The sequence below is a fragment of the Brucella oryzae genome, from assembly GCF_041929965.1.
Lineage (GTDB): Bacteria > Pseudomonadota > Alphaproteobacteria > Rhizobiales > Rhizobiaceae > Brucella > Brucella oryzae.
This window is the reverse complement of the sequence record NZ_JBHEEO010000002.1, coordinates 113,903-170,103: the sequence shown is the minus strand read 5'-3', so window position 1 is coordinate 170,103 and position 56,201 is coordinate 113,903. Positions and strand designations below refer to the sequence as shown.

The following is a 56,201-nucleotide window of genomic DNA, read 5'->3' as shown; positions in this document are numbered from 1 at the left end:
TGGTCGACAATGCCGCCAATTATCCCATGTCCGCCATTCGCCAGCGTGTGCTGCGCCCCTTGTTGCGCGACGGTCTGCTGACCGCCGAGGGTCAGGTGTGGAAGCGCTCGCGCAAAGCCATGGCGCCGGTTTTTACCCCGCGCCATATCGGCGGCTTTGCCGAAACCATGCGCGATCGGTCCCGCCAGTTCGCCGAGCGATACAAGACTTCCGGGACGATTACCGATGTCGCCCATGACATGACGCTCCTGACCTATGATATTCTGGCGGAGACGCTGTTCTCGGGCGAGATCGCAGGAGATCCCAACGATTTCGCACACCAGATCGACAAGCTGTTCGAGACTATGGGACGGGTCGATCCGTTCGACCTCTTGGGGCTACCCGACTGGCTGCCGCGCTTGACGCGCCTGCGTGGGCAGCAGTCGCTCGGATTTTTCCGTGAGCTGGTCTCCGACACCATCGCGCTGCGTAAAACGCGCATGGACAAGGGCGAGGACGTTCCAAGCGATTTCCTCACTTTGCTTTTGCGCGCCGAAGGACCGGACGGCCTGAGCCGTTCCGAGATTGAGGACAACATCATTACGTTCATTGGTGCCGGCCACGAGACGACCGCCCGCGCGCTTGGCTGGACGCTCTATCTGCTCGCGAAGGCACCGCAAGAGCGCGAACGTATTGAAGCGGAAGTTGACGGCTTTTTCGCAAAGGACGGTCGCGATCTGTCGCCGCAGGAATGGCTGGCATCGCTGCCTTTCACACGTGCGGCCTTCGAGGAGGCCATGCGGCTTTATCCGCCCGCACCGTCGATCAATCGTGAGGCGGCGACCGACGATGCGTATGACGATCTGAAAATCCCGAAGGGCGCGACCGTGCTGGTCATGCCGTGGGTCATTCATCGCCATAGGCTCTACTGGGACCAGCCGGACGCTTTCATGCCTGAACGCTTCTGGCCGGGAAACCGGGACAAGCTCGACCGCTTTCAATATTTGCCCTTTGGTGCAGGCCCACGGGTCTGCATCGGTGCAAGCTTCGCCTTGCAGGAAGCGGTCATTGCACTGGCGATCTTGTTGGATGGCCGTCGTTTCGAGGTGCTGGAAACGACGAAGCCGTGGCCGGTGCAGAAGCTCACCACCCAGCCGCAAGGCGGTCTGCCGATGAAGGTTTTGAAGCGTTGATTAGCGCTTCAACCGGTCTGCATGCCATTTCAAATGGTCGTCCATGAAGGTCGATATGAAGAAATAGGAGTGGTCATAGCCCTCGCGCATATTGAGCGTGAGGGGGATGCCAGCTTTCTTGCAGGCTTCTTCCAGAAGCCACGGACGCAAGCCGTCATCGAGAAAGCCGTCTGCGGTGCCTTGGTCGACCAGAAACTCTGAAAAGCGGTAGCCGTCCTCGATCAAAAGCGTGGCGTCATAGGCGCGCCAAGCCCGTTCTTCCGGTCCGAGATATTTTTCGAGCGCTGGTCTGGACCAGTCTGCTGTCGAAGGCTGGACGATGGGTGCAAAGGCGGATGCTGATTTGAAACGGTCCGGGTTCTTGAGCGCAATTGTCAGCGCGCCATGTCCGCCCATGGAATGGCCAGTGATCGCCTGCCGCGACATATCGAGTGGAAATTCGCGCCCCACCAGATCGGTCAGCTCTTGCGTGATGTAGCTGTACATCTGGTAGTTTCTGGCGAAAGGCTCCTGTGTTGCATCAACATAGAAACCGGCGCCCTTGCCGAATTGCCAGTTGTCGGACTCGTCCGGAATGTCATCGCCTCGTGGGCTCGTATCAGGGCAAATGACGGCAATTCCTAATTCTGCGGCCATTTGCCGATATTCACCCTTGTCCATCACGTTCTGATGCGTGCAAGTGAGGCCGGACAGATACCATAATACGGGCACCGGCCCATCCTTAGCCTGCGGTGGCAGGAAGACGGCAAAGGTCATGTCGCACTGGTTCGTCTCGCTTTTGTGGCGATAGACGCCTTGCGTTCCATCAAAGCACTTTGCAGTCGAAATCGTTTCCATGAAAGAACCTCAGTTTTGTTCAGCTTCCGAGCGCCACCGCAACATTGACAGAAGCGGCGACCAGCACGGTGTTGAAGAAGAAGGAGACGATGCTGTGCAGCAGCGTGACCTTGCGCATGGCAGGTGTCGTCACGCTCGTATCGGAGGTTTGCGCCGTCATGCCGATGACATAGGCGAAATAGGCAAAATCCCAGCCGGATGGTTCTTGTGTGCCGGGGAATTCAAAGCCGCCACGATAATGGCTGGCATGGCTGGTATCGTCGCCAGCCGGTTCACCCGGCTGCCAATAGACATGCGCGTAATGGATCGCCGTCATCATATGAATGGTGAACCAGCCGAGAGGCACGGAAGCGAGTGTCATCACAAGTGAGAATGTATCGGCTTTTTTCTCGCCGTTGATGAGAATGAACAGCGAGACGATCGCGACGAGAACGGTCGCAAAAGTTACCAGAAAGATGATCCAGACAGGTTCGTCAGCACTTGCAGCGTGCTTTTTCAAAAAACTGGCCGTGAGCTTTGGCAGGGCAGACGCCGCCAGCCCCAGATAGAGCACGAAGAAGCAGTTTGCGCCGATAACCGGGGCAAGAGGGCTTTTGAAAAGCCAGGCAATGATGAATGTTGCTACGCCACCAAGAGCGCCAAGATAGAACGACATATGGCGACGCAGCAGAAACATCAGGCAACCGTTTCCCTTGGTTCCAATCGCATATCGACGTGTGGAATGCCGTCTTCGAGATATTCGTCAGAAATCGCCACGAAGCCGAACGAGCCATAGAATTTCTGCAAATGGCTCTGTCCGCCAAGCTCGATAGCGATACCCGGAAAACGGCCATGAGCGAATTCGATGGCCTCTTTCATCAGGCGCTGGCCGAGCTTGTAACCGCGATAATCCGGCGCCACGACAACGCGCCCGATTTTCACCGGCTTGCCAGCCTGTTCCGGCGGCAGAACCCGCAGCGATGCCGCAAGTTCCTCGCCATCGAGAATGCGCAAATGAAATGCCTCGAAGTCCTTGCCGTCGATTTCCGGATAGGGACATTTTTGCTCGACCACGAAGACATCTACGCGCAGCTTCAGCATCGCATAAAGTGCGCGCGGGGTCAGATTGTCGATTTGGTCCCAATGGGAAACGAGAAGCTTTTTACCCATCAGTAGACAATCACCGAACGGATGGACTTGCCTTCATGCATGAGATCGAAGGCAGTGTTGATTTCATCAAGCGGCATGGTGTGGGTGATAAGATCGTCGATGTTGATCTTGCCTTCCATATACCAGTCAACGATTTTCGGGACGTCGGTGCGCCCGCGCGCGCCGCCGAATGCAGTGCCTTTCCAGACGCGTCCAGTGACCAGTTGGAACGGGCGGGTGGCGATTTCTTTGCCTGCTTCCGCAACGCCGATGATGATCGATTCACCCCAGCCGCGATGGCAGCATTCCAGTGCCTGACGCATGACATCGGTATTGCCGGTGGCGTCGAAAGAATAGTCCGCCCCGCCATCGGTCAAATCCTGAATGGCCTGCACCACCTTGTCATTGCCGATCTCGCGCGGATTGATGAAGTCGGTCATGCCGAATTTCTTCGCCATTTCGACCTTGGCCGGATTGATATCCACGCCGATGATCTTGTCCGCGCCGACCATGCGGGCACCTTGAATGACATTGAGACCGATGCCGCCGAGGCCGAATACAACGACATTGGAACCCGGGCGAACCTTTGCCGTGTAAATCACGGCACCAATGCCGGTCGTTACGCCACAGCCGATATAGCAGATCTTGTCGAAAGGCGCGTCTTCGCGCACCTTGGCAACCGCGATTTCTGGCAGAACGGTGAAGTTTGAAAAGGTCGAGCAGCCCATATAGTGGAACACTTCGCCGCCATCGCAGGAAAAGCGTGTGGTCTTGTCCGGCATCAGGCCCTGACCTTGGGTCGCGCGGATAGAGGTGCAGAGGTTCGAGCGCTGCGACAGGCAGGTTTTGCACTGGCGGCATTCCGGCGTGTAGAGCGGAATGACATGGTCGCCGGGCTTGACCGAGGTAACGCCCGCGCCCACTTCGCGCACGATGCCCGCGCCTTCATGGCCGAGGATCGCCGGGAACTTGCCCTCGGAATCGAGACCGGAAAGGGTGTACGCATCTGTATGGCAAACGCCTGTCGCCATGATTTCGACCAGCACTTCGCCAGCCCGTGGACCGCCAATCTCGACTGTTTCGATGGTGAGCGGCTTTTTTGCCTCCCACGCAACGGCTGCGCGTGATTTCATGACGATGTTTCTCCCTTTCAGTCTATCTTAGAGCAACGCACTCATTTGAGGTAGGTGCGTAGAATCCGCATGATTTCGTCGATTTGCGTATCGGGATCAGCTTTGGTTTCCTGTGCAAATGTCTCGCGGAAATGACTTTCCAGCACCTCCGCCATCAATCCGTTGGCAGCACCCCGCAGTGCCGCGATCTGCTGCAGCAATGCCGCGCATTCCGTGCCGGCTTCCACCGCGCGCTCCAGTGCTTCGGCCTGTCCGCGAATGCGGCGCAGGCGCGTCATGGCGCGCTTCTTGTCTTCCGGTGAATGCGGCATGGAAACTCCCGATTTCCGTTAAAACTATATACTATGGGGGAGTATGTCAATTGTTGGCTGCCAGCCGTAGATGAAGCAGGGGGTAGGGGCGTCCCTGGTCATCTGTCTCCGAGCGTCCGGTTTCGACAAACCCCATATGCCGGTAGAAGCCGATACCCTGCAGGTTCTGCTCGTTCACATCGACTGTCAGCGGACTGCCGAGCGTTTTTGCATACGCTATCATCTGCTTGCCAATGCCTTTGCCGCGCTGGTCGGGCGCGATGAACAGGCTGTCGATATGACACTCACTCATGCCCATGAAGCCGACCGGCTTGCCAGCGTCTTCAATAAGCCAGACTTCGACATTCGGCAGATATTGCTCGGCCACCAGCTTTTCGATTTCCAGAAAATCATCGCGGCTCAGGAAATCATGCGTGGCGAGAACGCTGGCGCGCCAGATTTTGGTCAACGCGGGCGCATCGGCCTTGTTCGATTTTCGAATATGGATCATGTGCGTTCCCTGTGTGATAAGCACGAAAGCGGAAGCCTTATCTAACGGAAATTATTTTGACGAGCCTGCCTGATCTTCCTGTGACACGAATTCTGCCTCAGCTGGAGGAGGCATTGGTGCATCATGCGAGCGCAGTCCTTGTCGCGCCGCCCGGTGCGGGCAAGACGACACTGGTGCCCATTCATATGCTGAACGCGGATTGGCGCAAGGATGGCATGATCGTGTTACTTGAACCGCGACGTCTGGCGGCACGCGCAGCCGCCCGTCGTATGGCGCAGCTTCTGGGCGAGGAACTTGGGCAAACGGTCGGTTACCGGATGCGCCTTGAAAGCAAGGTATCGGGCAAAACCAGAATCCTCGTTGTCACCGAGGGCGTTTTTGCACGCATGATCCTGGACGATCCTGACCTGAAGGGTGTTGCAGCGGTTCTCTTCGACGAATTCCACGAACGCAGCCTCGATGCGGATTTTGGGCTGGCGCTGGCGCTGGATGTGCAGGAGGCATTGCGCGACGACCTCAAAATACTCGTGATGTCTGCGACGCTTGATGGCGCCCGTGTTGCGTCGCTTCTCGGCGATGCGCCGGTGATCGAAAGTGAAGGCCGCGCTTATCCCGTCGATATCCGTTATCGCGACCGTAAGGCAGATGAACGGATCGAAGACGTGATGGTGCGTGCGATCCGTGATGCATTGGCCGACGAGACCGGCAGCATTCTGGCTTTTCTGCCGGGGCAGGGCGAGATTGAGCGCACGGCAGGCATTCTGGAAAAACTTCTCCCTGCCAATATCATTCTGGCCCCGCTTTACGGGGCGATGGAAGGCCGTGATCAGGATGCAGCAATCAAGCCTGCACCGACAGGCCATCGCAAGGTGGTGCTGGCCACGTCAATTGCCGAAACCTCCATCACGATTGATGGCGTCCGTGTGGTGATCGATAGCGGGCTTGCGCGCCAGCCGAAATATGAACCGGCAACCGGCCTCACCCGGCTTGAAACTGTGAGGACATCTCGCGCAAGTGCCGATCAGCGGGCTGGTCGTGCCGGGCGAACCGAGCCCGGTGTTGCGATCCGGCTCTGGCATCAGGGTCAAACGGCGTCGCTTCCCGCTTTCTCACCGCCGGAAATTCTGGAAGCCGACTTGTCCGGTCTCGTGCTTGATGCTGCTGCATGGGGTGTGACCGATCCGGCGACGCTCAGCTTTCTCGATGTTCCGCCCAAGCCAGCGCTAAAGGAAGCAAAAGCTCTGCTTATGCGGCTTGGCGCACTGGATGAAGCGGGACGACTGACGCCGGACGGCGAGGCCATGCGCTCTCTGGCCCTGCCTGCACGTCTGGCGCATATGGTGGCAGAAGCTGGCAAACGCGGTGAGGCACAGAAGGCGTCCGAACTCGCGGTGTTGCTGACCGAACGTGGCCTCGGCGGCAATGAAACCGACCTCGACACCCGCATGTCGCGATTCCGCAATGACCGTTCCGATCGTGCGCAGCGTGCAAAAGGGCTGGCAAGGCGGCTTGCAGCAAATGCCCCGAACAAGGGCGAAGCGGCAGGCTCAAGTGTTGGCCGAATGTTGATTGACGCCTATCCTGACCGCATCGCCAAAGCACGCGGCCAGACCGGGCAGTTTCTGCTCGCCAATGGGCGTGGTGGCGAAATCGATCCCGCCATCAGTCTTAGCCGGGCGTCATGGCTTGTGGTTGCGGATATGTCGGGCAAAGCAGGCCGAGCGCATGTTCTTTCTGCTGCAGAAGTCAGCGAACCCGAAATTCGCATTGCCCTCGAGGATCGTATCGAAAGCGGCAGACAGGTGGTCTATGATCCGGAAAAGAACGCCTTGCGCGCTCGCGAAGCTGTGCGCATTGGTGCGATTGCTCTGTCGGAAAAGCCGCTCGCCACTCCTTCGGGAAGTACTGCCGACGAAGGCGTGATTACCGCCGTGCGTGAACATGGTTTGCAAATCCTGCCTTGGGGCAAAGAGACCGAAATCCTGCGTCGCCGTCTGGGCTGGCTTTATCGCGGCCTTGGAGACCCATGGCCGTCTATGGATGATGATCATCTCGTCGAAGCATTAGACGATTGGCTTCTGCCTTTCCTGACGGGCGAAGCCCAGCTCGACCGCATTCCGGGACACGTATTGAAAAACGGTCTTATGAGCCTCGTCCCCTTCGACCTTCAGCGCAGTGTCGACCAGCTTGCGCCGACCCATTTCGAAGTGCCGACCGGATCGAATATTCCAATCCGCTATGATGCCGAAGAGCCGGTGATTGCGGTCCGTGTGCAGGAACTGTTCGGCCTCGCTGTGCATCCGGCCATCGCCAACGGCAAGGTGCCGCTCTTGCTGGAGCTTCTTTCTCCGGCACATCGTCCGATCCAGATCACCCGCGATCTTCCCGGCTTCTGGAAGGGATCATGGGCCGATGTGCGTTCCGACATGCGCGGACGCTACCCGAAACATGTCTGGCCGGAAGACCCGGCCAATGCGCAAGCCACGCGCCGTGCCAAACCACGCGGGACCTGAATTCAGCCTGCGACGGGATAACGCAGTTTCACTTGCTTTCTGGTCCGGGCTTGCCTCATAAGAGGCCCTGACGAGGGACCCCATGCACGCAGAATTCGAGAATCGCGCTTCCAATCTTTCGCGCCGTCCGCGCCTGACCACGTTGATACGTGTGCGCTGGCTGGCCATTGCCGGGCAGACGGCCGCAGTCATGTTCGTGGCGCTCTATCTGCAGTTTCCTTTTGCTGTTGGCATCTGTTTTGCACTGATCGCCTGTTCGGCATGGCTCAATCTTTATCTGGCTTTCCGTTTTCCGACCAATCATCGGCTCAATCCGGCGGCGGCAAGTCTGGTTCTGGCGTTCGACATTCTGCAATTGGCGGGGCTTCTCTATCTCACCGGCGGGCTGCAGAACCCTTTCATCATTTTGATGATCGTGCCAGTCATCATCTCGGCGACGTCGCTTTCAGCCCGCCATACGCTGGTGCTCGCCTTGCTGGTGGTTGCCTGTACTTCAGTGCTTACCATCAGGCACGAGCCGTTGCCCTGGTATCCGGGTGAAACGCTGAACTTGCCATTCCTGTTCGTGATCGGTATCTGGTGTGCCATTATTTCGGCACTCGGATTCACTGGCGTTTATGCCTATCGCATCGCTGAGGAAGCGCGCCAGCTGGGCGATGCATTGAGCGCTGCGGAACTTATTCTCCAGCGCGAGCAACATCTGTCGGCGCTGGATGGGCTGGCTGCAGCAGCGGCCCACGAGCTGGGTACGCCACTGGCAACGATTGCATTGGTGGTGAAGGAAATGCAGCGCGCCCACACCACCGATCCGGCCCTTGCCGAAGATATAGCCTTGCTTCATTCACAGACACAGCGCTGCCGGGAAATTCTCCAGCGGCTGACCAGCCTGTCCTCGGAAGGCGAGGAACATATGTCGCGCCTGCCGCTCTCTTCGCTTATCGAAGAGGTGATCGCTCCGCATCGCAACTTCGGTATCACGATCGACGTGCAAAAGACGGAAGGCCCGAAACCGGAACCTGTCACCCGACGTAATCCCGGCCTGCTGTATGGCCTCGGCAATCTGGTGGAAAATGCCGTCGATTTCGCACGTGGTACGGTCAACGTTACCTGGGGCTGGACGGACGGCAATGTGAGTGTGACTATTCAGGACGACGGCGAAGGATTCAAGCCGGAAATCCTCGACCGTATCGGCGAGCCTTATATGACGAGCCGCGAAAATACACGGAACGGCGGTGGTCTCGGCCTCGGCCTGTTCATCGCCAAGACTTTGCTGGAACGCTCAGGCGCGCATATCACCTTCCGTAATCGCAACAATCCCGGGCAAGGCGCAGAGGTAAAAGTGGTTTGGCCGCGTTCCGCATTCATATCCGGCTAAAGAAGGATGCCATATGACGATACCGCTTGAGATCCAAAGAGCGACAGAGGAATTCGACAAGTTTCTCCATGGCTCGGGACGAGGCAGGGCTCGCCACACGCAATCAGGCCTATACGATGGTGGAGGCTGTGCTGCTCACCTTCCGCCACCGGTTAGAGGTCGATCAAGCGATTCGCTTTGCCACGATATTGCCACCCGTTCTTCGTGCTGTTTTTATAGCAAACTGGGATATTGGTGAAGCGAAACAGCCATTTCTGAGCCGACAGGCATTGACCCGTGAAGTGCAATCTCTGCGCAAAGATCACAATTTTGCACCGGATTCAGCTATTTACGACGTTGCCAAGGCACTGCGTGCACATATCGACGAAGTGAAGCTGGATGATTTTCTGACCGGGCTTTCCGACGACGCACGAGAATACTGGTCCGTCTGAGGCCTGGTTCCGGTAAAATATGATTTTCTATCAAATCCTTGTGTCCACATTTCAAAATATCCTGAAAATACAAAGATTTGCGCTATTCTTGCGAATGGACGAATGCTGAAATTGCTTCAACAATTCAATGGCTATTTGACTTTTTGACGCAGGGGTATCAATAAGGAAAGAAAAATACAGGCAGGAAGCACCCGATGGACGACTTGAAGCAGGAAGACACCGAAGCCATAGGCAACGATCCGACCCTCCTTCTGGTTGATGACGACAAGCCCTTCTTGCAGCGCCTTGCCCGCGCCATGGAGAGCCGGGGTTTTCAGGTGACGACTGCGGAATCGGTTGAGGATGGCATCGCCGCCGCCAAGGCCGCCGCCCCGGCCTATGCGGTTGTGGACATGCGGCTCGGCGATGGCAACGGTCTCGATATCATCGAAGCTATTCGCGCGCGCCGTGCCGATACGCGCGCCATCGTTCTCACCGGATACGGCAATATCGCAACCGCCGTGAATGCCGTCAAGCTCGGCGCTATCGACTATCTGTCGAAACCTGCCGATGCCGATGAGGTCTTTGCCGCATTGACTCGCCGTCCTGGCGAAAAGGTTGCACCGCCGGAAAATCCGATGTCTGCAGATCGAGTGCGCTGGGAACATATCCAGCGCGTCTATGAAATGTGCGAGCGTAATGTTTCCGAGACGGCACGCCGTCTCAACATGCATCGCCGCACCTTGCAGCGCATTCTGGCGAAACGCGCGCCTCGTTAAATTAGAGAACTAAATCAATCTATTTCGGTCTCTGGTACATCGAGACCGGCAAGCTCGGCAATCGTCAGGCGGGCGGCACCCGCTCGCGCAAAGCGTAACATCAATGCCTTTCGCGTTGCACCCGGCAATTTATGTTCTGGAGCCTCACGCAGAATTTCCGCTCCATATCCGTCTGACAGGATGAAGCCGCATTCTTGCGGAAATATTTCGCGCGGCACCGCCGGATGGGTGGCGAAAAACAGCCGGTCGCAATAAGCGCGATAATCGGGCCATTTGTGATCCGCCTTCCAGTCCTCGATCGATGATTTGATCTCCACGATCCAGATTTCACCCTTTCGGTTGACTGCGATCAGGTCTGCGCGCCTGCCCGATGCCAGCGGCAGTTCAGGCAACGTGGCAAGCCCCATCTCCAGAAAAAGACGTTGCACGCCGCGCCGCACCAGCATGGCGTTCTCTGACTGGCGACCATCGGAAAGGGGATGGGTCTGATCGGGAATCACGATTGGCATGGACGCATTTTGTGCGCGGATTCAGATCGAAACAATCGGAAAACTGGAGCGCGTTGCGTGAAAGCTGCAGCGACACGGCAAAACATGGCCAAAAAATGTCTTAATTAAGGAATTTTCAATTTACGGTTAACGTCTGGTTAACAATACTGCCTCATCTTCAACGACAACGAACGATTCGCATCTATCTCCGGCCCATCGCGGTCCCATTGACGGAATGAACCAATCTGGGGGAATGCATGAATTCTCGCGTCCTAAAATTGACGTCGGCTCTTTTTCTGGCAGGCGCCCTGGCGGGCTGCTCGACCGTAGGCGGTACTTTCTATACTGCTTCCTATTCTTCGGTCACTGACGCCGGTTACGTTGTCCCGGCCATCCCAAGCGAAAAGATAGCGGCGCAATATCGCCGCCAGATCGTCAAATATCCGACGGATGAAAAGCCTGGCACCATCATCGTCGATACGCGGGAAAAGTTCCTTTATCTCATCATGCCTGAGGGCAAGGCCATGCGCTATGGCATTGGCGTTGGCCGTCAAGGTTTCGAATGGTCCGGTACGGCGCGCGTTGCCATGAAGCGGGAATGGCCGACCTGGACGCCGCCTTCCGCCATGATAAAGCGTCAGCCGGAACTGGCCAAATATCGCAATGGCATGGACCCCGGCTTGCGCAATCCGCTCGGCGCGCGTGCGCTCTATCTGTTCAACAAGGGCGGCGACACGGGTTATCGCCTGCACGGAACACCGGAATGGTGGTCCATCGGCAAGGCAATGTCTTCCGGCTGCATCCGCCTCATGAATCAGGATATCATGGATCTTTATGATCGCACCGAACAGGGTGCCAAGGTTATCGTGAAGCAATAAGGATATGAAAAAGGCCGCTTGAAGCGGCCTTTTTCATTACAGTCAAACGGCAATCAGATCTGCTCGACCTGCTGCACTTCCGGCACGAAATGGCGCAGAAGATTCTGAATGCCATGCTTCAAGGTCGCCGTCGATGACGGGCAGCCAGAGCAGGCGCCCTTCATGTTCAGGAACACTGTGCCGTTTTCAAAACCACGAAACGTGATGTCGCCACCATCCTGCGCAACTGCCGGACGAACGCGGGTTTCGATCAGTTCCTTGATGATTTCAACGGTTTCGGCATCGGCCTCATCGAAAAATTCTTCGTCGCCATGTGCAGCAGCAGCGTCAGCATTGCTGTTGCCAGCCATTGCAGGGGCGCCCGACATGAAATGTTCCATGATCGTGCCGAGAATGGCGGGCTTCAGATGCTGCCACTCGCCATCGTCCTTGGTGACGGTGATGAAGTCGTAGCCGAAGAATACACCGGTCACGCCCGGAACCGAGAAGAGCTTGGCTGCGAGCGGTGATGTGTTGCCAGCGGTGGATGGGTCGCGAAAATCTGCGGTACCCTCCGGCATAACCACCTTGCCGGGAAGAAACTTCAGGGTCGCCGGGTTGGGCGTGGTTTCAGTCTGGATGAACATGCCAGTTGTCCCGCTTTCAGATTTTGGAACGATTTTCGTAAGCGCAGATCCATATGGAAGCAAGTGCTGTCCCGATCCCGCGCGTATCAGTTGTCATCAATATAGGGTGATTAGGTCACCGCATCAATGTCATCGTCGCTCATACCTGCCGGAATGACCGTAACCGGGATCGGGAACTGCGAGCGACCGGCCAGCGATTGCACGAGAGGGCCGGGCCCTTCCTTGCCAGAACCAGCGGCCAGTACAAGAATGGCGATGTCCTGATCTTCCTCGATGAGACAAATCAGTTCTGCGGCGGTTTCGCCTTCGCGGATGCTGATTTCCGGTTCGATCCCCTGATCTGCACGAACGGTTGCCGCGAATTTTTCAAGCGCTGCCCGCGCACGATCTTGCGCTTCGGAGCGCATGATTTCGCCTACGCCCAGAATTTGCTGGAAATCGGAATCATCGATTACGAAAAGCAGGATGAGCGAGCCGCCCGTATTTTTTGCTCGGCGCGCGGCATAGGCGACGGCGCGCCCGCATTCGGGTGTTTCGTCGATGACGGCAAGAAACTTGCGGCGGTGGCCGGCTTCCCGGCTAAGTCGTTTTGATACCATGGCCGCAATTTGCCATCGGGATTGATCGTCTGCAAGCTGACATTTGACAGGGACCAACAGATCGAAACTTGATCGTGAAATGAAAGGGCGACAGAAAAAACTGCCGCCCGTTTGATAATTGAGAAATTTAGTTCTGCAACCAGCCGACGATATCGCGAACATGACGCATGGTTTGTTCCGCAATCACGCCAGCCCGCTCGCCGCCGTCGCGCAGAACGCTGTCGATATGAGCAGGATCGGCAACCAGTCGGCGCATCTCATGGGTGATCGGCGAAAGCTTCGCTACGGCCAGATCGGCAAGCGATGCCTTGAATTCAGAGAACTGGCGTCCGCCGAATTCTTTCAGCACATCTTCCTTTGACTGAGAGGAGAGTGCTGCATAGATGCCAACCAGATTATCCGCCTCTGGACGACCGGTGAGACCGTCGAGCTCCGTCGGCAGACCATCCGAGTCGGTCTTTGCCTTGCGGATTTTCTTTGTGATGGTCTCTTCATCATCGATCAGATTGATACGCGACAGATCGGACGGATCGGACTTCGACATCTTCTTGGTGCCGTCCCGCAGCGACATGATCCGCATGGCGGGGCCGGAAATCATCGGTTCGGTCATCGGGAAGAAGCCGGAAACCTGCTCGTCGCCAACCTGCATATCCACACCCACACCGAGCGATGCGATGCGGTCGGAATAGTCATTGTTGAATTTTTGCGCGATATCGCGGGTCAATTCCAGATGCTGCTTCTGGTCCTCGCCAACCGGGACAGCGGTGGCGCGGTAAAGCAGGATGTCGGCGGCCATTAGGCTTGGATAAGCGAACAGTCCGAGCGAAGCGTTTTCACGGTCCTTGCCTGCCTTGTCCTTGAACTGGGTCATGCGGCTCATCCAGCCGATGCGCGCGATGCAATTGAACACCCACGCCAGTTCGGCATGTTGCATGACGCGGCTCTGGTTGAAGACGATGCTCCTCTTGGGGTCGATACCAGCGGCAAGGAAAGCTGCGGTGACTTCGCGGGTTGACTGCATCAGCTCAACCGGATCAGGCGAAATGGTCAGCGCGTGCATGTCCACGACGCAATAGATGCATTCCTGCGTCTCCTGAACCTCGACCCACCGCTTGATCGCCCCCAGATAGTTGCCGAGGTGAAGATTTCCGGTCGGTTGGACGCCGGAGAAAACAAGCGGTTTGAACGTGCTCATGGCTTTATCCTGAATGAGCATTTCCAGCGAAAGTGGATACCGGTTTCGCGTTCGGAAATGCGTGACGAAAATTGCCCCGCCGGTGGAGAGCGGGGATTTTGAATGCTGGTCTTTTCGCAGAGACGCAGCCGCCTTTCAAGCTTGAATTATTGCTCGCTTTCAGGGGATTTCTTTGTCGTACTGCGCTTGATGTTGCGACGGATCATTCCCGTATTGGCGCCGCCAAGTCCGAAGGCAAAACCGAAATAGACGACCATTGCCGCAACAACAATTGCTGTTACGGTCCCTGCCCGCAGGACAAGCGGTGCCGCTGAGGAAAGCTCATAGGCAAAATAGCCGATAGCATAATGGATTCCGAATGCCATGATCGCGGCAGCGACGAGGAGGCGCGGAATACGGGTGAGCAGCGGAATATCCAGTCCCCAATGGCCGCGCTTCACGAGCATGGCGAACAGAAGAACGGCATTGACCCAGCCGGCGACGATTTCAGCCGTAGCAATGCCGGTCGGGCCGAAATGCGGGAAAAGCGTGATGGCGAGCGAGACGTTCACCGCCACTGAAATGGCGGCGAAGATCATCGGCGTGCGGGTGTCCTCGCGTGCGAAGAAACCGGGAATAAACGCCTTGATCAGCACGAAAGCAGGCAGGCCGAGGCCATAGATCGCCAGAATATTGGAAACGACGAGCGTGGAGTCCGGGCTGAATTTGCCGCGTTCGAACAAAAGCCGGACGATGGGTTCCGACATGACGAGAAGGGCAGCAGCGGCGGGAAGAGTGAGGAATAGCGTGAACTCGACCGAACGGTTTTGCAGGTTTGACGCTTCCCTCATATGGCCGCCGCGCAGCGCGCGTGACAGTTCGGGCAGAAGCACGGTCGCGACCGCAATGCCGACGACGCCGAGCGGCAACTGATAAATGCGGTCCGCATAAACGAGCGATGACACTGCACCTTCCATGCCCGACGCGATATTCGTGTTGATCAGCAGGTTAATCTGCGTGATGCCGCCGGTGATCGCGGCAGGCAGTGCCAGTACCAGCAGCCGTTTGACATTGGGGGTGAGGCGAGGGCGGCGGAAGCCGATCTTGATGCCTGCATTGCGCACCGCAAGCCAGACAATTGCAAGCTGGACCAGCCCTGCGGCCATGACGCCCCAGGAAAGGCCGTAGCCAACGGAAAGTGCGTCGTAGCCGCGCCACCAGGCCACGGCGAGAACCCCGATCAGGATGATGTTGAGAAAGACCGGTGCGATTGCCGCAGCGAAATAGCGATGCAGCGAATTCAGCATCCCGCCCATCATCGCCGCCAGCGACATGCAGGCCAGATAAGGAAACATGATGACGGCAAGACGCACCGTATTGTCGAACTTCACCGGATCGTCGGTGAAACCTGGCGCGATGACGGTGCGCACGATGAAGGGCATCGAAAGTTCCATCACGATGGTCAGGAACAGAAGCACGGTGAAGAGAACGCCGAACACTTCTTCTGAAAAACGGCGCGCACCGTCCATGCCGTTCTTTTCGATTTCCTTGGCAAAGAGTGGCACGAAGGCTGAATTGAACGCGCCTTCGGCAAAGAGCCTGCGGAATGTGTTCGGAAAGCGGAAAGCTGCATTGAAAGCGTCGGCCACCGGGCCGGTGCCGAGCGCCGCCGCCATGAACATCTCGCGCGTGAAGCCAAAAATGCGGCTCATCAGCGTTCCGGACGCGACCGTGGCGAACTTTTTGACCAAACTCATATGACTGAAAAACCTATGCTGCGGCCTGAGACGAGCGACCGTTTGTCTTGCTGCCATTTTCCCCGCCGAGAATACCAAGCAGTTTGCGTTTGATATTACCCTGGCGGGTGGCGTTTGAAATTTTGTGACCCACGAGGTCGGTCACGTAAAAACTGTCGATCACCTTCTCGCCGAAAGTGGTGATGTGGGCCGATGCAATATCCAGCGAAAGATCGGAAATAAGGCCGGTCAGTTCTGAAAGCAGACCGGGCCTGTCCAGGCCTTCCACTTCGATGACGGTAAACTTGTTGGAGAGCGTGTTGTTGATCTCGACACGCGGCTCCACCTTGAAAGCCTTAGCTGCTTTCTTCGGCTTGGTACGTTTGGCCAGCACGTCAGGCAGATGGGCCTTGCCGGACAGGACATCCTCAATGACCTTGCCGACGCGTTCCGCTCGGCGGCGTTCGTCATCGTCGGTGTCGAACTCGCGGTTGATGAGAATGGTATCGAGCGCGCGTCCGTCGCCGGTGGTGAAAATCTGCGCGTCAACGATGTTGGCGCCAGCCGCTGCGCAGGCACCGGTGATGATCGACAACAGGCGTGGATGATCGGGCGCCAGCACGGTAATTTCCGTGACGGCCTCGAAAGTATGCGGCTTGGCCATGGTGGCCAGCGCCCGTCCGTTACGGTCTGCTTCGCGAATGAAATGGGCGTGCCGGACCTGATCCTCCAGGCTGACCGTCAGGAAATAGTTGGTGTAATGAAGCGCCAGATAGGCATCGCGCTTATCCTGCGGCCAATCGGAGAGCCGTTCGGCAAGTGCCTCTCGCGCCTGATGATCGCGGTCGGCGCGCGACAATTCCGAAAAGCCGCCGGTCAGGACCAGTTCGGTTTCGTAGAAGAGTGTGCGCAGAAGCTGGCCCTTCCAGCCATTCCATACGCCGGGACCGACCGCCTTGATGTCGCAGACGGTCAGGATCAGGAGAAGCTTCAACCGCTCCATGGTCTGCACTGTGTCTGCAAAATCGATGATGGTCTTGCGATCATTAAGATCGCGCGACTGTGCCACCATGCTCATGGTCAGATGTTCGCGCACAAGCCATTCGACGGTTTCGGTTTCGGCAGGGGTAAGGCCGAACCGCGGCCCAAGCCTGCGGGCAATGCGCGCTCCGGCAATCGAATGATCCTCCGGGCGACCCTTGGCGATATCGTGCAGAAGAAGGGCCACATAAAGCAGATTGCGGTCGCGCTTGATCGTTGTGATGAGATGATTTGAAAGCGGGTGCTCGTTTTCCAGTTCGCCATGCTCGATTTCCGACAGCACCGCGATGCAGCGCAACAGATGCTCGTCCACCGTGTAATGGTGATACATGTTGAATTGCATCATAGCGACGATCTTGCCGAAGTCCGGAATGAACTTTCCGAGCACACCGGATTCGTTCATGCGGCGCAGAATGAGTTCGGGATTGCGCGGTGAAGTCAGGATTTCGAGGAAAAGCCTGTTGGCTTCGGGATTTTCACGCAGATCGGAATTGATGAGTTTCAGTGAGCGGGTAAGGCTCTGCATCGCTTCGGGGTGAAATTCCAGCCCGTGCTTGTCGGCCAGATGGAAGAGCCGGATGATATTGACCGGATCCTCCTTGAAAACCTGCGGCCGCGCGATGTTGATGCGATGATTTTCGGAAACGAAATCGCCATCTGCGGAAAGCTTGCGCTTGCGTCGCGAGAAAGTGAGGAAGATGCGGTTGAAGCCCGGCACATGCTTGGCCTGTTGTTCTTCCAGTGCAGCACAGATGATGCGGGTGAGATCGCCCACATCCTTTGCCACGAGAAAGTAATGCTTCATGAAGCGTTCAACATAGTTCTGGCCGGGATGTGCCGTATAGCCAAGGCGCTCTGCGATTTCCGGCTGTATGTCGAAGGAAAGGCGCTCTTCTGCCTTCAGTGTCGCGAAGTGCATGTGGCACCGTACCGCCCAGAGAAAATCTTCCGCCTTGTTGAACAGCTTCAGCTCGGCTCGCGACAGAACGCCGAGCTTGACCAGCTCTTCTTTCGTTTTGACACGGTAAAAATATTTGGTGATCCAGAACAGCGTATGCAGGTCGCGCTGGCCGCCCTTGCCTTCCTTGACGTTCGGTTCAACCAGATAGCGGGTCTCTCCTGCCTTGCGGTGGCGCTGGTCGCGTTCGGCAAGCTTGGCCTGAATGAATTCCGGGCCGGTATCCTTGACGATTTCCTCGTTGAAGCGGGTGACAAGCGTTTTGAAGAGATCGCGATTGCCGGTGAGAAACCGGGCATCGAGAATTGCCGTGCGGATCGTCATGTCCTCGCGCGCCAGACGAATGCATTCATCGATATTACGTGTGGAATGGCCGACTTTCAGCCCCATGTCCCACAGCATGTAGAGCATGTACTCGACCACCTGCTCGCCCCAGGGAGTCTGCTTGTAAGGCAGCAGAAACAGGAGATCGATATCCGACCCCGGCGCCAGTCCGCCGCGCCCGTAACCGCCGACAGCGACGATAGCCATGTTCTCGGCCTTCGACGGGTTAACCATCGGATAGGCTTTGGTGGTTGCGAATTCGAACAGCGCCTCGATCAGCGTGTCCATAAGAAAGGAAAGGCGTTTGGCGCAGAGCGTGCCGCCGCCATCCTTCATCAACATGCCTTCTGCATTGGCGCGGCCACGCACCAAAGCATCCTTCAGAGCCTGAAGCACGACTTTGCGCACGGTAAGACTGGTGTAGCTTTCGTCCGTGGAGTCCGCCAGTTCGTTGAGCTTGCGGCGCAGCGTCTCGGGATTGACAATCTCTTCCAGCTTAAGGTCGTGGGCGCTCATGCGGCATGTAGATCCGGTTTGCGGAGAAAATGATAGTGGACGATGGTCCGTATCCTATAGCCGCTTTTATGGATGATGAATATCCAAAAGCAAAGGCCGGGTTTCCCCGGCCTAACACTATCTGCTGATTTATCAGTTCGTCGCGTTATAGGCAGTAATTGCCGCCATGTTGACGATATCGGAATCCTTCGCGCCGATGGTGACGATCTGCGCTGGCTTGTCGAGGCCGACGAGCAATGGGCCGATGATTGTCGCGCCACCGAGCTCCTGCAGCATGTCGGCGGCAATCGAGGCGGAATGATTGTCCGGCGTGACGATCACATTGGCCGGGCCCGACAGGCGGATGAACGGATATTGTTCCATCAGCTTCGGGTTCAGCGCCACATCGGCACTCATTTCGCCGTCGAATTCAAAATCGACATGGCGCGTCGCCAGAATGCGGACGGCTTCCTGAATGCGTGCAGAACGTTCACCGCCCATATGGCCGAAAGTCGAGAAGGCGGTCAGCGCGACACGCGGTACATAGCCCATGCGGCGCGCCATGCCTGCAGCTTCAACTGCGATATCGGCAAGCTCGGCTGCGGTCGGCATTTCATGAACGGCGGTATCGGCGATGAACACCGTACGCCCACGGCAAAGCGCGATGGAAACACCGACCATGCGATGACCAGGCTTGGAATCGATCACACGGCGCACGTCGTCCAGGCCTGTCGCATAATTACGGGTCACGCCCGTCACCATGCCATCGGCATCGCCAAGCGCCACCATGCAGGCCGCAAAATGATTGCGGTCATTGTTGATGAGACGGTGGCAATCGCGCGTCAGATAGCCCTTGCGCTGCAGTTTCTCGTAGAGATAGTCGGCATAGGCGGCATTGCGGCTCGACAAGCGGGCATTGATGATTTCGATGCCCGGACGGTCGAGATCAAGACCGGCAGCCTTCGCCGTATCCTTCACTCGTTCCTCGCGGCCAACCAGGATTGCGGTGCCGAGACCCTGATTGACATAGGAAACGGCGGCGCGCATCACCTGTTCTTCTTCGCCTTCGGCAAAGACGATGCGCTTCGGCTGGCGGCGGACACGTTCATAGATGCCGCGCAATGTGGAAGCGATCGGATCGCGACGCGCCGACAATTCGCGCTTGTAGCCTTCGATGTCGGCAATGGCGCGCCCGGCCACGCCGGTATCCATCGCTGCCTTGGCGACGGCCGCCGAGACAGATGCAAGCAGGCGCGGATCGAACGGCACCGGAATGATATAGTTCGGGCCGAAACGCGGACGGCTGCCCTGATAGGCCGCGACCACATCGTCCGGCACATCCTCGCGGGCAAGCTCAGCCAGTGCGTTGACGGCGGCGATTTTCATCGCATCGTTGATGGTTGTCGCGCGCACGTCGAGTGCACCGCGGAAGATATAAGGGAAGCCAAGAACGTTGTTGACCTGGTTCGGATAATCCGAGCGACCGGTGGCAACGATGGCGTCATCACGGATGCGCGCCACCTCTTCAGGTGTGACTTCCGGGTCGGGATTGGCCATGGCGAAGATGATCGGATTCGGCGCCATGGAGCGCACCATGTCCTCCGTGAGCGCGCCTTTGGCCGAAAGGCCGAACACGACATCCGCGCCGTTCATGGCATCTGCAAGCGACCGCTTGTCGGTCTTCACGGCATGTGCGGATTTCCACTGGTTCATGCCCTCTTCACGACCCTGATAAACGACGCCCTTGGTGTCGCACAGGATGACGTTTTCCGAGGTAAAACCCATCGCCTTGATGAGTTCGATACAGGCAATACCTGCTGAACCTGCGCCATTGCAGACGAGCTTCGTCGTCTTCATGTCGCGGCCGGTCAGATGCAGCGCATTGATGAGGCCGGCAGCGGCGATGATGGCCGTTCCGTGCTGGTCGTCGTGGAAGACCGGAATGTCCATCATTTCGCGCAGGCGGCTCTCGATGATGAAGCAGTCCGGCGCCTTGATATCTTCCAGATTGATGCCGCCGAATGACGGTCCGAGATAACGCACCGCATTGATGAAAGCGTCGATGTCGGTCGTATCGACTTCAAGATCGATGGAGTCGACATCGGCAAAGCGCTTGAACAGCACAGCCTTGCCTTCCATCACCGGCTTGGATGCGAGCGCACCAAGGTTGCCAAGGCCGAGAATGGCGGTGCCGTTCGAGATAACGGCGACGAGATTGCCCTTGGCTGTATAGTCATAAGCGCGGGCGGCGTCTTCGGCGATTGCCTTCACCGGCACGGCGACGCCCGGAGAATAGGCGAGCGACAGATCGCGCTGCGTGGTCATGGGCTTGGTGGGGTTGATCTCCAGCTTGCCCGGGCGGCCCTGCGCGTGAAAGTCGAGCGCTTCCTTCTCACTGGCTGTGGGTGCGCGTTCTGATGTGTTGCCCTTCGGCGTCGAGGCTGGCATGTTCCCTCCGGTTTCATCTGCGGGAGAACTTCGATAGCGCCAGTCACGCATCGTGTAAACAGTGCTTCGAGGAATAGATATTCATCCAAAAGCGATGGAATACGAAATTTTATAACTTTAGCCTTGTCAGCTAAGCAATAAATGAAGGTTTGTAGATGGAAACGACGGCTAACGAACATAGCTCGGGAGCGGAAGACAATGCCGCCGAGGCAGCGCCCGTTCGCCTGACGCCCATGATGGAACAATATATTGAGATCAAGGCGGCGAATGTCGATTCGCTGCTCTTCTATCGCATGGGCGATTTTTACGAGCTGTTCTTCGATGACGCAGTGGAGGCTTCCGCCGCGCTGGGCATCACGCTCACCAAGCGCGGCAAGCATCTGGGCGAGGATATTCCCATGTGCGGCGTGCCGGTCCATGCTGCCGATGATTATCTGCAGAAGCTGATCGCCAAGGGTTATCGCGTCGCGGTCTGCGAACAGGTGGAAGACCCGGCAGAGGCGAAGAAGCGCGGCTCCAAATCGGTGGTGAAGCGCGATGTGATCCGTCTCGTTACACCGGGCACATTGACCGAAGAAAAGCTGCTGGATCCATCCGAAGCCAATTTCCTGATGGCGATGGGGCGAACACGCGGCGATGGCGCGCTGGCTCTCGCCTGGATCGATATTTCGACCGGAACTTTTCGCGTTGCGGAAACCACGCCGGACCGGCTGTTCGCCGATGTGATGCGGGTGGACCCGCGTGAACTGGTCGTGGCCGACAGTGCTTTTCATGATGAGGAACTGCGTCCAGTGTTCGATCTCGTCGGCAAGGCGGTAACGCCGCAGCCGGCAACGCTTTTCGACAGTGCAGCGGCGGAGGCGCGCATCCAGCGCTATTTCAACGTCGCGACACTGGATGGTTTCGGCCAGTTCAGCCGCCCGGAACTCTCCGCTATTTCCGGCGCAATCGCCTATATTGAAAAGACGCAGATTTCCGAGCGTCCGCCCTTGATGCGGCCCGAACGCGAACATGAGGGCGGCACGCTTTTCATCGATCCTGCTACGCGCGCCAGTCTGGAACTTGCGCGCACCATGTCGGGCAATCGCGACGGCAGTTTGCTGAAGGCAGTTGACCGTACGGTGACGGGTGGCGGCGCGCGGCTTCTCGCCGAACGCCTGACTGCACCGCTGACCAATCCGAAAGAAATCGCGCTGCGGCTCGATTCCGTTTCCTGGTTCCTGAGCGAGCAGTCGCTCTGCGAAGCCATGCGTGCAGAACTGAAGGGTGTGCCGGATATGCCGCGCGGACTCTCGCGCCTTGCCGTCGGGCGTGGAGGTCCGCGTGATCTGGGCAGCCTTGCCCGAGGCTTCGAGGCTGCGCACACCATTGCGAACTTGCTTGAAAGCGCTTTGCTTCCGGACGAACTGGCACTTGCCCGCGATGCCGTCAGTGCCATGCCCGCCATCTTTACTGCTCATCTCGACCGGGCCTTGGCCGACGAGTTGCCGCTTTTGAAACGCGACGGCGGTTTCGTGCGGGCAGGATATAATGCCGAACTCGATGAAATGCGGGCCCTGCGCGATCAGTCACGCCGGGTGATCGCCGGTCTGCAGGCCAATTATATCGAAGAAACCGGTATCAAATCGCTGAAGATCAAGCATAACAATGTGCTTGGTTATTTCATTGAGGTGACGGCCAACAATGCCGGGGCGATGACGGATACGGATGAAGCCAAGGGCCGCTTCATCCATCGCCAGACCATGGCCAATGCCATGCGCTTTACCACGACCGAACTGGCGGAACTGGAAAGCAAGATCGCCAATGCCGCCGACCGCGCATTGTCCATCGAGCTTGCCGTGTTCGAGGAACTGACGGCGGAGGCCGTGTCCCATGCCGACAGTATTCGTGCCGCCGCATCGGCACTGGCGGTTTTCGACGTCTCGGCATCGCTTGCCGTACTGGCGGAAGAGCAGGGCTATTGCCGCCCGCAAGTCGATAACAGCCTGTCCTTTAACATTGTTGCCGGTCGTCATCCGGTCGTAGAGCAGGCCCTCCGGCGTCAAGCGGCCAATCCGTTCGTCGCCAATGATTGCGATCTCTCGCCGCAAATGGACGGCGGCAATGGCGCGATCTGGCTTCTGACCGGTCCGAACATGGGCGGTAAGTCGACCTTTCTGCGCCAGAATGCGCTGATCGCGATCATGGCACAGATGGGCTCCTTCGTGCCTGCGGGTTCTGCACAGATAGGTGTCGTGGACCGGCTGTTCAGCCGCGTCGGCGCTTCCGACGATCTGGCGCGCGGACGCTCGACCTTTATGGTTGAAATGGTGGAAACGGCTGCGATCCTCAATCAGGCAGGCGAACGCTCGCTGGTGATCCTTGATGAGATCGGGCGCGGTACGGCGACGTTCGACGGATTGTCCATTGCCTGGGCGGCAGTCGAATATCTGCATGAGAAGAACCGTTGCCGCGCGCTATTTGCCACGCATTTCCATGAAATGACGGCACTTTCAGAAAAGCTGGATCGGCTTTCCAATGTCACCATGCGGGTCAAGGAATGGGACAATGACGTCGTCTTCCTGCACGAGGTGGCAAAAGGGGCAGCCGATCGTTCTTATGGCGTGCAGGTGGCGCGTTTGGCCGGTCTGCCGGAAGCGGTCGTCAATCGTGCGCGCGATGTGTTGCATCAGCTGGAAGCCGGCGAAACCTCCGGCAAGGCAGACAAGCTGATCGATGATCTGCCGCTGTTCTCGGTTGTCTTGCAGCAGGAAAAGCCGAAGCCGCAGGTTCAGGCGAAAGATAGTGAACTGGCCAAGGCTGTCTCTGCAATCAGTCCCGATGAGCTGACTCCGCGAGAAGCGCTGGATCTGATCTACAAGTTGAAGGAACTGGCAGGCAGGGCGTGAAACTAAAAAGGCGAAACATCTGTTTCGCCTTTTTGCTTATACAAAGCGGTTCGCTTCAGCACCGTAATAGGTGATGTAGCGGCTGGATATACGCTCGATGGGCAGAATGATGAAAACATCGGTCGTGCCGAATGCCTCGTCGATGACTGCACCGTCACCGATCATTGCGCCAAGACGCAGATAGCCTTTCACCAAAGGCGGCATCGAGAACAATGCAACCTTGTTGTTGATGGCTTCCTTCGGCATCAGGTCCATGGCCTGATAACGATTGGGCAAGGCGCGCACGTCCCAGTCGTCCGTGGCACGGCAGTTATGATGCAGGAACGACAGGCCGAGCGCATGCGCTGCAGGCACAGCGCCGTGGAACGAAGCGCAGCCGAACATCACATCGATGGAATGGCGGCGGCAATAAGCCCATGCCCCTTGCCACAAAAGCTCGACGGTGCGCTTGGAGCGGTATTCCGCCTTCACGCAGGAGCGTCCCAGTTCAAGCAGGCGAAGGTTCGGGCGCGAAAGGGCCAGACGCTGTACGTCATATTCGTCGGCAGAGTAGAAGCCGAGCGCTTTTTCCGCCTGATCGCTGCGCATCAGACGATAGGTGCCGACAATCTGCTGGTGTTCCGGCACGGGCAGGGCGGTGTCGTAAACGAGCAGATGATCGCAAATAGCGTCGAAGCGGTCGGCGTCGCGAAGTTCCACGGCTTCGATGCTTTCCCGACGTGCACCCATTTCGTCGAAGAAGACACGGAAACGCAGTTCCTGCGCGGCCTCGATAGCCTCGCGTGAGTTTGCAAGCCGTACTTCCAGCGATCCGATGCGCCCCAGAACAATAGGGTCGCCGTTGGACGCGAACAGCGCCTGTTGTGCTTCTAAGCCTGACATGACCGTATCATCAATGATTTGCTGGTCCATTCCAAGCAGTACTGTCATGATGATGGCTCCTGATTTCTCTATTCACGTATTCCTGAACGGCTTTCCCACTGATATTTCAGTAAGGGCTAACCAATTCCAATCCTCGTTCAGTCGATTGCGTGGACAGGATGTCCAGTTCGACCGAAGCAGTACAGATTCAGTGCTACGCGACGATGACAGAAGCATGTCACCAATGTGTCAATTCGGATGACTGGACCTTATCCTCTTCAAAAAGCTTTTAATTTTAAGAGATCAAATTATGCGAAAGGCAGAAACTGTTCAACCCGGTGGGTTAGCGGGCAGCCCGTTCGCGCCGCCAGCCGAGAAATTCTTCGAGAATTATGAGGCCTGCGCCGATTGTAATGAACGTGTCGGCGAGGTTGAAAACCGCGAATGACCAAGTCGGCAGGTGGAACAGAATATAATCCACGACATAACCATGCATCACGCGGTCGATAAGATTGCCGATGGCGCCGCCGACGACGAGCGCAAAACCATAGCGCGCAAAAATGCGGTCCGGCGCGTTGGTCCACCACAGATAAAGTACGAACATAATAACTGCGGCGGTGATTGCGACCAGTCCCCAATCATGCAGCCAGGCCAGCATGGAAAAGGCGATGCCCTCATTGTGCGTACGAAACAAGGCAAGGAACGGCAGCAGGTCGATCTGCTGGCCGTAGCCCATTCTTGTTTCCACCAGAAGTTTGACACCCTGGTCGATCAACACGGTAAGAATGACGACGAAAAGTGAGGACCAGACCGCATGCCGCTTCATTCGGAAGCCCTTTCATCGAGCGTGAGTGCATCCCGACGAATTTCGTAGAGCATGACGCCGGTGGCAATTGCGAGATTGAGAGAATCTGCACGACCGGCCTGCGGAATGCGGGCAAGCTTGTCGCAAGTGTCGGCAAGGCTGTCCGGCAGGCCCTGCTGTTCATTGCCCATCATCAGCACGACCGGCTTGTTGGCATAGGGAATGGTGCGATAGTCGACGGCGCCTTTGAGATGGGTGCCGACGACAAGGCCGGAAAAGCCTTTGCGCCAGTTAAGAAAATCGGCTTCCGTCCCTTTGTAGAGAGGCATGGAAAAGACTGAGCCCATTGTGGCGCGCACGGTTTCGAGCGAATAGGGATCGGTGGTATCGCCGATCAGAATAACGCCCTTGGCGCCGACCGCATCGGCGGTACGGATGACGGTTCCGAGATTGCCTGGGTCGCGCACGCGGTCGAGCGCGATATAAACGTCATTGTTCTTCGGTTTCAGATTTGCAAGCGGGCGATATTGCTGCTCGAAAACACCGACGACCATTTGCGGATTGTCGCGGCGGGTGATGGCAGCCATGATCTTTTCGGTCACTTCCAGCACCAGTCCGCCCTTGGCAAAAGTGCGTGCGGCAACCTGCTCTACCATTTTGTTGCCCTTGCCGGACTTGGCAAAAACCAGTGTCTTGATGCGCCAATCCTGCTCCAGCGCGTCGATGACGAGTTTCAGCCCTTCGGCCAGAAAAACGCCCTGCTGGTCGCGGAATTTTTTCAGTGCCAGCGAGCGCAGATCCTTCACGATCGGGTTGGTGAGGCTGGTGACTTCCTTCACCTGACCCACTTTGGAATATTCGGCACGAGAGCCGCCTTTGGAAAAATCGTCGTTACGGCTCATTTGGCTACCCAGCGGCTGAACATGGAAGTGGAAAGTGCGCGTCCTGCTGCCTGTTCGCGCAGAATAAGTTCGCCCGATTCGACCGTGCCGCCAAGGCCGGTGAAACGGTCGCGCATCAGTTCGTGAATGGCAAAGAAAGAGGCGCGGATCGAATAGGCAGTCAGGATGACGGCCAGCGGCTTTGGCGTCAGGATCGACCGGCACGTATCGACCATGGCAGGCAGATGCTCGAACAGCTGCCAGACTTCACCGCTCGGGCCACGCCCATAGGCAGGCGGATCGAGCAGGATAATGTCATAGAAGCTGCCGCGCCGCTCCTCGCGCTGCACGAATTTCATTGCGTCTTCGCAGATCCAGCGGATCGGCTTGTCGGAAAGCCCGGCCATTTCCTGATTTTCACGCGCCCAGACAATGGCTTTCTTGGAGGCGTCCACATGGGTCACTTCGGCGCCCGCACGCGCTGCCACCAGCGAAGCGAGGCCCGTATAGCCGAAAAGATTGAGCACTTTCACGCTGCGTCCGGATTTTACCCCCTCGCGGATAAGTCCGTCCATATAAGACCAATGGGCTGCCTGCTCGGGGAACACGCCGACATGGCGGAACGAGGTGAAACGGCCATGAAAGGAAATGCCGTCATGCTGCATGGGCCATGTTTCGCCGAGCGGCACTTTGGGAAACGCCCAGCGTCCCATGCCTTCCTCGTCGGTGTTGCCGGTGAAGACGGCATCGGCCTGATCCCACTCTTTTTGCGGCAGGCTTGGCAGCCAGATTGCCTGCCCTTCCGGGCGGACGATGCGATAGGGGCCGTATTGCTCAAGCTTCAAACCGTTGCCGCTATCGAGAAGCGCATAATCGGATGACGGTTCCGTTTCGAGGATGAGCGGAAGTCTTTCTCCTGGACGCGCACCGGCATAAAGCTTGATTTCGCGAAGCGAGGTGACAGGCTTATCCTCAAGGGGCTTGGGAGCCGTCTTTGCGAATTGTGGCCGCGGCTTTTTGAAAAACGAGCTTTTACCTTCAAATTTGTTGTCGAATTTGCTGTCCGGGCGCGGCGCATCATGTCTTGCGCGCTCGAAGCTGCGCTCCTGCTTGCCGCCCGACGGCTTTTTGCCTTTTCCTTTTGGCGTCTTCACCCGAAACTCCACTCATCATGATTGAGGTCTAGGTAGGATAAACAGGGGCCGTGTGGAAGGGGGAAAACGACGTTCAATCGCGCACAAAAGGCTTTTCAAGACTTGAAAACCCGGAAGTTTTGCTTCCGGGTTGGGGAATAGTGGGGCTTTCAGACGTTCGCGACCGGTATATTGCGCCTTTCGGCGGCGGTGCTGCGTTCAAGCAGGCGCGCGGCTTCCTGTTTGTACATCCGTTCCTTACGGCGATGTTTGCCCTGCGTGAGCCACGTCACCAGAGAGCCGATAACAACGCCAAGAAGGAGTGCGCCAAACAGCCACAAGAACAGTGGCGCATTATAGGACAGAGCAGGATTGCCCGGATTGAACGGATCGATCGTGAATTGCACCGATGCGCGATTGGCCACAGACAATGCAATCAGGACCACTGCGAGCGGCACGAGAACGATGATGGCGATGATGCGTTTTGCCGCCATGGTGTCTATCAGACTGCGCCGTTGAGACGGTCGCGCAGCTCCTTGCCAGTCTTGAAGAAGGGGACCCATTTTTCTTCCACGTCCACCGTTTCGCCGGTGCGCGGATTACGGCCGCTGCGTGCCGGGCGGTTTTTCACCGAAAAGGCGCCGAAGCCGCGCAACTCAACACGATTGCCTTCGGCAAGGGCGTTTGTGATCTCGTCGAATACCGCGCCCACGATGTTTTCGACATCGCGTTGAAAGAGATGCGGATTACGGCTGGCGATAATCTGAACGAGTTCCGATTTGATCACGGCTTTAAACCCCTGTTCTTCTGTTTGTTTCATCCGGTATTTACCGGATATTGTGTAAGTTTGCCCGGCTGGCGTCAATTCGCTTCAGGCGTACCGTCAACGTGCCAAACCGAGAGAAGTCCGTCAAGAAAGATGCGTTCCCTGGCGATTTCCTTCAATATGCCATTGGCTTCCTGCGGTACGCCGATGAGACGAGCGCCGGCATGAATGATGAGATCGCGCAACGAAAAACCCGTTTCGCTATTGACCGGCTTCCATTCCAGGCGCGGCAAATCCTTGGAAAGCCCCTTGCTCGCAAGCCAGGCAACAGCTTCCTCTTCGCCGCCCAAGCCGTCGATCAATTTTTTATCCAGCGCCTGCCGCCCGGTAAAAACGGCACCATTGGCGAGCGCGAGCGCCTGTTCATGCGTAAACGAACGACGCTTTTCGACAATGTCCACGAACCATGCATAGGAATCCATAATCATGTTGCGGATCATGCCCTTGGCCTCTTCGCTGGCCGGGCTGAAATAATTGGGTTCCGCCTTGAGTGGCGAGGATTTGATGGTTTCGACCTTTACACCGATCGTATCGAGAAGCTTCGAGACATCTGGATATTGAAACAAAACCCCGATTGAGCCGACGATGGATGTCTGTCGCGCCACGATATGGTCGGATGCGCTGGCAATCATATAGCCGGCAGAGGCGGCAAGTGTACCCACCTGGGTGACGACCGGCTTTTTCTCGGCAATCTTGCGCACGGCACCGAAAATCGCTTCGCCGCCCACTGTGGTTCCTCCGGGCGAATCGAGAATCAAAATCACACCTTTGACGGCGTCGTCCTTGGCGATCTTTTCGAGGCGCTTCAGCAATTCCTCGTTCTCGAAGATCGTGCCCTCGATGCGAACCTTGGCGATATGCGGCTGGTTGAAATTGGCGCCGCGCAAGGAGCATGAAGCGAAGGCAGCGATCAGAGCTGCGATCAGAAGCAGGAAGGCTGCGCGCCAGACCGTAAGCTTTCTGCGCAATTTCCTGCGTTCGATGATTGCTTCGGCGTCCTGAGCCATTCCCGTCCATCCGTTCGTTTAGCTAGCGCAGCTCGCGCCCGACGAGTCACCTTTTGCCTCGAATGAAGGCATGCGGCAAGTCTCTTCGATAAAGCCGGTCTGGCTAAGATAGTGCTCGAAATACATATTGTAATGAAACAGTGTAAGATTCTGAAGCTTGTCGTCAGGTTGCCTCCAACGCTGTGCCGTACATGGCTGTAACTTGTCCCCCTTTTGTGGTATCAAAGAGTTGATTAGCATTCTACTTAATTGGGTGGAATGCTAATTGGGCTGAATTATCAAAAGCATACCCCGTTCCTGCTTGCCGTTTGCGAGGCGGGTGCGATATTTTGCGCGGAATAAAGCTATTGAGCGACCGACTATTTCACCCCAAATAAACCTAATTGAAATAGAAAAGCGCGACACAGCCGCGCTTAATTATCGAATTCCATGAAAGCCGTTGAGGTATCAAACGCTATATGACCGCCGACACTACACATAGCCATGCACCGCAGAACGCGACCGCTCCAGGTCGCGGCACAGGTGGCATGCGTTTTGGTGCGTCGGAGAAAGCCGATTCGCTTTTCCATGCTGCGCAACGCCATTCGGTCCGTGTCCGGGTTTTGAAGACGGCGCTTCCGGTCGCCGCGATTATCGTGGGGGCCGTATTTTCATGGTACACGTTTCTTGCAACACCGAATACGCCTGTAAAGGTGGAAGTGAATAACGGTGGCGAAAGCGGCAAGCTCGTCATGACCAGTCCGCATCTCAACGGATATACCAAGGATAATCGACCCTATTCGATGACTGCGGCCAAGGCGACGCAGGACGCGAAGAACAGCGGTGCGATTACGCTTGAGGGTATTTCCGCCGAGTTGCCGGTTGGTGAAAAAGGCATGGCCAAGGTCGAGGCAACATCCGGCGTTTACGATAATGCCAATGGGCGTTTGCAACTTGATAAGGACTTTATTGTTACAACAGACGACGGTTTACGTGCGGTGCTGCGTTCTGCGGACGTAAATCTCAAGAGCGGGCAGATCACGACTGATAAGCCCGTCGATATCCGCAGCGGCAGCACGCATATTCTGGCCGACAGCATGCAGGTCAAAGACAACGGCAAGGTTCTGATTTTCGAGAACAAGGTTCGAATGACTGTTGACGGCAGCGTTGTTTCGCCCAACAAGGTTCCCTGAGAAGGGTGTCTGATGTGAGACAGGGAAAGTGTTCGTGCCGATTTATATCTGTGCGGCGCCTGAGTACATTCTGAAGTCAATTTTCAGACTGAAATGTGCTCGAAAACAAATTGTTAGAACGTGTTTCTGATGCAATCAGAGTGCAATACGCTCTAAACCGCTTTTTTGATCGCATTTTGCGATGCCGAATGTTCCCATTTGGCCGCAAAGTGCTTAATGTTGCGTCTGACCGCATGTCGGCCCAGGGAGGGCCGAATGCTTCGGGGAGCTGAAGATATATGGAACGCGAGACGGGCAAGATGAATAAGGGTAAGATGGCCCGCACTTTGCGGATGGGATTTGCCGTTCTGGCGCTTGGGCTTGTCGCAGCTCCGGCGGCTTCTCTGGCACAGGAAGGCGCAGCCGTGAACGGCTTGAAGCTTTCCAACAGCAAAGCGCCCGTCAAGATAGACGCTGACAAGCTGGAAATGCGCGACAAGGAAGGCATTGCCGTATTCACTGGAAATGTTGCCGTTTCGCAGGGCGATGCCTTGCTGAAGGCGGGGCAGATGACAGTCTATTACAATAAGGCCAAGAAAGACGGCGAGGCACAAGCCTCGGAGCCGGCTAGTGCTGGTGTTGGAGGTCTTGATTCATCGAGTATCGATCATATCGACATCTCGGGAAAAGTTTATCTCAAGTCCGGCACGCAGGTCGCAACCGGCGATACCGGTCGTTATGATGCTAAAAATCAGGTGATGGTTCTCCAGGGGCAGAAGGTTGTCCTGACCGATGGCGACAATATCGTGACCGGCTGCAAACTGACAGCGCATCTCGATACGGGTCGCGCTAATGTCGAAAGCTGCAAGGGCCAGACCAAGGGGCGCGTATCGATCATCATGGCCCCGAAAGATCAACAGCAGGGCGGCGCGGCGCCCAAGCAGAACTGACCGGAGCACGCGTGGGATTGTTCTGGAACAAGAAGGTCGACGGGCCGCAAGCCGCATCGCAAACTATGAACGCACCATCCGATGCCGCGGGCGCTATGCCCGGCCAGCCGGGTAAATCGGCACGCCTCAAGGGAACATTGGTGGCGCGCGGTCTTTGCAAGAGCTATCGCGGACGGCAAGTCGTCAATGGCGTGTCGTTCGGTGTGCGTGCAGGCGAGGCCGTCGGTATTCTTGGGCCGAACGGCGCAGGCAAGACGACGTGTTTCTATATGGTGACGGGACTTGTTCCGGCCGATGCTGGTTCTATCGAAATCGACGGCTTCGACGTGACGTCCATGCCGATGTATCGTCGCTCCCGTCTGGGCATCGGTTATCTGCCGCAGGAAGCCTCTATTTTCCGGGGGCTTTCGGTGGAGAACAACATCAAGGCCGTGCTGGAAGTAGTGGAAAAGGATCGCTCCAAACGTGCTTCCGAGCTGGACGCGCTGCTGGAAGAATTTCACATCGCCCATCTGCGCAAGGCACCCGCTATCTCGCTTTCCGGCGGGGAGCGCCGTCGTCTCGAAATCGCGCGCGCGCTCGCGTCACGCCCAAACTTCATGCTGCTTGATGAGCCTTTTGCCGGGGTCGATCCGATCGCCGTTTCGGATATTCAGCAGCTCGTTCGCCATCTGACGAGCCGTGGCATCGGCGTTCTGATCACCGACCATAATGTGCGTGAAACGCTCGGCCTTATCGACCGTGCCTATATTATCCACGCCGGTCAGGTTTTGACGCATGGACGTCCTGCTGAGATTGTGGCGAATCCGGACGTGCGCCGACTCTATCTCGGCGACCAGTTTACGCTCTGATATTCAGGGCATTTGCAGATCGTCTCACTTTTCTCTGGAAGTGCCCTCACGCTGACCGATCATCGGTTTGAGCCTGTCATGTTCTGTACAACGTTACAGAAAGTGCCGCTGCACCGCGACTATTTCTCCTTTTGTCCTGAAGCCGCACATTCTGAATTGACAAGCAAGGTTCATACCAGTTTTCATTCAAATGCCCTTTCAGCCTAAAATGGCTGGGAGCGGACGGCCTATTCTTCTGTAGGGGCTCGGCCCCATGTCGATGGGGTCGTCTGAAAACAAGTTTGCTGTCAAGGTAACCTGCACGTTGACCATGTTATTGGCAGGGTTTAATTGGGGAGAATAACCTGTCGCATGGCACTGTCGCCCAAGCTCGATTTCCGCCAATCTCAATCGCTGGTGATGACACCGCAGTTGATGCAGTCGATCAAGCTGCTGCAGATGACGCATATGGAGCTGGAGCAATTTCTCGACGTCGAAATCGAGAAAAATCCGCTGCTGGAACGAATCGAAGTCGCGAATGATGATTTTAGGGAGGATGAATCGGCACGCGACAGTGCCGAAACTGGCGGGGACGATGCAGCATTATCGGACGACGACTGGTTCAAAACGGATGCTTCGGATAATGCCGAGAGCCTCTCATCCACTTTCGACAGTTCGCTTGAGAATATCTTTCCAGATGATCCGGGACGCTTTGACGAGATCGGCCCCGATCTTTCCGCACAATGGAAATCGTCGGTCGGGGACGGCTATGTTGCTGGCAGCAGCTACGATATCGATCAGGTTATTGCCAGCCGCATCTCACTGAGCCAGCATGTGGCCGAACAGATCGCGCTGAGTTTTTCCAGAACGGTGGACCGGTTCATTGCGACAGCGCTCGCCGACGCGTTGGATGAAAGCGGCTATCTACGTATCGATATTGTCGCGTTTGCCCAGAATCTAGGCGTGGAAACGGTCGAGATAGAACATATTCTTGGATTGATGCAAACCTTTGATCCGCCAGGTCTTTTTGCTCGCGACCTACGGGAGTGCCTGGCGATACAATTGCGTCTCAAGGATCGTTTCGATCCGGCCATGGAAGCGTTGATCGACAATCTCGATCTTCTGGCGCGGCGGGATTTCGCGGCGCTCAAGAAACTGTGCGGCGTCGATCAGGTCGATATTCTCGATATGCTGTCCGAAATCCGTATGCTCGACCCAAAGCCCGGCGCTCTGTTCGAGGTCTCCCTGGCCGATGCAATCGTGCCGGATGCACTGGTGACACCATCGCGCGATGGTGGTTGGGCTATCGAGCTGAATGCGGCCGCAATGCCTCGTCTCATCGTCAACAACGAGTATTATGCGGAGGTGAGTACCTCCGTGAAAGCAGAGGAAAAAGCGTTTCTCTCGGACTGCATGCAGACGGCGAGCTGGCTGGTGCGCAGCCTTGATCAGCGCGCGCGGACTATTCTGAAGGTCACACAGGAAATCGTCCGGCAGCAGGACGGCTTTCTGCGCCATGGGGTGACCCATTTGAAGCCTCTTAATCTGCGGACCGTGGCAGATGCGGTTGGCATGCATGAATCGACCATCAGCCGCGTGACGGCGAACAAATTCATGGCCACGCCGCGCGGCATGTTTGAGCTGCGCTATTTCTTTACGGCGTCTATTGCCTCTTCCGAGGGTGGCGACGCCCATTCATCTGAAAGCGTGCGCCATCGTATCCGCCGGATGATTGATGCGGAAAAGGCCGATGAGGTGTTGTCCGATGATGCCATCGTGGATGTACTGAAGAAGGACGGTGTGGATATCGCGCGAAGAACGGTCGCAAAATATAGGGAATCGATGAATATTGCTTCATCAGTTCAGCGCAGGCGTGAAAAGCAGGCAAGATTGTCAGCTTCCTGATTGCGCAGCCAGGACAGTCTCACAGATTGCGCTGCGAAGATATTGTTTTAAATTAACGATTGTACCTCAAGGGCTTTGTTCTCGTATTAGGAGAGCGGCTTATGCTCTAAAATTTTGGATCTACAGATCCGTTTTTTCAAAAAAATTCTATCTTGATTTGTGGAATGAACAGTATTGCAAGATGACCAACTGGCAGGAGGACCAATTGACAACCGCCAATTCACCCAATAGAAGCCCGGCTCGCGCTGCGGCAAATATCTGGAATGCCCGGTTTCCGGGGTAACCGTGATATGTCGTTTGAGTGTGATGACATGGTTTTTGCAGACAGCGTTTAATAATCTGACTGCAATTTCTGGAAGAAATTGCGGTTGTTCATATGTGTGAAGGAAGGGCAAAGTGACGTTCCGGAATAATCCGGGCAACGGACCGGCTACTGGGGCGTTACGTAAAATAGCGATGTGCGGCGACCATCCCTTCAAGGGGCTTTATCTTGGAACAGCCACGACTTCGAAGGCTTTTGGGAAGGTGTTTCAACGCCTTGCCGGAAAGTGTGCCCAAGAAGCGTGTTTGCACCATGAATTTAGTCGGAAAACGCACAGGACGAAACGCATCTTTGATGCTGGTTCGCTTTGCGCTTCGCTCGCCTTGTGATTAGACTGAGTCCTGTGGTGTAACGCAAATGAGGTGTGCCAAATGACTCTGCGTGTATCTGGAAAGCATATGGACGTCGGTGAAGCTTTCACTACCCGGATCATAGATCGGGTGAATGAAGCTGTCGGCAAATATTTTGATCATGGCTTTTCCGGACAGGTTACGGTCACCAAGTCCGGTTCGCGTTACAGTGCGGATTGCACTTTGCACCTCGATAGCGGTGCAACTCTGCAAAGCACTGGCGACGCGCAGGATCCGCAGTTGGCTTTTGAAGCGGCTGCGGACAAGATCGAAACCCGCCTTCGCCGCTATAAGCGCCGTCTGAAGTCGCGCCCGGCTACGCAGCCAGATGCGATCTATGATGACGTTGCATATCGTGTTATGGCACCGCTGTCGGAGGAAGAGGAGGATCTTCCGGCGGATTACGCGCCGACAATTGTTGCGGAAACATCCGTCGCCCTGCGCACTATGTCTGTGGCATCGGCGGTCGTTGAGCTGGATCTGATCGAGAACCCGGTTCTGGTATTCCGCAATGCCGGCAATGATGAAGTTAACATCGTCTACCGTCGCGCGGACGGCAATATCGGCTGGGTCGATCCATCGATGGTCACCCGCCAGGCCGCGCCACGCGCCTGACGGCAAACCTGAAGCGCACGCAGCGGATCGCGATTAGGCGGCCGCGTGCGCTTCCCCAAACCGGGCCGCAAAGGCCTGATTGAAGAAGGAACGGAGAGAATGGATCTTAGTGATCTGATTCAGCCTGGGGCGATTATCCCGGCGCTGAAAGCCAGCTCCAAAAAACAGCTTTTGCAGATTTTGTCTGAGAAGGCTGCGGAACTGACCGGTCTCCCTGAGCGTGAAGTTTTCGAAACAATTCTCCAGCGTGAGCGCCTCGGTTCCACCGGGGTCGGCAATGGCGTTGCCATTCCGCACGGTAAGCTGGCGAACATCAACAAAATAGCCGGAATCTTCGCTCGTCTGGAAACCCCGGTCGATTTCGAGGCGCTGGACGATCAACCCGTCGATCTTGTTTTTCTGCTTCTCGCGCCGGAAAATGCCGGCGCGGATCATCTGAAGGCACTTTCGCGCATCGCCCGTATGCTGCGCGACGCCGATACTGTTGCCAAATTGCGCGGTACACATGACGCGCAGGCACTTTATTCATTCCTGACCGCTCAACCAGCCTCCAACGCTGCTTGAGTTCAAATAGTTTCTCGTAAACAAAACCGCCGTTCATCTCGAACGGCGGTTTTTCTTGTTCGCTTGCGAAACAATTTGTGCAGGAATGGAAACGCTCCAAGCAAAGCCATGCGGAGAAACGATACCGGCGATGACCGGTATCGCATCAAACCTTAGTGCAGCATCACTGTGCGCAGTTCGTGGTCCTGTGCGCCTTGTAGTGCGGTGGCGCGAACATCGGAGAGCACGATCGGCTCACCGCTGGCGCCGAAGAGCGCCCAAAGTTCCAGGCCCGGCTCGATCGGTGGGAGGGCAGGGAAGCTGCGGGCAAGGTCATCTGAACGGATCTTGCGCACATAGGCAACTTCACCTTCGCCGAGGTGGGCGAATTCGTTTTCGGTGAATATATGTCTGTTCATGGTCTTAGCCTCCATTTAGTCGGCATGTCATTTGCGACCATGCCGCATCAGAGCTTCACATTTTCAATATAACGGTAATGTACTGAACAAAAACTGAACAAGATCAGTCTTTCACCGCTATGTTGATTCGCTTAACCAGCCGCTCGGGTTCCGGACGGTCGAGATCAATGGCCAGAAGACCATTCTTTAGATCGCAACCGAGAACCCTCATACCGTCAGCCAGAACGAAAACGCGCTGGAACTGTCGGGCAGCTATGCCGCGATGCAGAAATTCGCGTTCGGTATCGTCGGTCTGGCGTCCGCGGATGACGAGCTGATTGTCTTCCGTCATGACTTCGAGGTCGTCGCTGGAGAAACCGGCCACCGCCAAGGTGATGCGCAAGCGTTCGGAACCCGTCTCGCCGCGCAGGCGTTCTATATTGTAGGGCGGATAACCGTCGCCGGATTTAGCGATCCGTTCCAGCGTCTTTTCCATCGTGTCGAATCCGAGCAGCAGAGGGCTCGAAAACGGTGTCATTCTTGTCATTGCATCAGTCCTTGATGAGAAGCGACCGTTATGAGGAGAACCCTTACGGCGTATCTCCTTGTTTACTGATATGGCTTGTGAAAAGCCCGACTTCAAGGGCCTATCCGGATTCCTTCGTTTCAGGATAAAACGAAGTTCGGATGCAAGATACCCGGCAATATTAATGCATGTCTCCCAAAAGTGGGAACCGGTTTTGGGATAAAGACATGCATAAAAACAAAAACTTAAAGCGTGTCGTAAGAGTACGATAAAACGCGACACGCTTTAGGGTGTTGCTAGAGCACATCCCGAAAAGTGTGAAACGCCTACGCAGGGAAATCAGTCCACTGGACTGACTTCTGATTCTACTTCGATCAGATAAGATGCGCGTAAAAAAAATAGTTAGAGCGCCGATCTGATTCAATCAGATCGAAACGCGCTCTATCGACGTGCTTCTGCAAGTGCTGCACCGAAAGCCGTTGCAAAGCTTTCGCGGTCATCCGGCGTGAGGAAGCTCCCGATCGCGACACTCCTTTCACGACTTTCGACGCTCATGCCTGTGATTCCTATATCCGGCTTTCGCGCAACCTTGAAGCGCGTCCAGAATGGATTGAAGCGATGCGCCGTCATTTTGCCGGACGCTGCATATTTGCGAATATGTAAGGCAGAGCGTGACATGGAGATTTCCTCGCGAGCACGGGCTGCGCGGTAATTCCAGCGAAAAGCCAGATAAATCAGCAGAACATCGAGACCGAAAAACCCGAAGATCGGCCACGCGCCGATGGACCAGAAAAGTATGCCGACGAACATCCAGCAGGCGATCAGAGCTCCCATGAGGATGATGAAGCCTGTGCGCCCCAATGAACGATAGGGGGTCAACAGGGCTTCGAAAATGGGTTTGTCGAACCGGTCAGGTTCTGCGCCGTCTGGATGGTACATCGTTTTCAGATCATCTTGCAGGGCTGTAACGGGCCTGCGTCAAGCTGCTGATTGTTTTGTCGATAGGGAAACCATTATAGAGGCGGAATGGAAAAGGCCAAAATCAAATCGCCTATGAACGCTTCTCCTGCCGCGCCCCGCCAGCGTCGTGTGCGGGGTACGCTTTATACAGCGGATGAAATTCATGAGATATTCCGCCGTTTCTCCATCCAGAGACCGGAGCCGAAGGGCGAGCTTGAACATGTGAATGCCTTCACGCTCCTTGTCGCCGTTGTTTTATCGGCACAGGCCACCGATGCGGGGGTCAACAAGGCGACCCGTGGGCTCTTTGCCGTTGCCGATACGCCGCAGAAAATGCTGGCTCTTGGAGAGGAAAAAGTCGGCGACTACATTCGCACCATAGGTCTTTGGCGCAACAAAGCGAAGAACGTCATTCTCCTGTCCGAAGCCCTGATTCGCGATTATGGCGGTGCGGTGCCGGGAGATCGGGATGAGCTGGTAAAGCTGCCGGGCGTTGGCCGTAAGACGGCCAATGTGGTGCTGAACATGGCTTTTGGCCAGCCGACAATGGCGGTGGATACGCATATCCTGCGCATCGGCAACCGGATCGGCCTTGCGCCGGGAAAAACGCCGGAGGCAGTCGAAGCCATTCTGGTGCGGGTCATTCCCGCAGAATACATGCTTCATGCGCATCACTGGCTGATCCTGCACGGGCGTTATGTGTGCAAGGCGCGCAAGCCGGAATGTGAGAAATGCGTGATTGCCGATATCTGCAAATATCCGGCGAAAACCTGCGACGTGCCTGCGCCTCTTATCCCCTTGCCGCCACAGGTTTAGAGCGCATCCCGAAAAGTGTGAAACGGTTTTCGGAATAAGATGCGCGGTTCAAAACAAAACAGTTAGAGTGCCTCGCGCTGCGAGATGGCTTTATGCAGATGCACCATCATTGTTGCCGCAAAAAGCGGTGTCAGCAGATTGACGATGGGAATAGCCATGAAGCCCGCAATCAACAATCCGGCCAGAAAGACCGTTACGCCATAATGCGACCTTAGTGCCTTGGCTTCGGATTCAGATCGGTAGCGCATGGCTGCAAACTCGAAAAACTCCCGTCCGAGCAGATAGGCGTTGATGACGAAGAATGCGATCAGATTGACGCCGGGTATGAACAGCATCAGCAAGGCGACAATATTGCCGAGGATGACGATACCGAGAAATTTCAGCGAAACGACAACGGAACGGGCAATCGGCAAGGATGTGCCTGGAGGATCGCCCGGATAGTCCTCGCGCTCGACCACTTCTGCCACGTCATCGAGAAACAGGCCCGCCACAAGTGCGGTGACGGGTGCAATCATTAATGCCAGCACAAGCGCTAGACCAAGGCCTGCGACGATGGCGGCGGCGATACCGAACCAGCCCGCCCATCCCGGCATTCCGGGCAAAATCTGCTCCATCCATGGCCAGGCAAAAGTAAAAAAGATTTGACGGACTGCGGCCCAAAGGCCGACCAGCAGCAATAGCGTCAATCCGAGTGTCTTCCAGAAAACCGCGCGCAGTTCCGGTGTTGTCAGGCGTTTCAGGGCCTTCAAGGCAGCATCCAAGATCATTTTCGACCCAATTCTGACTGTGGACGAAGAGGGAAATAGGTATGCCTTCACCTTGGCGCAACCTGCACTACCCACAATGTGGGAGGTGTGCAGGGTAGCCAAAGGGGTTGCAAACAGCTAAACCGGCACGCACATGACTGTCGCATATCCAGCCTGATGCATGTTGCGGAAAAGTGCATAGCCACTTTCCGATAATGATCTGCTCCAGGCGGACAGGAGACTAATCAAAAGGGGAGCTTCTCGCGCTCATGGCCACATTTGACGTTCTTTGCATCGGCAATGCCATTGTCGATATTCTTTCGCGCACCGATGACTCTTTTCTGGAAACGAATGGTATCGTCAAAGGCGCGATGAACCTGATCGATGCAGAGCGTGCGGAATTGCTCTATAGCCGGATTGCCGGCCCGGCGACGGAAATGTCCGGCGGCAGTGCCGGCAATACGGCAGCAGGGGTAGCAAGCCTCGGCGGACGTTCAGCCTATTTCGGCAAGGTGGCAACCGATAATCTTGGGCGCGTTTTTGCGCATGATATCCGCTCGCAGGGCGTCGCCTTTGATACACGCCCGCTGGAGAAAGGATCGCCGACCGCTCGCTCCATGATTTTTGTGACGCCGGATGGCGAACGCTCGATGAACACCTATCTTGGCGCCTGTTTGGAGCTGGGACCGGAGGATGTCGAGACCTCCAAGGTTTCCGATGCGAAGGTGACTTATTTCGAAGGCTATCTTTGGGATCCGCCGCGTGCCAAGGAAGCGATCGTGATGGCATCGAAGATCGCTCATGAGAAAAATCGCCAGATGGCAATGACGCTTTCTGATCCGTTTTGTGTCGACCGATATCGTGAGGAGTTTCTGGAACTCATGCGTTCGCGCACTGTCGATATCGTCTTTGCCAACGAGGAAGAAGCCAAGTCGCTGTATAAGACGAAGTCGCTTGAGACGGCGATAGCCTCCATGCGCATGGATTGCGCGCTTTCGATCGTCACCCGTTCTGAAAAAGGCGCGATCGTCGTTACGCCTGATCAGACCTTGACCGTCCCTGCTATTGAAATCGATGCACTGGTCGACACGACAGGGGCAGGTGATCTCTACGCAGCCGGTTTCCTTTATGGGTATACCAAAGAGCGTTCGCTTGAAGATTGCGCCCGTCTCGGTTCACTAGCGGCAGGCCTCATCATTCAGCAAATGGGTCCGCGTCCACAGCTCAGCCTGCAGGCTGCTGCAAGCCAGGCTGGGCTGGCATAAGGGTTTATTCCGGCCTGATGATCCGGTCGCGCTGAAGCTCTTCTTCGGTGCGCCCGGGACGACTTTTGTAGACAGGCAATGTCCAGCCGAAATAAAGCGCGCCGCCGCGAACAACAAACGCGATCAGGGCGGCTGCAATGGCACATATGGCAGGCTCGATTTGCAGCCACGCAAGCAAAACATAAAGACACGCACCGGCGAGCGAAGCCGTGACATAGATTTCACGGCGCATCAGCACAGAAGGCTCGCCAGCCACCATATCGCGTAATATGCCGCCGAGGGTAGCGGTGGATATGCCTGTCACGATAGCGACGGATGGCCCGAAGCCAAGTGCCATCCCCTTGGCTGCACCTAGCACGGTATAAGCGGCCATGCCGATGGCATCGAGCCAGAGCAATACGCGGTAGCGCGACTCGACCATATGGGCCGTGAAATAGACAAAGATGGCTGCCAGTGTACCGGCCAGCAGATAAGCGGGTTCGACAACCCAGAAAACCGGTGCACCAAGGACGAGATCACGCAGCGTTCCACCACCGATGCCGGTAATATTGGCAAGGAACAGGAATCCGATAATGTCGAGCTGGCGGCGCGAAGCGGCAAGTGCACCGGTCGCAGCGAAAACGAAAACGCCTGCGAAGTTCAAAAACTCGGGAATCGTCACGCTGCAGATCTCCTCCACATATCCAGTGACAACTTTTCACCGGTTTGCTGCAATAGCAATATGCACATTACTGCAAACCAGACTGCAGATATGAAAAGAGCGGCAGACAAAGCTGCCGCTCCCGGTTCATCGGCTCTTGCTGAAATCAGCCATTACCATCGGTAGTAGCGCCACCATTATCAGCGGTTGCCTTCGGACCGCCTTTCGAAACGCCGACCATAGCCGGGCGCAGAACCCGGTCGCCAATGGCATAACCGTCTTGCACGACCTGCACGACGGTGTTGTTCGGCAAGTCCGGATTCGGTACTTCGAACATGGCCTGATGGAAATTCGGGTCGAACTTCTGGCCTTCCGGTTCCAGTTTCTTGACCCCGTGACGCTCCAGGGCAAGCAGCATGGCGCGTTCCGTCATTTCGACGCCGTCTGCGAGCGATTTCAGGCTCGCATCCGTCGCCAGAGCATCGGTAGGGATAGCTTCGAGTGCACGGCGCAGATTGTCGGAAACCGACAGCATATCGCGGGCGAAGTTGGTCACGGCATAGGCGCGTGCATCCTGCACATCGCGCTGGGTGCGCTTGCGCAAATTTTCCATCTCAGCCGCAGCACGCAGCAGCTGGTCCTTCAACTCACCGTTGTCTGCTTCGAGCATGGCGATCCGGTTTGCGGTTTCATCTACGGCCGCCTCAGCTTCATCTTCGGCCGCTTCCGCACGCGCTTCTGCCTTGCGCGCCTTCAAAAAATCGTCGGCGGCACGGTTCAGCGCCTCACGATCCCGGGGATTGTTGATGTCGCGCTGCTCAAGATCGGGGTTCTGGGATTTGTTTTTTTCGTCAGCCATAATGCTACTTCCGTCTTGAATAACTTCTGGGGCGGATATCGAGTTTCATGCCAATAAAATCAAGGTCTATTTTCAGGGGCATGGTTAGCCCCGGCAAGTCTGACAGTTACCGCAGGAGTCGGGATACGATTTGGGCGGTATAGTCCACCATCGGCACGATCCGCGCATAGTTGAGCCGTGTAGGCCCGATGACTCCCAAAGCACCAATAACCCTTTGCTCGCTGTCGCGATAGGGGGCGACCACCAGTGATGAGCCGGAAAGGGAGAAAAGCTTGTTCTCCGAGCCGATGAAAATGCGCACGCCCGAACCGGCTTCGGCAAGATCGAGAAGCTGGACCATGCCATCCTTGGTTTCGAGGTCATCGAACAGATGACGCAGGCGCTCGATATCTTCCTGCGCATGGATGTTTTCCAGAAGATTGGCGCGTCCGCGAACAATCAGCCGCGCTGGTTGATCCGTTCCGGCGCCGCTCCAGACTGCCAGCCCCTGGGAAACCAGTTCCTGCGACAGCTGGTCAAGTTCCTGCCGGGTTTCTTCTGTCAATTTTTTCAGTTCGGCTTTGGCTTCGGAAAGCGTGTGGCCGTGAATATGCGCATTGAGAAAGTTCGACGCCTCGACCAGCTGCGAGTTGCTGATCCCGATGGGCAGATTGACGACCCGGTTTTCGACATCGCCATTCTGCATGACCAGAACGGCGAGCGCTCGCGTCGGTTCGAGACGAACGAATTCAATATGTTTCAGTGCGCCTTCCGCCTTGTTGGCAAGCACGAGACCCGCGCCGCGCGACAAGCCTGAAAGGACCTGGCTTGCTTCGGTAAGGACGCTTTCGACAGAGTTGTTCGTGCCGGCGGACCGGACTTGCGCTTCGATGGAGGAACGTTCCTCCGGAGGCAGGTCGCCCACTTCCAGAAACGCGTCAACAAAGAAGCGCAGACCGATCTGCGTCGGGAGGCGTCCGGCTGAAATATGCGGTGCGTAGATCAGGCCCAGATGCTCCAGATCGCTCATGACATTGCGGATGGTTGCAGGCGAAAGCGCGTGCGGCAGAAGCCTTGACAGATTGCGCGAGCCGAGAGGATCGCCCTCGTTGAGATAGGTTTCCACAATCAACCGGAAAATATCGCGCGAGCGCTGATCGAGCGAACTCAAAAGCTGGTGTTCCGGCGGTTTTATCATGTTATGGTAGCGAACCTTATGAATAGCGTACGATAATATAAGATTGTAAGTCGAAGCGTCAAAGTCTTTAGCTCTGTCCTGGCAGAGCTCTCAACACTTCTCGACCTATCTTTGGGCTGGCAAAGCGCAAAATTCCTTTCTATTTGCTCCCGGGGCGCCTAAAAAGCCGCACAGAACCGTTTGAATCCCTAAAAACTCGATCAAGGAAATTGATATATGCGTCCATCCAAGCGTGCTGCCGACGAAATGCGCGCCGTTTCTTTCGAGCGCGGCATCTCCAAACATGCGGAAGGCTCCTGCCTGGTCAAATTCGGCGACACCCATGTTCTGTGCACGGCAAGCCTTGAAGAAAAGGTGCCAGGCTGGATGCGCAACACCGGCAAGGGCTGGGTCACGGCGGAATATGGCATGCTGCCGCGTTCGACCGGCGACCGCATGCGCCGTGAAGCCGCCGCTGGCAAGCAGGGCGGTCGCACGCAGGAAATCCAGCGTCTGATCGGACGATCCTTGCGCGCCGTCGTGGACATGCAGGCGCTGGGCGAAGTGCAGATCACGGTGGACTGCGATGTCATTCAGGCCGATGGCGGCACGCGCACGGCAGCCATCACCGGCGGCTGGGTGGCCCTGCATGAATGCCTGCGCTGGATGGAAGCGCGCCAGATGGTGCGGGTCGAGAAGGTTTTGAAGGACCATGTCGCCGCCATTTCCTGCGGCATCTATGAAGGCGCTCCTGTTCTCGATCTCGACTATGCGGAAGATTCCGTCGCCCAGACCGACAGCAATTTCGTCATGACCGGCACCGGCGGCATTGTTGAAATTCAGGGCACCGCCGAAGGCACGCCTTTCTCGGAAGAAGAGTTCCTGAACCTGATGAAGCTCGCACGCAGCGGCGTCGATCGTCTTGTGTCCCTGCAGAAGATGGCCGTCGCCTGACGGTTCGCGTTATTCCGGCTCTGGCGGCCTGCAAATGGCGTTCTTTTTCGCTTCCGGTGCTCATGTACTTTAAGTACACTTCGCTCCGGGTCTTAAAGACCACCATTTTCGGCTCGCCATAACCGGAATCTCACTGAACCGCATACCGTATCGGATGCGTCGCAACCGAAGGGAAATCCATGCGCGCTGCACGTATTCTTGAAACGGCACTCTATGTTCGTGACGTTGCCGAAGCGGTAGAATTCTATCGCAACACGATGGGGCTGGAACCGGTGGGGCAGCTCAGCGAACGCAATGCTTTCTTCCGTTGCGGCGATGGCATATTGCTGCTCTTCAAGGCGGAGGAGACATTGAAGCCGCCTTTACCCGGCCATCTGCCAGTGCCGCCGCATGGCACGCACGGTCCCGGCCATGTCTGTTTTGCCGCAAGCCGGGAGGAGATGGAGGGGTGGCGGAAACATCTGGAACGACATGGCGTTGCCATTGAGGCCGAGTTCGATTGGCCGAATGGCGCGCATTCGATTTATTTCCGCGATCCATCCGGCAATTCGCTGGAGATTGCCGAACCCAAACTATGGAAATGAAAATGAGAACGCTGGAAAAGGGCAAGCTGATTGTCGCCTCGCATAACGCAGGCAAGCTGAAGGAATTCGACGGGCTGATCGGTCCGTTCGGCTTCGATGTCAGCTCTGTTGCAGCACTTGGCCTGCCGGAGCCGGACGAGACCGGCACCACGTTTGAGGAAAACGCCTATATCAAGGCGCTTGCTGCGGCAGAAGCCACCGGCTTGCCCGCATTGTCCGATGATTCCGGCCTGATGGTTGATGCGCTGGACGGCGAGCCGGGCGTTTACACGGCCAACTGGGCCGAGGCCGAAGACGGTACGCGCGATTTTGACATGGCGATGCGCAAGGTCGAAGATCTTTTGCAGGAAAAGGGTGCGACGACTGCGGACAAGCGCAAGGCGCGTTTCGTCTCCGTCATCTGCCTTGCATGGCCGGACGGCAAAGCGGAATATTTCCGTGGCGAAGTGGAAGGCGTGCTGATCTGGCCGCCACGCGGCACGACCGGCTTCGGCTATGATCCGGTGTTTCTGCCGGATGGTCATGAAAAAACCTTTGGCGAAATGACCGCCGACGAGAAGCACGGCTGGAAGCCGGGCGACGCCGAGGCCCTGTCGCACCGCGCCCGCGCTTTCAAACTTTTTGCCGAAAAGGCGCTCAGCGTGGAGCCGGTTTCCGCGAAATGAACAAGCCGTTTCCCTCTTCACCGGCGTTAGCGGACGGCGTGAGCACGATTCCCATCGCGCGTGCGAATGGGGAAACCGCATTCGGCGTTTATGTTCACTGGCCGTTCTGTCTGGCCAAATGCCCTTATTGCGACTTCAACAGCCATGTCCGCCACAAGCCGGTCGATCAGGCGCGGTTTTCCGAGGCCTTCCGGCGCGAGATGGAAACGCTGCGCGAACGCACCGGCCCGCGCACCGTCACCAGCATTTTTCTGGGCGGCGGCACACCGTCGCTGATGCAGCCCGAAACGGTGGGCGCGCTTCTTGATGGCATTGCCTCGCATTGGTCTGTTGCGCCGGACATCGAAGTGACGCTGGAAGCCAATCCGACCAGTGTGGAAGCCGACCGGTTTCGTGGCTATCGCACGGCAGGCGTCAACCGCGTGTCGCTCGGCATTCAGGCGCTGAACGATCCCGATCTGCGTCGCCTCGGGCGCATGCATTCGGTCGAGGAGGCGAAGGCGGCCATTCGACTGGCGCGCGAGATCTTTCCGCGCTTGTCGTTCGATCTGATTTATGCGCGCCCGAACCAGTCCATCGAGGCCTGGCGCGAAGAGCTGAAGGAAGCCATCGGATTGGCTGCCGATCACCTCTCGCTCTATCAGCTGACCATTGAGGAAGGCACGCAGTTCTACAATCTCTGGAAGGCTGGAAAGCTGACCACACCGGAGCCGGATCATGCCGCAGCGCTTTATGAAGAAACGCAAAGGGTGACGGCTGAGCATGGCCTTCCGGCCTATGAGATTTCCAATCACGCAGTGCCGGGGCGTGAGTCGCAGCACAATCTGGTCTATTGGCGCTATGGGCAATATGTCGGCATCGGCCCCGGTGCGCATGGGCGTTTCGTGGAAAACGATGTGCGCACGGTGACCATGACCGAAAAACACCCGGAAACCTGGCTGGACAAGGTCGAACGCAGCGGCCACGGCATTATCGAGGAGGAATATCTCGATGGCGGGCAGGAAGGCGATGAGTTCCTGATGATGGGGCTTCGTCTGCGCGAAGGCATTGATCTGGATCGCTACAAGCGGCTATCGGGCCAGAGCGTTGACCAGAAGCGTCTGGCGAAACTGATTGCCGAGGGCATGATCGAACCAATGGGCGGTAACATCATTCGTGCAACGCCGGACGGTGCGCTGGTGCTGGATGCATTGGTCGCCGATCTGGCCGCATGAGGGATAAGCAATGACTGAAGATACGGGCGATGGGCGACGGGAATATGTGGTGGGCGGCACGACGATGCGCGCCCGTCCGCTGGAGCCCGCCCTTTATATCGTCTCGACGCCGATTGGTAATCTTGGCGACATGACGCTGCGCGGCATCGAAACGCTTGCCGCAGCTGATGTTCTGGCCTGCGAGGACACCCGCGTGACCCGCGTTCTCCTCGACCGTTATGGTATAGCGCGTCGCCCCATCAGCTATCACGAACACAATGCCGCCGAGGCCGGTGAGAAGCTGATTGCCGCGCTGACGGCGGGCAAAAGTGTTGCGCTGGTGTCGGATGCGGGCACGCCGCTCGTTTCCGATCCGGGCTTCCGGCTGGTCGGCGAAGCGCGCGAGGCGGGTATTCGCGTTGTCCCCATTCCCGGCGCTTCCGCCGTTCTGGCAGCCCTTGCCGCTTCGGGCCTCCCGACCGATGCCTTCATGTTCTGCGGCTTCCTGCCCTCCAAGCATGGGCAAAAACAGGCGAAGCTCGAAAGCCTCAAGGGCATCGAGGCGACGCTGGTTTTCTATGAATCGCCCAACCGGACGGCAGCGACGCTGGCCGAAATGGCTGAAGTGTTCGGGCCGGATCGTCTGGGTGCGCTCTGCCGTGAACTGACCAAGGCCTATGAGACCATTCGCACCGCGCCACTGGGTGAGCTAGCGGCGGAATTCGACGGCGAGGATCGCATTCGCGGTGAAGTGGTTCTGCTGGTCGGTCCACCCACGGGCAACGCCATTCCGCAAAGCGAGGAAGATATCGACAGGCTGCTTCTGTCGCTTGCCGCCGAACTGCCGCCATCCAAGGCCGCAGGCGAGGCGGCGCGCATGACCGGCGGGCAGAAATCGGTTCTCTATCAGCGCCTCATGCAACTGAAATCGGATCAGCGATGACAGAGCTGCGCGAGAAAAAGCGCATCGCTTTCTTTCGCGGACACAGCGCTGAACGCTTTGCGGCGATGGCGCTTCTTTTGAAAGGCTTTCGCATCGTCGCGCGGCGCTATCGGACTCGACTCGGCGAAATCGATCTGATCGCCCGGCGGGGCAATCTGGTGCTGATCGTCGAGGTCAAGGCGCGCAGCAGCCTTGAAGCCGCGCATCTCGCCGTCACGCCGCAGGCCATGCATCGCATCGAAGCCGCAGCCGATCTGTGGCTGCAATGCCAGCCCGACCATGACTGTCTGTCGCTGCGTTTCGACCTGATTGCCGTGCTGCCGCGCCGCTGGCCGAAACATGTTCCGGCCTTCTTCACGAGCGGCGGTTACCGATAAGCCTATGTAAACCCTATAAAAATTGTGGGATATATTTTCGGCCTTACGGGAAATTAAAATCCCGCAATCGACCGTTTTGAGAAAAAGTGATGCTCGCCGTGATTTTCACGCGCAAGCCCGTTTCTTATAAATCTCCCGCTCTCCATGGATAATGGCGCCAACTTTCACAAGGCGTATTTCCACACGCGAAACCGGTCTCCACTTTCGCTGGAAATGCTCTCAAGGATGGCATCGTGTCTCTACCGCAAAAGCGTTTACTGGCTGATTTTCCTGCCTTCTTCCGGGTGTCGGAAGAGGTGGTAGTCGTCGTTGGCGGCGGCGAGGAAGCCTTGAACAAGGCGCGCCTCGTGGCGCAGACATCCGCGCGCCTGCGCATCGTGGCCGAGGAAACCGAACATCATCTGGCCGATTTCATCGCAAGCCATGGTGCGGAGCATGTGGCGGCACCTTTTGCCCCGGAACATGTCGCGGGCGCAAAGCTGGTTTTCGTGGCGACCGGCGATGAAGCGCAGGATCGCGCCATTGCTGCCGTGGTCAAGGCGGAGAAGGTTCCGGTCAATGTCGTTGACCGTCCCGCCCTTTGCGATTTTCTGACGCCTGCCATCGTCAACCGTGCGCCGCTGACGATTGCCATTGGTTCGGAAGGAAGCGCTCCGGTACTGGCGCAGATGGTTCGTGCGCGCATTGATGCCGCCTTCTCGCCGCGCCTTGGCGAGCTTGCGCATTTTGCCGAAAGCTGGCGTCCGCTGGTCGAGCGCGCACTGCCCAAGGGGCTGGCGCGCCGCAGTTTCTGGCGCGGTTTCTTTTCGGGCCGTGTTGCCAAGGCAATCGAAAATGGCAACCACGTGGAAGCCTATAAGGCTGCTAACGACCTGATCGAGCAGCGTGACAGTGCCGCCGGTTATGTCTGGCTGGTCGGCGCCGGTCCGGGTGCCGAAGACCTGCTGACCCTGCGCGCCCATCGCGCTTTGATGGAAGCCGATGTGATCGTGCATGATGCGCTGGTGCCGGAAGGCGTGATCGCCATGGGTCGCCGCGATGCCGAGCGTCTTGCCGTCGGCAAGCGCAAGGGCTGCCATTCCAAAAGCCAGGAAGAGATCAACCGCCTGCTGGTTTCGCTCGGGCAGCAGGGCAAGCGCGTTGTGCGGCTGAAATCCGGCGATCCATTGGTGTTCGGACGCGCAGGCGAGGAAATGACGGCGCTGCGTGCCGCCGGTATCGGTTTCGAGATCGTGCCCGGCATCACCTCGGCCTTTGCTGCCGCTGCCGATATGGAATTGCCGCTGACGCTGCGCGGTGTCGCCTCGTCGCTGGTGTTCACCACCGGCCATGACATGACGGGCGATGTGCTGCCGGGCTGGGCGAAGCTCGCCGTCTCCGGCGCAACCATTGCTGTCTATATGGGCTCGACCGTCGCCGCATCGGTTGCCGCGCGCCTGATTGCTGCGGGTCTGCACGAAGATACCGCGGTTGCGGTGGTGGAAAATGCGAGCCGACAGGACAAGCGCCTGTTCCACGGCACGCTCAAGGATTTGCCGGATCTGGAAAGCCGCAAGGAGCTTTCCGGCCCGGTCATGGTGATCATTGGCGATGCCGTTGCCGGTGCCGCAATCGACAAAGCCGAAGCGCTGGCCCTCAAGCCGGTTTCCGTCGCAGCCTGAACCCGCAGGATGCGCGGTTAACAAAAGTTTGGAGTTTGGAAATGGTTGTAAAAGTTCTCACTGCAAACCGGCTGATCGACGGGCAGGCTGTGTGGCTCGGTGCCGACGGTTCGTGGCAGGAAACAATCGACGGCGCGCTGGTCGCCCGGCACGCCGAGGCCGTCGAGGCGCTTGAAGATGCGGGCAATCTGGCTGCGAAGGCCAATCTGGTCGTTGATGTGAATGTGATCGATGTCGAGGAGCGCGGGGAGGGGCTTTATCCGATCCGCCTGCGCGAGCGCATCCGCCTGTCGGGACCCTCCATCGTTACATTCGGACATGCGCCGCTGAAACGTGCCTCCTGATCTTGTTGTTGGAATAGCTCATGTACCGTTATGATGAATTCGACCGCGATTTTGTTGCGGCCCGCGTTGCCCAGTTCAAGGATCAGGTTGAGCGTCGCCTGTCAGGAGAACTGACGGAGGACCAGTTCAAGCCGCTGCGCCTGATGAATGGCCTTTATCTGCAATTGCACGCCTATATGCTGCGTGTGGCTATTCCCTATGGCACGCTGTCGAGCCGCCAGCTGCGCAAGCTCGGCCACATCGCGCGCGTTTATGATCGCGGCTTCGGCCATTTCACCACGCGCCAGAATATCCAGTATAACTGGCCTGCCCTGAAGGACGTTCCGCGCATTCTGGAAGAACTGGCGGAAGTCGAAATGCACGCCATCCAGACCTCCGGCAATTGCATTCGCAATGTGACCGCTGATCATTTCGCAGGCGCTGCCGCCGACGAAGTGGCTGACCCGCGCCCGTTCGCCGAAATTCTGCGGCAGTGGTCGTCGCTGCATCCGGAGTTTTCCTATCTGCCGCGCAAGTTCAAGATTGCCATTGTCGGCTCGGAGCATGACCGCGCCGCCATTCAGGTGCATGACATCGGCTTGCAGCTGAAGAAGAACGAGGCGGGCGATCTGGGACTGGCGGTCTATATTGGCGGCGGTCAAGGCCGCACGCCCATGGTGGCGAAGAAAATCCGCGACTTTCTGCCCATCGAGGACATGCTGACCTATGTGACGGCCATCGTGCGCGTCTATAATCTGCATGGCCGTCGCGACAACAAGTTCAAGGCGCGCATCAAGATATTGGTCCATGAAACCGGCATTGAGGAACTGACCCGCGAGATCGACGCTGAATGGGAAAATATCCGTGATAATGAGCTGAAGCTGCCGCAGCGCGATATAGACACCATCGAAAGCTATTTCCGCATGCCGAACTTGCCGCAACGGCCGGAAGGCTGGGAAGTGCTGGCTGTTACCCAGAAGGCCGACGCGGAATTTGCAAGCTGGGTGGCGCGCAATGTCACGCCGCACAAGCACCCGGATTATGCCGTCGTCACCATTTCGCTGAAACCCATTGGCGGCATTCCGGGCGACGCAAGCGCCGAGCAGATGGAACTGGTGGCGGATATTGCGGAAACCTATTCCTTCGATGAAATCCGCGTCAGCCACGAGCAGAATCTGGTTCTGCCGCATGTGGCTAAGGCCGATCTCGCAGCTGTCTACGATCTCCTGCAATCGGATGGTCTGGTGACGCCGAATGCCGGTCTCATCACCGATATCATCGCTTGCCCCGGTCTCGACTATTGCGCCCTTGCCAATGCGCGCTCAATCCCGGTGGCGCAGCGCATTTCCGAGCGTTTTGGCGATCAGCAGCGCCAGCTTGAAATCGGCGATCTCAAGATCAAGATTTCCGGCTGCATCAATGCCTGCGGCCATCACCATGTCGGCCATATCGGCATTCTGGGCGTTGAGAAGAAGGGTGAGGAACTCTATCAGATCACGCTTGGCGGTTCGGCGGATGAGCAGTCGGCCATCGGTGAAATCACCGGGCGCGGCTTCTCGTCGGAAGCTGTGGTGGATGCCATCGAAACCATTGTCGATACCTATCTGGCCTTGCGGGAAAGCCCGGAGGAAACCTTCCTCGCCGCCTATCGCCGCGTTGGCATGGAGCCGTTCAAACGCGCGCTTTATGGAGAAATAAGCCGTGCAGCTTGATGCTGAAGAAAGTGCTGCCGCCGAAGCCCGCCTTCTGGAGGCAAGCCACGGCGCGTCTACCCCGCAGGAAGTGATCGCGCTCGTCACGCGCGAACTCTATGAGGGGCAGATCGCGGTCGTCTCTTCCTTCGGGGCGGAATCGGCGGTGCTTCTGCACATGATCTCGGAAATTGATCCGGCGACACCGGTTCTGTTTCTCGATACGGGAAAGCACTTTCGGGCAACGCTCGATTATCGTCACGATCTGGTGGACCGGCTGGGGCTGACCGATGTGCAGGATGTCCTGCCGCTTGAGGACAGTCTTAAAAGCGATGATCCGTTCGGCGCGCTGTCGATGACCGATAAGGACCGCTGCTGCTTCATCCGCAAGGTTGAGCCGATGGCGCGCGCCGTCGCGCCCTATCGTGCCTGGATGACCGGCCGCAAGCAGTTTCAGGCGTCGACACGCCAAAGCCTGCCGGTTTTCGAATCGGTCGGACCGCGCATCCGCATCAATCCGCTGGCGCGCTGGCAGGCAGCCGATCTCAAGGCTTATGCGGAAAAGCATGATCTGCCGCCGCACCCTCTGACGGCGCAGGGCTATCGCTCCATCGGCTGTATGCCCTGCACGCGGCCCGTGAGCGATGGCGAGGATCAGCGTGCCGGACGCTGGGCGGGGTCGGAAAAGACAGAATGCGGCATCCACCTGACTGGCCTTGCCGACAGCCTTAAGACACTGGGAGCCGTGGACCGGAAATGAGCGATATCAACGAAACCAAACTCTGGTCTGCCGATGGCTTTCGCGAAGACGATTATATCTTTGCCGACGATCTTGAAGCGGCGGGCGACGCCCCGGCGATCATTATTCCGTTCTCCGTCTGGCTTGGACTGGATGAAGAGCGCCGCCGCGCTTCCAACCGCCGGATCGGTGTTACGGTTGCGCCGGGCGAAGCCATTGAACCGCTTCTCAAGGAGCTGGACAGCCTGCCGTTGATCGCCTTGCAGTTCCCGGCTTTCAACGACGGTCGCTCCTATTCCAAGGCCGAGATTTTGCGCCGCGAAGGTTTTGCGGGCGAGTTGCGCGCCGTCGGCGATGTGCTGATCGATCAGGCCGCCCTGATGCTGCGCACCGGCTTCGACAGCCTTCAGGTGACCAACAAGGTTGCCCAAGGTCGTCTCGGCGAAAAGCGGCTTGTCGATACGCCCGGCTATTATCAGCCGGGACGCGGTTCCGTTCCAGAGGAGGGTGGGTTTGCCTGGCGTCGCGTCAAGGCAAGTTAGGCACATCGCTCAAATTTGCCATTTTTCTGCGGGCCTTGATGCGCTAGACACGCCTCACCAACTTCAGGGAGTCGCGGCGTGATCCGGCATATTGTTTTCTTCAGCGTCAAAGAAGGTCAGGACATAGAGACGGTCAAAAAGGGGCTGGAGCAACTCGGCACCATTCCTCATGCTGACCTTTTTGAAGTTCTGCCGAATTCCAGGGTCGATCCGATGTGCGACCGCATTGATCTCGTGGTCTATGCCGAGTTCAAAGATGAGGAAGCGCTTTTCGCTTTCAAGAAACATCCGACCTATGACGCGACGACGCAACTGGTGCGTCCGATGCGCGAATTGCGCTTTTCAGCCGATGTCGTGACAGATAAGGCTTGATTACCAGTCGGCCTGCAGTCGTTCCTGCAGTGGCAATCCGCCGAAAAGATCAGGCTCGCTGGACGTTCTCGCCCGTTCAATATTGAGAAGCTTGAGCTTTGTTGTCGTTCCGCCAGCCGCCGAAAAACCACCGACCTTGCCATTAGAACCGAGAACCCGATGGCATGGCACGATGATTGGAAACGGGTTTTTGCCCAGTGCATAGCCGACAGCCTGTGAGAGACTTACATCGCCGAGCCGTCGGGCAATCGCACCATAGGTCGTCGTCTCGCCCGGCTTCAGCTCAAGGATGATTTCATAGACCTGCCGGTTGAGATCGGGCACCGTATCGAGCGCCAGCGGTGTACCCGAAAAATCGACATCGGCCCCTGTCAGAAGCGCTCGCACACCTTGGACTGCATGAGTAACGAAATCCGGCACATTGGTATCTTCTGCGCCGGGAAACCGTTCGCCGAGCCGATAACGGGTTTCCTTCTCGTCAGCATCTCCGATCTCGACGCCAACAATTGTCTGGCCGCGCCAGGCAATCCCGCACGGTCCGATGTCCGTTTTGAAAATAATGATGCCTGACGATTCCATGGAAGTAATATTAGCACGGTTTTCACCGCGACAAATGCTGGTTATCGGGTAACGATAGGAACGTTCGCGTGAAAAGTCGTAACAATTGCGGAAAATGGCGCAGTGAAATGGTTGAAGAACGACACGAATAATGATTGTGTGATGGCAACCGGCCAATGCCCTTAAATGGCCAAACGGATTGACGAGAGTTTCCGATACCTGTCTCGGCGGGAGTGGAACCAAGGAATTTAAATGGACGATTACGAGCGATATGCCACAGGGTTGATGATCGTTTTTGGCGCGCTGATTATCGGTGGCCTTATGGCGGCTAACCTGTACCACGGTGACAAGCCGGGCTTTTTATTCGCGCTAGGCGCTGCGGTTGTCAGCTGGTTTGCGGCTTTTGCCGTCCTGTTCGACAAGCCGCGCGTTTATGGCGTAATGATTGCAGTTGCGATCGGTCTGGTCGCGGCTTCAATCGGTGCTTACGTTACCTGATTACTGAACCATTTTATTGAAGAGAAAGCCCCGGAGTCGTCCGGGGCTTTTCGTTTCAGAGATAGGGCGAATAGCACTGACGCCGCGGCCCGTAATTGGGCTGGAAGGTGTTATCATAGGCGCGGTATGACCGATAACGGTTGTAGCACCAGCGTACATGGGGGTTGCCACCGCGATAGATCGGCGCCGGACGGTAGCGGCGGACAGGTGGCGGTCCCCAATAACGGCGATCATAGCGATAGTACGGGCGATAACGCGGACCGTGATGTCGCCAGTGACGACGATGTTCCCGCCAATAGCGGCGGTCGCCGCGGTAGTCGTAATACTGAACGTTTTGTATATTCGGTGCCGAGGTCTGTGCGGACGGTGTCGCCATCAAAGATGACTGTGCCGCATTTGCATTCCCGACCGCGGCGGATAGTCCCATGCCGAGTGACAAACATGCGGCAAACAGGGAATAAGCAAACCTTTTCATAGGTCTCTCCTCGCAGCGCATACCGAAAAGCGTGAAACGGTTTTCGGATAAGATGCGCGTAAAAATGAACAACATATATCGTCCCTGCGATTATTTTAGGCCGGACATTGTGGCAGAGCGGTGGCCCTGCGCAGTCACAATTTCTTGGGTCCGGCAACAGATCGGTGATGTCTGGATAACAAGATGGGAAATGCTTGCTCCGAATTGACATAAAGATATGTTTATGTCATTAAGCGACTTTCGCAATGTGCGTATGACAGGTAATTTAGGTTGATATGTCCCGAACAGACCTGTTGCCTGAGAACAGATTGAATACAGGCGGTACTTTTATGGCGTCTTCTCTCGACGATCTCTTCGGTGCAACGGCTGCGAAGCCGGATGGTTCGGAAGTGCTGGCGGCACTGACGAAGGCAGCGCGTGAGCGTATTCTGATCCTCGATGGTGCGATGGGAACGCAGATTCAGGGGCTTGGCTTCCACGAAGAACACTTTCGGGGTGAGCGTTTTGGCGCCTGCGACTGTCAGCTTCAGGGCAATAATGACCTTCTGACGCTGACCCAGCCCAAGGCCATTGAGGAAATCCACTATGCCTACGCCATTGCGGGCGCGGACATTCTCGAAACCAACACTTTTTCTTCCACGACAATCGCACAGGCCGATTACGGCATGGAAGCGCAGGTCTATGAGCTGAACCGCGATGGCGCGCGCCTTGCCCGCCGCGCGGCCTTGCGCGCCGAGCAAAAGGACGGTCGCCGCCGTTTCGTTGCGGGTGCTCTGGGGCCGACGAACCGCACCGCTTCGCTGTCGCCGGATGTCAACAATCCGGGCTTCCGTGCTGTCACCTTCGATGATCTGCGCATTGCCTATGCCGAGCAGATCCGAGGTCTGATCGATGGCGGTTCCGACATCATCCTGATCGAAACAATCTTCGACACGCTGAACGCCAAGGCTGCTGTCTTCGCTTCGGAAGAAGTGTTCGAGGAAAAGGGCGTTCGCCTCCCGGTGATGATTTCCGGCACGATCACCGATCTTTCCGGCCGCACCTTGTCCGGCCAGACGCCGACGGCATTCTGGCATTCGCTGCGCCATGCCAAGCCGTTTACCATCGGACTTAACTGCGCGCTGGGCGCCAACGCCATGCGCGCCCATCTCGACGAATTGTCGACTATCGCCGACACATTTGTTTGCGCTTATCCGAATGCCGGTCTGCCGAACGAATTCGGCCAGTATGACGAAACGCCGGAAGCGATGGCCGCCCAGATCGAAGGCTTTGCCCGTG

General features: G+C 56.9%; 57 protein-coding genes and 1 pseudogene (2 of these 58 running past the window's edge). 29 read left to right on the top strand and 29 right to left on the bottom strand.

The window, feature by feature from the left end:
• On the top strand, positions 1-1,172 hold the 3' portion of the coding sequence (locus tag JNC70_RS02685) for a cytochrome P450 (RefSeq protein WP_104757123.1). Its footprint begins 223 nt before the window's first position; only the last 1,172 of its 1,395 coding nucleotides appear in the window; the start codon falls outside the window, past its left edge; it ends in the stop codon at positions 1,170-1,172.
• Here the strand turns inward: JNC70_RS02685 and fghA are convergent, their stop codons facing one another.
• From fghA to JNC70_RS02655, 6 genes are read right to left on the bottom strand one after another with little or no spacing between them, the layout of a single operon-like run.
• The gene (gene fghA / locus JNC70_RS02680) at positions 1,173-2,009 is read right to left on the bottom strand and encodes an S-formylglutathione hydrolase (protein ID WP_104757122.1); all 837 of its coding nucleotides are present in this window, start codon (positions 2,007-2,009) and stop codon (positions 1,173-1,175) included.
• A gap of 19 nt (positions 2,010-2,028) precedes the next feature.
• Entirely contained in the window at positions 2,029-2,685 is a 657-nt protein-coding gene (locus JNC70_RS02675) for a DUF1345 domain-containing protein (protein ID WP_104757121.1), read from the bottom strand.
• Positions 2,685-3,158, bottom strand: a complete 474-nt coding sequence (locus JNC70_RS02670) for a GNAT family N-acetyltransferase (RefSeq protein WP_104757120.1) — start codon at positions 3,156-3,158, stop codon at positions 2,685-2,687. The genes JNC70_RS02675 and JNC70_RS02670 overlap by 1 nt, the downstream gene beginning before the upstream one ends.
• The gene (locus JNC70_RS02665; RefSeq protein ID WP_104757119.1) at positions 3,158-4,270 is read right to left on the bottom strand and encodes an S-(hydroxymethyl)glutathione dehydrogenase/class III alcohol dehydrogenase; all 1,113 of its coding nucleotides are present in this window, start codon (positions 4,268-4,270) and stop codon (positions 3,158-3,160) included. Before JNC70_RS02665 ends, JNC70_RS02670 begins: the two co-directional genes overlap by 1 nt.
• A 41-nt stretch (positions 4,271-4,311) precedes the next feature.
• Positions 4,312-4,581 carry a metal/formaldehyde-sensitive transcriptional repressor gene (locus tag JNC70_RS02660; RefSeq protein ID WP_104757118.1) on the bottom strand — a complete coding sequence of 90 codons (270 nt, stop codon included), beginning with the start codon at positions 4,579-4,581 and terminating at the stop codon, positions 4,312-4,314.
• A gap of 46 nt (positions 4,582-4,627) precedes the next feature.
• Positions 4,628-5,071 carry an acetyltransferase gene (locus tag JNC70_RS02655; protein ID WP_104757117.1) on the bottom strand — a complete coding sequence of 148 codons (444 nt, stop codon included), beginning with the start codon at positions 5,069-5,071 and terminating at the stop codon, positions 4,628-4,630.
• A gap of 56 nt (positions 5,072-5,127) precedes the next feature.
• Between JNC70_RS02655 and hrpB the strand changes: the two genes are divergently transcribed.
• The 4 genes and pseudogenes from hrpB (at position 5,128) to regA (ending at position 10,148) form a co-directional block, all read left to right on the top strand.
• The gene (gene hrpB / locus JNC70_RS02650; RefSeq protein ID WP_104757116.1) at positions 5,128-7,584 is read left to right on the top strand and encodes an ATP-dependent helicase HrpB; all 2,457 of its coding nucleotides are present in this window, start codon (positions 5,128-5,130) and stop codon (positions 7,582-7,584) included.
• Between the two features lie 82 nt (positions 7,585-7,666).
• Positions 7,667-8,959, top strand: coding sequence for an ActS/PrrB/RegB family redox-sensitive histidine kinase (locus JNC70_RS02645; protein WP_104757115.1), 1,293 nt, complete (start codon positions 7,667-7,669; stop codon positions 8,957-8,959).
• A gap of 13 nt (positions 8,960-8,972) precedes the next feature.
• A pseudogene (locus JNC70_RS02640) lies at positions 8,973-9,390 on the top strand (DUF2267 domain-containing protein).
• A gap of 194 nt (positions 9,391-9,584) precedes the next feature.
• A complete protein-coding gene (gene regA, locus JNC70_RS02635; protein WP_104757114.1) occupies positions 9,585-10,148 on the top strand; it encodes a global response regulator transcription factor RegA in 564 nt (187 codons plus the stop codon).
• A 14-nt stretch (positions 10,149-10,162) separates the two neighbouring features.
• Here the strand turns inward: regA and JNC70_RS02630 are convergent, their stop codons facing one another.
• The gene (locus JNC70_RS02630; RefSeq protein ID WP_104757113.1) at positions 10,163-10,657 is read right to left on the bottom strand and encodes an MmcB family DNA repair protein; all 495 of its coding nucleotides are present in this window, start codon (positions 10,655-10,657) and stop codon (positions 10,163-10,165) included.
• A gap of 236 nt (positions 10,658-10,893) precedes the next feature.
• On the opposite strand from JNC70_RS02630, the gene JNC70_RS02625 reads away from it, so the two are divergent.
• Positions 10,894-11,514, top strand: coding sequence for a L,D-transpeptidase (locus JNC70_RS02625; protein WP_104757112.1), 621 nt, complete (start codon positions 10,894-10,896; stop codon positions 11,512-11,514).
• 53 nt (positions 11,515-11,567) lie between these two features.
• Here JNC70_RS02625 and JNC70_RS02620 read toward each other — a convergent pair whose 3' ends face one another.
• The 6 genes from JNC70_RS02620 to JNC70_RS02595 all read right to left on the bottom strand — a co-directional run bounded on the left by JNC70_RS02620 (position 11,568) and on the right by JNC70_RS02595 (position 20,915).
• Complete coding sequence (locus tag JNC70_RS02620) at positions 11,568-12,140, bottom strand: NifU family protein (protein WP_006470913.1); 573 nt, start codon at positions 12,138-12,140, stop codon at positions 11,568-11,570.
• A gap of 110 nt (positions 12,141-12,250) precedes the next feature.
• The gene (locus tag JNC70_RS02615; protein WP_104757110.1) at positions 12,251-12,739 is read right to left on the bottom strand and encodes a universal stress protein; all 489 of its coding nucleotides are present in this window, start codon (positions 12,737-12,739) and stop codon (positions 12,251-12,253) included.
• 127 nt (positions 12,740-12,866) lie between these two features.
• On the bottom strand, positions 12,867-13,934 hold the full coding sequence (gene trpS, locus JNC70_RS02610) for a tryptophan--tRNA ligase (RefSeq protein WP_104757108.1): 1,068 nt from the start codon (positions 13,932-13,934) through the stop codon (positions 12,867-12,869).
• Positions 13,935-14,080: 146 nt separating this feature from the next.
• Positions 14,081-15,670, bottom strand: a complete 1,590-nt coding sequence (gene murJ, locus JNC70_RS02605; protein ID WP_104757106.1) for a murein biosynthesis integral membrane protein MurJ — start codon at positions 15,668-15,670, stop codon at positions 14,081-14,083.
• 13 nt (positions 15,671-15,683) lie between these two features.
• The gene (locus JNC70_RS02600) at positions 15,684-18,488 is read right to left on the bottom strand and encodes a [protein-PII] uridylyltransferase (RefSeq protein WP_104757105.1); all 2,805 of its coding nucleotides are present in this window, start codon (positions 18,486-18,488) and stop codon (positions 15,684-15,686) included.
• 132 nt (positions 18,489-18,620) lie between these two features.
• Positions 18,621-20,915 carry an NADP-dependent malic enzyme gene (locus JNC70_RS02595; RefSeq protein WP_104757103.1) on the bottom strand — a complete coding sequence of 765 codons (2,295 nt, stop codon included), beginning with the start codon at positions 20,913-20,915 and terminating at the stop codon, positions 18,621-18,623.
• 155 nt (positions 20,916-21,070) lie between these two features.
• On the opposite strand from JNC70_RS02595, the gene mutS reads away from it, so the two are divergent.
• Positions 21,071-23,803, top strand: a complete 2,733-nt coding sequence (gene mutS / locus JNC70_RS02590) for a DNA mismatch repair protein MutS (RefSeq protein ID WP_104757101.1) — start codon at positions 21,071-21,073, stop codon at positions 23,801-23,803.
• Positions 23,804-23,839: 36 nt separating this feature from the next.
• Here the strand turns inward: mutS and olsB are convergent, their stop codons facing one another.
• The 7 genes from olsB to sppA form a co-directional block, all read right to left on the bottom strand.
• Positions 23,840-24,733, bottom strand: a complete 894-nt coding sequence (gene olsB, locus JNC70_RS02585; protein ID WP_167394094.1) for a l-ornithine N(alpha)-acyltransferase — start codon at positions 24,731-24,733, stop codon at positions 23,840-23,842.
• A gap of 274 nt (positions 24,734-25,007) precedes the next feature.
• On the bottom strand, positions 25,008-25,490 hold the full coding sequence (gene lspA, locus JNC70_RS02580; RefSeq protein ID WP_104757100.1) for a signal peptidase II: 483 nt from the start codon (positions 25,488-25,490) through the stop codon (positions 25,008-25,010).
• Positions 25,487-26,371, bottom strand: coding sequence for a TrmH family RNA methyltransferase (locus JNC70_RS02575; RefSeq protein WP_104757098.1), 885 nt, complete (start codon positions 26,369-26,371; stop codon positions 25,487-25,489). Before JNC70_RS02575 ends, lspA begins: the two co-directional genes overlap by 4 nt.
• Complete coding sequence (locus tag JNC70_RS02570) at positions 26,368-27,504, bottom strand: RsmD family RNA methyltransferase (protein WP_104757096.1); 1,137 nt, start codon at positions 27,502-27,504, stop codon at positions 26,368-26,370. Before JNC70_RS02570 ends, JNC70_RS02575 begins: the two co-directional genes overlap by 4 nt.
• A 149-nt stretch (positions 27,505-27,653) precedes the next feature.
• Complete coding sequence (locus tag JNC70_RS02565) at positions 27,654-27,977, bottom strand: lipopolysaccharide assembly protein LapA domain-containing protein (protein ID WP_104757095.1); 324 nt, start codon at positions 27,975-27,977, stop codon at positions 27,654-27,656.
• A gap of 8 nt (positions 27,978-27,985) precedes the next feature.
• Positions 27,986-28,270: an integration host factor subunit beta gene (locus tag JNC70_RS02560; protein ID WP_004687882.1), complete on the bottom strand. Its 285-nt coding sequence runs from the start codon at positions 28,268-28,270 to the stop codon at positions 27,986-27,988.
• Positions 28,271-28,344: 74 nt separating this feature from the next.
• Positions 28,345-29,316, bottom strand: a complete 972-nt coding sequence (gene sppA / locus JNC70_RS02555; RefSeq protein ID WP_104757093.1) for a signal peptide peptidase SppA — start codon at positions 29,314-29,316, stop codon at positions 28,345-28,347.
• 458 nt (positions 29,317-29,774) lie between these two features.
• Here sppA and lptC point away from each other — a divergent pair, with 458 nt between their 5' ends.
• The 6 genes from lptC (at position 29,775) to ptsN (ending at position 36,003) form a co-directional block, all read left to right on the top strand.
• Positions 29,775-30,488, top strand: a complete 714-nt coding sequence (lptC, locus tag JNC70_RS02550; protein ID WP_104757091.1) for an LPS export ABC transporter periplasmic protein LptC — start codon at positions 29,775-29,777, stop codon at positions 30,486-30,488.
• Between the two features lie 278 nt (positions 30,489-30,766).
• On the top strand, positions 30,767-31,417 hold the full coding sequence (locus JNC70_RS02545) for an LptA/OstA family protein (RefSeq protein WP_104757089.1): 651 nt from the start codon (positions 30,767-30,769) through the stop codon (positions 31,415-31,417).
• Between the two features lie 65 nt (positions 31,418-31,482).
• The gene (gene lptB / locus JNC70_RS02540; protein WP_208623492.1) at positions 31,483-32,268 is read left to right on the top strand and encodes an LPS export ABC transporter ATP-binding protein; all 786 of its coding nucleotides are present in this window, start codon (positions 31,483-31,485) and stop codon (positions 32,266-32,268) included.
• A 351-nt stretch (positions 32,269-32,619) separates the two neighbouring features.
• Positions 32,620-34,152, top strand: a complete 1,533-nt coding sequence (gene rpoN, locus JNC70_RS02535; RefSeq protein ID WP_104757086.1) for an RNA polymerase factor sigma-54 — start codon at positions 32,620-32,622, stop codon at positions 34,150-34,152.
• Between the two features lie 693 nt (positions 34,153-34,845).
• Positions 34,846-35,439, top strand: a complete 594-nt coding sequence (gene hpf / locus JNC70_RS02530; protein WP_104757084.1) for a ribosome hibernation-promoting factor, HPF/YfiA family — start codon at positions 34,846-34,848, stop codon at positions 35,437-35,439.
• 99 nt (positions 35,440-35,538) lie between these two features.
• Positions 35,539-36,003 (top strand): PTS IIA-like nitrogen regulatory protein PtsN, encoded by a 465-nt coding sequence (ptsN, locus tag JNC70_RS02525; RefSeq protein ID WP_006465889.1) that lies wholly within the window; start codon positions 35,539-35,541, stop codon positions 36,001-36,003.
• Between the two features lie 152 nt (positions 36,004-36,155).
• Here the strand turns inward: ptsN and JNC70_RS02520 are convergent, their stop codons facing one another.
• From JNC70_RS02520 to JNC70_RS02510, 3 genes are all read right to left on the bottom strand, one after another.
• Positions 36,156-36,401, bottom strand: a complete 246-nt coding sequence (locus tag JNC70_RS02520; protein WP_010658006.1) for a BQ00720 family protein — start codon at positions 36,399-36,401, stop codon at positions 36,156-36,158.
• Between the two features lie 103 nt (positions 36,402-36,504).
• Positions 36,505-36,927: an Hsp20 family protein gene (locus JNC70_RS02515; protein WP_104757083.1), complete on the bottom strand. Its 423-nt coding sequence runs from the start codon at positions 36,925-36,927 to the stop codon at positions 36,505-36,507.
• A gap of 420 nt (positions 36,928-37,347) precedes the next feature.
• Positions 37,348-37,845 (bottom strand): DUF2244 domain-containing protein, encoded by a 498-nt coding sequence (locus tag JNC70_RS02510; RefSeq protein WP_104757082.1) that lies wholly within the window; start codon positions 37,843-37,845, stop codon positions 37,348-37,350.
• 87 nt (positions 37,846-37,932) lie between these two features.
• Here JNC70_RS02510 and nth point away from each other — a divergent pair, with 87 nt between their 5' ends.
• A complete protein-coding gene (gene nth, locus JNC70_RS02505; protein WP_104757080.1) occupies positions 37,933-38,682 on the top strand; it encodes an endonuclease III in 750 nt (249 codons plus the stop codon).
• A gap of 62 nt (positions 38,683-38,744) precedes the next feature.
• On the opposite strand, the gene JNC70_RS02500 is transcribed toward nth, so the two are convergent.
• The gene (locus JNC70_RS02500) at positions 38,745-39,449 is read right to left on the bottom strand and encodes a sulfate transporter family protein (protein WP_104757078.1); all 705 of its coding nucleotides are present in this window, start codon (positions 39,447-39,449) and stop codon (positions 38,745-38,747) included.
• Positions 39,450-39,697: 248 nt separating this feature from the next.
• On the opposite strand from JNC70_RS02500, the gene JNC70_RS02495 reads away from it, so the two are divergent.
• On the top strand, positions 39,698-40,693 hold the full coding sequence (locus tag JNC70_RS02495) for an adenosine kinase (RefSeq protein ID WP_104757076.1): 996 nt from the start codon (positions 39,698-39,700) through the stop codon (positions 40,691-40,693).
• 4 nt (positions 40,694-40,697) lie between these two features.
• Here the strand turns inward: JNC70_RS02495 and JNC70_RS02490 are convergent, their stop codons facing one another.
• The 3 genes from JNC70_RS02490 to hrcA form a co-directional block, all read right to left on the bottom strand.
• A complete protein-coding gene (locus tag JNC70_RS02490; RefSeq protein WP_104757075.1) occupies positions 40,698-41,354 on the bottom strand; it encodes a trimeric intracellular cation channel family protein in 657 nt (218 codons plus the stop codon).
• A 145-nt stretch (positions 41,355-41,499) separates the two neighbouring features.
• Complete coding sequence (grpE, locus tag JNC70_RS02485) at positions 41,500-42,192, bottom strand: nucleotide exchange factor GrpE (protein ID WP_104757073.1); 693 nt, start codon at positions 42,190-42,192, stop codon at positions 41,500-41,502.
• Positions 42,193-42,298: 106 nt separating this feature from the next.
• Entirely contained in the window at positions 42,299-43,369 is a 1,071-nt protein-coding gene (gene hrcA / locus JNC70_RS02480) for a heat-inducible transcriptional repressor HrcA (RefSeq protein WP_104757071.1), read from the bottom strand.
• Between the two features lie 216 nt (positions 43,370-43,585).
• On the opposite strand from hrcA, the gene rph reads away from it, so the two are divergent.
• The 12 genes from rph (at position 43,586) to JNC70_RS02420 (ending at position 53,392) form a co-directional block, all read left to right on the top strand.
• Positions 43,586-44,302 carry a ribonuclease PH gene (rph, locus tag JNC70_RS02475; RefSeq protein WP_104757069.1) on the top strand — a complete coding sequence of 239 codons (717 nt, stop codon included), beginning with the start codon at positions 43,586-43,588 and terminating at the stop codon, positions 44,300-44,302.
• A gap of 179 nt (positions 44,303-44,481) precedes the next feature.
• Positions 44,482-44,886 carry a VOC family protein gene (locus JNC70_RS02470; protein ID WP_104757068.1) on the top strand — a complete coding sequence of 135 codons (405 nt, stop codon included), beginning with the start codon at positions 44,482-44,484 and terminating at the stop codon, positions 44,884-44,886.
• Positions 44,887-44,888: 2 nt separating this feature from the next.
• On the top strand, positions 44,889-45,551 hold the full coding sequence (rdgB, locus tag JNC70_RS02465; RefSeq protein ID WP_104757066.1) for an RdgB/HAM1 family non-canonical purine NTP pyrophosphatase: 663 nt from the start codon (positions 44,889-44,891) through the stop codon (positions 45,549-45,551).
• Positions 45,548-46,765, top strand: a complete 1,218-nt coding sequence (gene hemW, locus JNC70_RS02460; RefSeq protein ID WP_104757065.1) for a radical SAM family heme chaperone HemW — start codon at positions 45,548-45,550, stop codon at positions 46,763-46,765. The genes rdgB and hemW overlap by 4 nt, the downstream gene beginning before the upstream one ends.
• A gap of 10 nt (positions 46,766-46,775) precedes the next feature.
• A complete protein-coding gene (rsmI, locus tag JNC70_RS02455; RefSeq protein WP_104757063.1) occupies positions 46,776-47,687 on the top strand; it encodes a 16S rRNA (cytidine(1402)-2'-O)-methyltransferase in 912 nt (303 codons plus the stop codon).
• A complete protein-coding gene (locus JNC70_RS02450) occupies positions 47,684-48,064 on the top strand; it encodes a YraN family protein (protein WP_104757061.1) in 381 nt (126 codons plus the stop codon). Before rsmI ends, JNC70_RS02450 begins: the two co-directional genes overlap by 4 nt.
• A gap of 233 nt (positions 48,065-48,297) precedes the next feature.
• Positions 48,298-49,725 (top strand): siroheme synthase CysG, encoded by a 1,428-nt coding sequence (cysG, locus tag JNC70_RS02445; RefSeq protein WP_104757060.1) that lies wholly within the window; start codon positions 48,298-48,300, stop codon positions 49,723-49,725.
• Between the two features lie 41 nt (positions 49,726-49,766).
• Positions 49,767-50,069, top strand: coding sequence for a DUF2849 domain-containing protein (locus tag JNC70_RS02440; protein WP_104757058.1), 303 nt, complete (start codon positions 49,767-49,769; stop codon positions 50,067-50,069).
• A gap of 20 nt (positions 50,070-50,089) precedes the next feature.
• Positions 50,090-51,760, top strand: a complete 1,671-nt coding sequence (locus tag JNC70_RS02435) for a nitrite/sulfite reductase (RefSeq protein ID WP_104757057.1) — start codon at positions 50,090-50,092, stop codon at positions 51,758-51,760.
• A complete protein-coding gene (locus JNC70_RS02430; protein ID WP_104757056.1) occupies positions 51,750-52,499 on the top strand; it encodes a phosphoadenylyl-sulfate reductase in 750 nt (249 codons plus the stop codon). The genes JNC70_RS02435 and JNC70_RS02430 overlap by 11 nt, the downstream gene beginning before the upstream one ends.
• Entirely contained in the window at positions 52,496-53,020 is a 525-nt protein-coding gene (locus JNC70_RS02425; RefSeq protein WP_104757055.1) for a DUF934 domain-containing protein, read from the top strand. Before JNC70_RS02430 ends, JNC70_RS02425 begins: the two co-directional genes overlap by 4 nt.
• Positions 53,021-53,098: 78 nt before the next feature.
• Positions 53,099-53,392, top strand: coding sequence for a Dabb family protein (locus JNC70_RS02420; RefSeq protein WP_104757054.1), 294 nt, complete (start codon positions 53,099-53,101; stop codon positions 53,390-53,392).
• On the opposite strand, the gene JNC70_RS02415 is transcribed toward JNC70_RS02420, so the two are convergent.
• Positions 53,393-53,971, bottom strand: a complete 579-nt coding sequence (locus tag JNC70_RS02415) for a methylated-DNA--[protein]-cysteine S-methyltransferase (RefSeq protein WP_104757053.1) — start codon at positions 53,969-53,971, stop codon at positions 53,393-53,395.
• Positions 53,972-54,202: 231 nt separating this feature from the next.
• Here JNC70_RS02415 and JNC70_RS02410 point away from each other — a divergent pair, with 231 nt between their 5' ends.
• Positions 54,203-54,448, top strand: a complete 246-nt coding sequence (locus JNC70_RS02410; protein ID WP_010658028.1) for a hypothetical protein — start codon at positions 54,203-54,205, stop codon at positions 54,446-54,448.
• Between the two features lie 55 nt (positions 54,449-54,503).
• Here JNC70_RS02410 and JNC70_RS02405 read toward each other — a convergent pair whose 3' ends face one another.
• The gene (locus JNC70_RS02405; RefSeq protein ID WP_104757192.1) at positions 54,504-54,923 is read right to left on the bottom strand and encodes a BA14K family protein; all 420 of its coding nucleotides are present in this window, start codon (positions 54,921-54,923) and stop codon (positions 54,504-54,506) included.
• A gap of 329 nt (positions 54,924-55,252) precedes the next feature.
• On the opposite strand from JNC70_RS02405, the gene metH reads away from it, so the two are divergent.
• On the top strand, positions 55,253-56,201 hold the 5' portion of the coding sequence (gene metH, locus JNC70_RS02400; protein ID WP_104757052.1) for a methionine synthase. Its footprint extends 2,843 nt past the window's final position; the window shows 949 of its 3,792 coding nt (coding positions 1-949); it begins with the start codon at positions 55,253-55,255; the stop codon falls past the right edge of the window.

Coding starts and splice junctions, on each gene's coding strand:
- hrcA (WP_104757071.1), bottom strand. CDS start 43,369: ATGATAAAACCGCCGGAACACCAGCTTTTGAGTTCGCTCGATCAGCGC.
- rpoN (WP_104757086.1), top strand. CDS start 32,620: ATGGCACTGTCGCCCAAGCTCGATTTCCGCCAATCTCAATCGCTGGTG.
- lspA (WP_104757100.1), bottom strand. CDS start 25,490: ATGAAGCGGCATGCGGTCTGGTCCTCACTTTTCGTCGTCATTCTTACC.
- rsmI (WP_104757063.1), top strand. CDS start 46,776: ATGACTGAAGATACGGGCGATGGGCGACGGGAATATGTGGTGGGCGGC.
- JNC70_RS02675 (WP_104757121.1), bottom strand. CDS start 2,685: ATGTTTCTGCTGCGTCGCCATATGTCGTTCTATCTTGGCGCTCTTGGT.
- JNC70_RS02615 (WP_104757110.1), bottom strand. CDS start 12,739: ATGGTATCAAAACGACTTAGCCGGGAAGCCGGCCACCGCCGCAAGTTT.
- JNC70_RS02435 (WP_104757057.1), top strand. CDS start 50,090: ATGTACCGTTATGATGAATTCGACCGCGATTTTGTTGCGGCCCGCGTT.
- JNC70_RS02500 (WP_104757078.1), bottom strand. CDS start 39,449: ATGATCTTGGATGCTGCCTTGAAGGCCCTGAAACGCCTGACAACACCG.
- nth (WP_104757080.1), top strand. CDS start 37,933: ATGGAAAAGGCCAAAATCAAATCGCCTATGAACGCTTCTCCTGCCGCG.
- JNC70_RS02625 (WP_104757112.1), top strand. CDS start 10,894: ATGAATTCTCGCGTCCTAAAATTGACGTCGGCTCTTTTTCTGGCAGGC.
- JNC70_RS02645 (WP_104757115.1), top strand. CDS start 7,667: ATGCACGCAGAATTCGAGAATCGCGCTTCCAATCTTTCGCGCCGTCCG.
- JNC70_RS02410 (WP_010658028.1), top strand. CDS start 54,203: ATGGACGATTACGAGCGATATGCCACAGGGTTGATGATCGTTTTTGGC.
- JNC70_RS02440 (WP_104757058.1), top strand. CDS start 49,767: ATGGTTGTAAAAGTTCTCACTGCAAACCGGCTGATCGACGGGCAGGCT.
- JNC70_RS02415 (WP_104757053.1), bottom strand. CDS start 53,971: ATGGAATCGTCAGGCATCATTATTTTCAAAACGGACATCGGACCGTGC.
- JNC70_RS02665 (WP_104757119.1), bottom strand. CDS start 4,270: ATGAAATCACGCGCAGCCGTTGCGTGGGAGGCAAAAAAGCCGCTCACC.
- JNC70_RS02670 (WP_104757120.1), bottom strand. CDS start 3,158: ATGGGTAAAAAGCTTCTCGTTTCCCATTGGGACCAAATCGACAATCTG.
- JNC70_RS02495 (WP_104757076.1), top strand. CDS start 39,698: ATGGCCACATTTGACGTTCTTTGCATCGGCAATGCCATTGTCGATATT.
- JNC70_RS02545 (WP_104757089.1), top strand. CDS start 30,767: ATGGAACGCGAGACGGGCAAGATGAATAAGGGTAAGATGGCCCGCACT.
- JNC70_RS02515 (WP_104757083.1), bottom strand. CDS start 36,927: ATGACAAGAATGACACCGTTTTCGAGCCCTCTGCTGCTCGGATTCGAC.
- ptsN (WP_006465889.1), top strand. CDS start 35,539: ATGGATCTTAGTGATCTGATTCAGCCTGGGGCGATTATCCCGGCGCTG.
- olsB (WP_167394094.1), bottom strand. CDS start 24,733: ATGACAGTACTGCTTGGAATGGACCAGCAAATCATTGATGATACGGTC.
- JNC70_RS02470 (WP_104757068.1), top strand. CDS start 44,482: ATGCGCGCTGCACGTATTCTTGAAACGGCACTCTATGTTCGTGACGTT.
- JNC70_RS02510 (WP_104757082.1), bottom strand. CDS start 37,845: ATGTACCATCCAGACGGCGCAGAACCTGACCGGTTCGACAAACCCATT.
- JNC70_RS02660 (WP_104757118.1), bottom strand. CDS start 4,581: ATGCCGCATTCACCGGAAGACAAGAAGCGCGCCATGACGCGCCTGCGC.
- fghA (WP_104757122.1), bottom strand. CDS start 2,009: ATGGAAACGATTTCGACTGCAAAGTGCTTTGATGGAACGCAAGGCGTC.
- JNC70_RS02630 (WP_104757113.1), bottom strand. CDS start 10,657: ATGCCAATCGTGATTCCCGATCAGACCCATCCCCTTTCCGATGGTCGC.
- grpE (WP_104757073.1), bottom strand. CDS start 42,192: ATGGCTGACGAAAAAAACAAATCCCAGAACCCCGATCTTGAGCAGCGC.
- sppA (WP_104757093.1), bottom strand. CDS start 29,316: ATGGCTCAGGACGCCGAAGCAATCATCGAACGCAGGAAATTGCGCAGA.
- trpS (WP_104757108.1), bottom strand. CDS start 13,934: ATGAGCACGTTCAAACCGCTTGTTTTCTCCGGCGTCCAACCGACCGGA.
- JNC70_RS02600 (WP_104757105.1), bottom strand. CDS start 18,488: ATGAGCGCCCACGACCTTAAGCTGGAAGAGATTGTCAATCCCGAGACG.
- regA (WP_104757114.1), top strand. CDS start 9,585: ATGGACGACTTGAAGCAGGAAGACACCGAAGCCATAGGCAACGATCCG.
- mutS (WP_104757101.1), top strand. CDS start 21,071: ATGGAAACGACGGCTAACGAACATAGCTCGGGAGCGGAAGACAATGCC.
- hemW (WP_104757065.1), top strand. CDS start 45,548: ATGAACAAGCCGTTTCCCTCTTCACCGGCGTTAGCGGACGGCGTGAGC.
- JNC70_RS02655 (WP_104757117.1), bottom strand. CDS start 5,071: ATGATCCATATTCGAAAATCGAACAAGGCCGATGCGCCCGCGTTGACC.
- JNC70_RS02425 (WP_104757055.1), top strand. CDS start 52,496: ATGAGCGATATCAACGAAACCAAACTCTGGTCTGCCGATGGCTTTCGC.
- JNC70_RS02595 (WP_104757103.1), bottom strand. CDS start 20,915: ATGCCAGCCTCGACGCCGAAGGGCAACACATCAGAACGCGCACCCACA.
- JNC70_RS02520 (WP_010658006.1), bottom strand. CDS start 36,401: ATGAACAGACATATATTCACCGAAAACGAATTCGCCCACCTCGGCGAA.
- lptC (WP_104757091.1), top strand. CDS start 29,775: ATGACCGCCGACACTACACATAGCCATGCACCGCAGAACGCGACCGCT.
- JNC70_RS02450 (WP_104757061.1), top strand. CDS start 47,684: ATGACAGAGCTGCGCGAGAAAAAGCGCATCGCTTTCTTTCGCGGACAC.
- JNC70_RS02575 (WP_104757098.1), bottom strand. CDS start 26,371: ATGAGCCGTAACGACGATTTTTCCAAAGGCGGCTCTCGTGCCGAATAT.
- lptB (WP_208623492.1), top strand. CDS start 31,483: ATGAACGCACCATCCGATGCCGCGGGCGCTATGCCCGGCCAGCCGGGT.
- murJ (WP_104757106.1), bottom strand. CDS start 15,670: ATGAGTTTGGTCAAAAAGTTCGCCACGGTCGCGTCCGGAACGCTGATG.
- rdgB (WP_104757066.1), top strand. CDS start 44,889: ATGAGAACGCTGGAAAAGGGCAAGCTGATTGTCGCCTCGCATAACGCA.
- JNC70_RS02620 (WP_006470913.1), bottom strand. CDS start 12,140: ATGTTCATCCAGACTGAAACCACGCCCAACCCGGCGACCCTGAAGTTT.
- rph (WP_104757069.1), top strand. CDS start 43,586: ATGCGTCCATCCAAGCGTGCTGCCGACGAAATGCGCGCCGTTTCTTTC.
- JNC70_RS02565 (WP_104757095.1), bottom strand. CDS start 27,977: ATGGCGGCAAAACGCATCATCGCCATCATCGTTCTCGTGCCGCTCGCA.
- JNC70_RS02405 (WP_104757192.1), bottom strand. CDS start 54,923: ATGAAAAGGTTTGCTTATTCCCTGTTTGCCGCATGTTTGTCACTCGGC.
- hpf (WP_104757084.1), top strand. CDS start 34,846: ATGACTCTGCGTGTATCTGGAAAGCATATGGACGTCGGTGAAGCTTTC.